We start from the raw sequence: 57,671 nt of genomic DNA, 5'->3' as shown, positions 1-57,671 counted from the left end.
ACCTGTCAAGATAGGGCGTGTTTCTGAGGTGGACACCGCGAAAACAGTTTGGCGAATCAAGTTTTTAAATAGGTCTGTTGGGATCTGAAAAGCGTGATGTTCCTCTATTTGTGGAAGATGTGGGTACTCTTCTGCATCTAGTCCATTTAAGTTAAATTCAGCAGATCCTGAACGTATGATAGTTGAATAATTTTGTTCAACTTCAATTTCTACTGTCGACATTGGTAGCTTTTTGACGATTTCGCTAAAGAAACGAGCCTGAAGCACAATACTTCCGGGGCGATCAATCGTAATAATTTCTAAATCTCCTTCTGTTTTAGAGATAAAGGATTCAATAGAAATATCAGAATCGCTCCCTGTAAAAGAAACCCCTTCGTCTGAAGCAACAATTTTAATCCCTGTAAGAATTGGAATTGTTGTTCTAGATGACACTGCTTTTAATACATCCTGGACACTTTCGACTAGACGATCTTTTTGAATCGTGAATTTCATAATGGTCCTCCTAAATATCTTAGTGAAGCTGATATATATTTAATTAATAAAAATAGTAGAAGTACTAGTAGGGCTTGTGGATATGTGGATAAGTGGTGAAAAAGAAAGGAAAGACAGCCTATCCACATGTGGACAGACTGTGTATGATCTAGCTGCAGTTATTCACATTATCCCATACTAACCGTATCAGCTTATTTATTTCAATTGTTCTTTGATCTCTTTGACATGTTGTTGAAGTTGCTCATCTTCAACAATCAACCTAGATATTTTCTCATGAGCGTGAATAACAGTAGTGTGATCACGTCCACCAAATTCTTCGCCTATTTTTGGGAGAGATGAGTCTGTCATTTCTCTAGAGAGATACATCGCAATTTGTCTAGGGTATGCAACGGATTTTGTACGTTTTTTTGCTTTGAAGTCTTCTAGTTTGATATTAAATTGTTGGCCTACAATTCTTTGAATTTCTTTTATTGTAATGACCCTTGGTTTTGAAGATGGGATGATATCTTTTAATGCTTCTGCTGCTAAATCAGCATTAATGTCTTTATTAATTAAAGACGAGTAAGCGACAACACGAATCAAGGCTCCTTCTAGCTCTCTGATGTTGCTATCAATTTGATTCGCTATGTAAAGCATGACCTCATTCGGAATATCAAGTCCTTCAGCTTTTGCTTTTTTGCGAAGAATGGCAATCCTTGTTTCTAAATCTGGTGGTGTAATATCTGTAATTAGACCCCATTCAAAGCGGGAGCGTAATCTGTCTTCAAGTGTCGGTATTTCTTTAGGTGGACGATCACTAGAAATAACGATTTGTTTACTTTCTTCATGAAGTGTGTTGAATGTATGGAAAAACTCTTCTTGAGTTTGTTCTTTTCCTGCTAAAAATTGAATATCATCTATCAAAAGCACGTCTACACTCCGATAGCGATTGCGGAAATCGACTGCTTTATTGTCTCGAATTGAGTTAATAAATTCATTTGTGAATTTTTCAGATGAAAGATAGACCACTTTAGCAGACGGATTATGGTCAATGACGTAATGACCGATAGCATGCATTAAGTGGGTTTTTCCTAAACCTACTCCCCCATATATAAAGAGCGGATTGTACGCTTTCGCGGGTGCTTCAGCGACTGCCAGTGAAGCAGCATGTGCAAAGCGGTTCCCTGAACCAATAACAAACGTATCAAAAGTATATTTTGGATTCAGCATGTTTTGTGGAATATCAACGGGTTCATCTTTAGACATTTTTTTGATAGGAGATTTTGGCATTGCTTCCTCTTCATCTTGATTTTGAGGAATAATGAATTTAATACTAAGTTCTTCACCGGTTAGTTCATAGATGGTATCTGCGATTAAGTGGAGATACCTTGATTCTAGCCAGTCTCTAGCAAATTCATTAGGTGCGGTAATCGTAAGCGTATCTCCTTGAAGAGAATGGGCTTTTGTCGATTTCATCCATGTTTCATAGCTAGGCTTGCTTAATTTTGTTTCTATTTTTAGAAGTGCTTTGTTCCACAGATCCAAAATATTTTCCATGAGACCTCTCTCCCCTCCTTTTCTCGTTAAAATGGCTAGCACCAATCTGTTATAGAACACGAAAAAGAACAAATGGTTATTACCATTCGTGCACAATATTTGTTGAAAAGATTTAATATAGTAGAAAAACGTCTTTTCGACAAATTACACAAGCTGTGGATAAAAAAATCAACAGGCTGTGCAAAATCTTTCCACAGGATATCCACAGATTGTGGATAAGATAAATGATGCTGATAAGTAATTAAGAGTTAAAACACAAATATAATATCAAAATAAACGAGATGGTGCAATGGGTGCCGGAAACTTATCCACACACTTTACATGTTGTTGAAAATTAATTATCCACATACGTTATTTGTGTGAAAAGGTTGTCGATAAAGGATGTGGATAGTCTAAATATGCTGAAAAAGTATCCACAAGCAGTTTTTTGAATCATTTTCTGAGGAGAAAAGAGGTTAAAATATTTGAATCTAAAAAAAGAAGGTTTCTTCATCGAGCAAATTGTGTTATGCTTATCAGGTTGATAATAAGAGAAGTATCGTTGATGTTGACAATCAATGGGTTCACAAATATAATGAGTTAGACTGTCTTTAACAGCTATTCCTCGAGGGAGGTGTCATAAATGAAAAGAACGTTTCAACCAAATAACCGTAAGCGTAGTAAAGTTCATGGCTTCCGCAGCCGTATGAGTTCTAAAAACGGACGTCTAGTTTTAGCACGACGCCGTCGTAAGGGAAGAAAAGTATTATCAGCTTAGGCCACTGAATAATGTCAGTGGTCTTTTTTACATAAGATCGTAAAAAGAACTGTCAGTTTTTATCGGAGTGGAAGAATAAATGAAGAAGCGAAACAGGCTAAAGAAAAATGAAGATTTTCAAAAAGTGTTTAATAAAGGTCAATCAATGGCGAATCGCCAATTTGTCATGTATCAACTTGATCAGACTGATCAATCTGAACTCCGTTTAGGGTTATCTGTTAGCAAGAAGATTGGAAATGCTGTTACCAGAAATCGAATTAAGCGTCTCATTCGCCAGGTCTTTTTAGAAGAAGGTCATAAGTTAAAGCAGGAGAAAGACTATATTGTGATTGCTAGAAAACCAGCGAGTGAAATGACCTTTGAGGAAACAAAGAAGTCTCTCCAACATTTATTTAGAAAATCCGCTGCTTATAAACAACAACCTAAAAAGTCTTCGTAATAGAAACTTAGTTGATGCTATTTTTAAAAGCGCTTCCTTCATTTAGTGAATTAAAATGAAAACACCACTTTGTGATTAAAAAATGTTACCATACTGATTAGGTAAGTTTTTTTGAAAATCAATTCCAACTAAAATAAAGTTTGAAGTAATGGGAGGAATCTTGTTGAAAAGGCGATTATTACTGATCTTTAGTTTGATCGGTGTGTTGGTTTTATTAGCTGGATGTACACAAATCAATGAACCGATCACATCAGAAAGTAAAGGGTTTTGGAATTCTTATATTGTCTATCCATTATCACAATTAATAACGTATATGGCGGAATTGACTGGCGAAAACTACGGTGTTGCGATTATCATTGTAACTATTTTAATTCGTTTGCTCATTCTCCCACTAATGATTAAACAATTAAGAAGTACAAAAGCGATGCAGGCACTGCAACCTGAATTAAAAAAACTGCGTGAGAAATACAGCTCTAAAGACCAAAAGACACAGCAACAGCTTCAACAGGAAACAATGGCAATTTTTCAAAAGAATGGTGTTAATCCACTAGCAGGTTGTTTTCCAATTGTGATTCAAATGCCAATCTTAATTGGATTCTATCATGCGATTATGAGAACTGCTGAAATTAAGAAGCACACATTTTTATGGTTTGACCTTGGAAGTCCAGATCCATTATTTCTATTGCCGATTATTGCAGGTGTTGCCACTTTCATTCAGCAAAAACTAATGATGGCTGGAAACCCGTCTGATAATCCGCAAATGGCTATTATGCTCTGGGTGATGCCGATCATGATTATTGTCTTTGCAATTAGTTTCCCAGCGGCTCTTTCACTATATTGGGTTGTTGGAAACCTCTTCATGATCATTCAAACATTACTAATTAGAACCCCGCAGGTTCAAGTTGAAACAAAAGAAAAAGCGGACGGTAAGAAAAAATGAAGGAAATAACTGCTGTCGGTCGCACAATCGAAGAAGCAGTAGATTCCGGACTTAGACAAATAAATTTACCAAAAAATGATGTAGAAATCACCATCTTAGACGAAGGAAAAAAAGGGTTCTTGGGATTATTCGGTAAAAGACAAGCTGTTGTAAAAGTAGTAGAAAAGCAGGACGCTTTAAAGCTTGCAACACAATATCTTGAAAAGCTGGTAACAGCAATTGATCCTGAAGCTATTGTCAACGTAGAAAAAAGTGTGAAAAAAATCGCTTTTCATGTGAATGGAGAAAAAACTCCATTGATGATTGGAAAAAGAGGACAGACACTTTATTCATTAGAAACGCTGACACAGCTTGTTTTTAACCGTTATTCAGATCAATATCATCATATTACAATTGATATTGGAGATTATAGGAAAAAACGCCAAGAAGCTCTTGAACAGTATGCAATAAAAACAGCGAATCGAGTACTAAAAACAAGAAGAGAGGTTCATTTGGAACCTATGCCTTCAAATGAAAGAAAATTGGTGCATGACGCAATTACTTCTTTTTCTAAAAAGCTAGGTACTTCCTCGGAAGATACGGGAAATAAACGTCATGTTGTCATCTTTTATAAAAAGTAACAGAAAGACTAAGATTCAGCAAAACTGAATTTTAGTCTTTTTTTGATGAAAAATGATGTTTTATTAGCAGAAGTGTGTATAATTTCCAGTAATTTAGCAGCGTTTTTGTATAAAAAAATGGTTTTATATATTCATCCTAGGTGCGATTGGCGTTTAAATTTATATGGTTTAGGTGTAAGATGTTGAAGAGTAGGAAGAGTTCGTTGTTATTCACATGTGGATAAGTTAAGTGTTAAAATAGATAGCATGCAATCCTGTGGATAATTAGAGGTTGCATACTTTCACTTCTAATTAAATTATGTTATCTTTAAATTTTGGTTAAACGTTTTTAATATTCACATGGATAATATCCATATAGATAAAGGTTAGATATGTTAATAGAGGAAGAGGTGAAGAAGCGTTGGATACAATTGCTGCAATTTCTACACCGATGGGTGAAGGAGCAATTGCCATCATTCGATTGAGTGGTCCTGACGCGGTGCAAATCGCTGATCAATTGTATAAGGGACCAAAGGGAAAAAAGCTTATTTCAGTCGATTCCCACACAATCCATTATGGCCATATTGTTGATCGAAGTACAGATCAAGTGATTGAGGAGGTCATGGTCTCTATATTGAGAGCACCAAAAACATTTACGAGAGAAGATGTTGTTGAAATTAACTGCCATGGCGGAATTGTAACGGTAAATAAAGTGCTTCAGCTTGCTTTAAAAGAGGGAGCAAGATTGGCAGAGCCTGGCGAGTTTACAAAACGTGCTTTCTTAAATGGAAGAATTGATCTATCTCAAGCGGAAGCGGTCATGGACTTAATTAGGGCGAAGACAGACCGTGCAATGAATGTAGCGTTAACCCAAATGGAGGGTCGTCTTTCTGGTTTGATTAAAAGACTGAGGGACGAGATATTAGAAACGTTGGCGCACGTTGAAGTGAACATTGATTATCCAGAGTATGATGATGTGGAAGAAATGACGCATCGAATGCTAGTGGAAAGAGCAAGGTCCGTAAAAAAAGAAATTGAATCAGTCCTTACAACATCGCAGCAAGGGAAAATATTACGTGAAGGTTTGTCGACAGTGATTATTGGACGACCGAACGTTGGTAAATCATCCTTATTAAATAGTCTTGTTCAAGAAACAAAGGCCATTGTGACAGATATTCCTGGAACGACGAGAGATGTCATTGAGGAGTATGTGAATGTTCGAGGTGTGCCACTTCGATTGGTCGATACTGCTGGGATACGTGAGACCGAGGACATTGTTGAGCGTATTGGGGTTGAGCGTTCGAGACAGGTCTTAAAGAAAGCAGACCTGATTCTACTTGTGCTTAATTATAGTGAAGAGTTATCTGATGAGGATGTAAAACTTTTTGAGGCAGTGTCAGGCATGGATGTGATTGTTATTGTCAATAAGACAGACCTTGCGCCTAAGCTTGACCTTGAGAAGGTGAAACAGTTTGCAAAGGATCGTCCTGTCGTCACAACGTCGTTATTGCAAGAGAAAGGCATAGATGAGCTTGAAATTGCCATCCAGTCTCTTTTCTTTACAGGCTCGATTGAGAGCGGTGATTTGACGTATGTGAGTAACACAAGACATATTGCACTTCTTCAAGCTGCTAAACAATCAATAGAAGATGCACTTGAAGGAATTGAAATGGATGTACCGATCGATATTGTTCAAATAGATTTAACACGTTGCTGGGAGCAGCTAGGTGAAATTATTGGGGATGCTGTTCATGAAAGTTTAATTGATCAGTTGTTCTCACAATTCTGTTTAGGAAAGTAAAGGGAGGAAAGAAAGAAATGGGTTATGAAGCTGGCCAATATGATGTCATCGTCATTGGGGCAGGTCATGCTGGTGTTGAAGCTGCTCTTGCTTCTGCAAGACAAGGCGCTAAAACACTGGTATTGACCATTAACCTTGATATGGTTGCTTTTATGCCATGTAATCCGTCTGTAGGTGGTCCTGCTAAAGGGATTGTTGTGAGAGAAATAGATGCACTTGGCGGAGAGATGGCTCGAAATATAGATAAAACACATATTCAAATGCGCATGTTAAATACAGGTAAAGGACCGGCAGTGCGAGCGTTGAGAGCACAGGCAGACAAGTTCCAGTATCAGCATGAGATGAAGAAAACAATGGAGAATGAACCGAATTTAACACTGCTTCAAGGCATGGTTGATCGTTTAATTGTCGAAAATGATGAATGTAAAGGTGTTATGACACAAACTGGTGCGCATTATCGTGCAAAATCTGTTGTTATTACAACAGGTACTTTCTTGAAAGGGCGCATTATTCTAGGTGACCTTTCGTATTCCAGTGGTCCTAATAATCAGCAGCCATCTATTAAACTGTCTGATCATTTAGCGGAGCTTGGATTTGATTTGGTTCGTTTTAAAACTGGAACACCGCCTCGTGTAAACAGTCATTCTATTGACTATAGCAAAACTGAAATTCAGCCAGGCGATGATGTCCCACGCGCTTTTTCTTATGAAACCGTTGAATTTATGACTGATCAGCTACCATGTTGGTTAACTTATACAAGTCTTGAAACACACCAAATTATTGATGAAAATTTGCACCGTTCCCCAATGTATTCAGGTATGATTAAAGGAACTGGACCAAGATATTGTCCATCTATAGAAGATAAAGTGGTTCGTTTTAATGACAAGCCTAGACATCAGATTTTCTTAGAGCCTGAAGGTCGTAATACGCAAGAGGTTTATGTACAAGGCTTATCTACAAGTCTTCCTGAAGATGTACAGCAACGCATGCTGTCGACGATTCCTGGACTTGAGAATGTTCAAATGATGCGTGCTGGTTATGCCATTGAGTATGATGCCATTGTACCGACACAGCTTTGGCCGACACTAGAGACGAAAAAGATTGCAGGGTTATATACTGCAGGTCAAATCAACGGTACCTCTGGGTATGAAGAGGCAGCGGGTCAAGGTATTATGGCCGGAATTAATGCAGGAAGAAAAGCGCTTGGAAGAGAAGAAGTCATTTTAAGTCGTTCTGATGCTTACATTGGTGTTCTAATCGATGACCTTGTTACAAAAGGAACAAGTGAGCCCTATCGTCTTTTGACATCAAGAGCTGAATACCGTTTACTTTTGCGTCATGACAACGCAGACCTTAGATTAACTGAGCTAGGTCATGATATCGGCTTGATATCTGATGAACGATTCCATGCGTTCAAAGAGAAAAAACAAGCAATTGAAGCAGAGAAGAAACGTTTATATTCAGTCTTCATTAAACCTTCAGAAGAAACACAGGCCTACATTCGTTCCCTTGGTGGGAGTGAACTGAAGGATGGGATTCGGGCGAGTGACTTAATGAAACGACCTGAAATGAACTATGATTCAGTTGTTAAATTGGCTCCTTCCGATACTCCGGTGACATCAGATGTAAGTGAACAAGTGGAAATTCAAATTAAGTATGAAGGTTATATTGAAAAATCCCTTCAACAAGTTGAGAAATTGAAAAAGATGGAGAACAAAAAAATCCCTGATCGGATTGATTATGATGCCATTAATGGGATTGCAACCGAAGCGAAACAGAAGTTAAAAGAAGTTCGTCCGCTTTCTGTTGCGCAGGCTTCTCGAATTTCGGGTGTAAATCCTGCTGATATTTCTATTCTCCTAGTGTATTTAGAGCAGGGACGTATTGCGAAGATAGCGGAATAGAAAGGGTGGCGGCATGAACATTGAGCAATTTACAGCAGCATTAAAGGAGAAAGGGATTTCTCTTTCTCCTGAGCAGCTGGAGCAATTTGAAACTTACTTTCATATGCTTGTGGAATGGAACGAGAAAATGAATTTAACATCTATTACCGAAAAGGAAGAAGTGTATTTAAAACATTTTTATGATTCTATTTCGGCAGCATTCTATATTGATTTTAAGAGCGTAAATACAATTTGTGATATTGGTGCTGGTGCAGGTTTCCCAAGCATACCTCTCAAAATTTGTTTTCCACATCTACAAGTTACCATTGTCGATTCGCTTCAGAAACGAATCACATTTTTGCATGAACTTGCGAAGAATTTGAATTTAAAAGATACTACATTTAATCATGATCGAGCGGAGACTTTTGGTCAGCGTAAGGACAAGCGTGAAAGCTACGATCTTGTGACAGCTAGAGCGGTTGCCCGTCTGTCAGTATTAAGTGAGCTGTGTTTGCCGCTTGTGAAGAAACAAGGATTATTTGTGGCGTTAAAAGCTTCTGCTGCGGAGGAAGAAATGCAAGCAGGTAAAAAAGCAGTCACTGTACTTGGTGGGCAGATGATAGAGACACATTCCTTTGTTCTTCCAATGGAGGAGAGCGAACGAAATATCATAGTGATTGAAAAGATAAAGCAAACACCCAAAAAATATCCTAGAAAACCAGGGACACCTAATAAATCACCTATTGAAGGTTGATCATGTAAAAGGTCGGTTTTTCTTCAAAATTTATGATTTTACAGAAGGAAAAAACATGAGAAAATAGAATTATAAAAAGGTAGTTTTTAAAGGTGGTGTAGGTTCATGAAGCATTCACTCTCACGCTTCTTCGGGATTGGCGACAAAGAAAATTCCGAGCGTGAAACCGAAATAGAGGCAGAGATTGCTGATCATGCTGAGCAAGATACATTAAAGGAAGAGATTCAAGAGCTCCCAGTCGACACGATTATGCCTAACCGTTTTCAGCCACGCACCATTTTTTCACAAGAAAAGATACAAGAGCTGGCAACGACGATTCATACACATGGTATTATTCAACCTATTGTCGTCAGACCGACTGAAGAAGAAGGAAAATATGAACTGATCGCCGGTGAAAGACGTTGGAGAGCGGTGCAAACTCTCCAATGGGGAAAAATCCCTGCTATTATAAAAGATTTTACTGATACTGAAACGGCATCTGTTGCATTAATTGAAAATTTACAAAGAGAAGAGTTGTCTGCAATTGAAGAAGCTCATGCTTATGCACGTCTTCTTGAGCTCCATGATTTAACGCAAGAAGCCCTCGCGCAACGTTTAGGAAAAGGCCAGTCTACTGTTGCGAATAAGTTAAGGCTTTTGAAGTTACCTAAAGAGGTTCAGGATGCGATATTAGAGAAGAAAATCTCAGAGCGTCATGCACGAGCTCTTGTACCGTTAAAGCTCCCAGAATGGCAGATTACGCTTTTACAGGAGATTATTGAAAAACATCTGAATGTGAAACAAACTGAAGAGCGTGTCGTAAAAATGCTTGAACAGAAAACAGACCGCAAACCGAAACCAAAGCGCAAAGCATTTAGTAGAGATACGAGAATTGCGATGAATACCATTCGTCAGTCTTTACATATGGTAGAAGATAGCGGACTCAAGATAAATACTGAAGAAGAGGAATTTGAAGAATACATTCAATTGACGATTCGTATTCCTAAATAATATCAAGCTGATGAGATCACTCGTCAGCTTTTTTAGTGTACCAAAAAGTAAATACATAATATTTACTTTTAATAGATTAATTGGTAAAATATGAGTTGGGTTGGTATTTTATTCAATCTATTAAATAGAAAGGGGAATTATATGAGGAGAATGAGAAGTAGTGTTTTTGCTATTATTTTCTTTTTTGTTTTTTCATTTTATCTTTCTCCGAATGAATACACAGCATTTGCTGTAGAAAAAGCGTCTGAGAAATATCCCTCGACTGAAACCATCTCAAAAGAAGAGCTCAAAGCATTAAAGAAGCAAGGAATCGTTGATCAAAATGTGACAACGAAACAATTAAATCAGGAGAATCAGCCGTCTAATGATTCAATTGAGATGGTCACACCTGATGATGAAGATTTAGAGGCCTATGGTTTAACCAAGAGTACTCATGATCAAGTGATAACGGATGAAAAACCCAATTCCATCACAAAGCTTTTGGCTAAGCCGTATCCTGGAACGGATATTATGCCTAAAAAAGGGGATATCCTGATCACAAGTACGGGTGCATTGAATGGTTTAATCGGTCATGCAGGTATCGTGATTAGTCCAAAGACATATGCGACCATTCCGGGCTTTAAACAGCAACCAATCATTTATTCGATCGATAGTTGGTTTCGTATGAGCGCTAACACTAAAGTGATACGTGTCAATGATGAAGAACTTGCAGAAAAGGCAGGGGGATGGGCAGATGATTATGTTCAGACGCATCCCAATGCTCGATATGGTATTACTTTGTCTATTAATTCATTGGACCCTACATATTGTTCCAAAATTGTTTGGCAGGCGTATGCCAAAACGGGTGATGCTGTTGGTAGGGCAAAGTTCACCATAAAGGCACCGTACGGATTTCTTAAAAAGAAAAGCTACAAGACGGTTACACCTAAAGTTATTGTAAGTGAAGGCAATAAAATCGGTGGATTGAATTTTTGAAGAAACCCCTCTCACTCGTTAGAAGTGAGGGGGTTTTTTAGGTGGATTTCATCACGTGTAACTTCCTCGTCTATGCATGTTTGCATCTATTTTTTTCTGAGAAACGCCTCCACATTCTCTATCAATATAATATATCAACATAACAATAATGCTCGATAGAATGCTTCGTTTGGCTGTTTTCTTTTCGTTCACATTTGAAAATGGGGTACTAAAAAACATGGATCTAACGAATTTATAAAGGAAAAACAAAAAAAGCAAACGTTTCTTTCTTTTTTTGATAGAATAGAAGATAAGATAATATGAGAAACTTTTTAGTTGAAAGTAGGTGACATCGTGGGAAAAATCATAGCGGTTACCAATCAGAAGGGTGGCGTTGGGAAAACGACAACTTCTGTTAATTTGGGCGCATGTTTAGCATACATAGGAAAAAGAGTGTTGCTTGTTGATATTGATCCGCAGGGAAATGCCACGAGTGGTATTGGCATTGAGAAGGCCGATGTTGAGAAATGTGTCTACGATATTTTAGTAGACGATGCAGATGTGTTAGATGTCATTAAATCCACAGCGGTTGAAAATCTTGACGTGATTCCTGCGACAATTCAGCTTGCGGGGGCTGAAATTGAACTTGTGCCAACGATTTCGCGCGAGGTAAGGCTGAAAAGAGCCCTTGAGTCTGTTAAACAAAACTATGATTACATGATTATTGATTGTCCGCCTTCATTAGGATTGCTGACGATTAATGCTTTGACAGCTTCAGATTCGGTGTTAATTCCAGTTCAATGTGAGTATTATGCACTTGAAGGGTTAAGCCAATTGTTAAACACAGTGCGTCTTGTACAGAAGCATTTGAATACCGATTTGGCGATTGAAGGGGTTCTCCTCACGATGCTAGATGCCAGAACCAATCTAGGTATTCAGGTCATTGAAGAGGTGAAAAAATATTTTAGGGATAAGGTTTATCAAACGGTCATCCCGAGGAATGTAAGGCTAAGTGAAGCACCGAGCCATGGGAAGCCTATTATTTTATATGATCCGCGTTCGAGAGGTGCAGATGTCTATCTAGACTTAGCAAAGGAAGTGGATGCGAATGGCTAAAGGTCTTGGAAAAGGAATTAATGCACTATTTAACAACGTAGAAACAAATGAAGAAACTGTCGAAGAGTTGAAATTAAAGGATTTGCGACCAAATCCTTATCAACCAAGAAAAACGTTTGACGAAGATGCATTAGCTGATTTAAAGCAATCGATTGAGCAGCATGGTGTTCTACAGCCTATCATCGTGAGAAAATCGATTAAAGGATACGATATTGTTGCAGGAGAACGCCGTTTCCGAGCAGCAGAAAAAGCAGGATTAAATACAATTCCTGCGATTGTGAGGGAATTTTCAGAGGCACTCATGCGGGAGGTAGCTTTGCTTGAAAACTTGCAGCGTGAGGATCTATCGCCATTAGAAGAAGCTCAGGCATATGAATCATTGCTTGATCACCTTGATGTTACACAAGAAGAATTGGCAAAAAAACTTGGTAAAAGCAGACCACACATTGCGAATCATCTGCGCCTTTTGACACTTCCAGAAGAGATCCAAAAGCTGATTGCAGAGGGTACTTTATCTATGGGACATGGTCGAACGTTACTTAGTCTTAAAAACAAGCAAAAGCTAGCACCTTTAGTGAAAAAAATTGTAGATGAAGAGCTGAATGTACGACAAGTTGAAAAGATTGTGCAACAATTGAATGAAAATGTTCCACGTGAAACAAAGAAAAAAGAAGCACCAAAGGATCGTGTTTTAAAAGAAAGGGAGTCCTTCTTGCAAAATTACTTTGGTACTGCAGTAACAATTAAAAAACAAAAGAAAAAAGGGAAAATTGAAATTGAGTTTCTCTCAAATGAAGATTTGGAGCGTATTCTTGAGTTGTTGTCAACGAGAGAGTCGTCGAACTAACCATCTAATTGCTAGATGGTTTTTTTATATTCTCCCAGTCATATTTTGAATGGATGGAAAGATGAATCGGTTCTTTTCAGTTGTTAAGTCAGTCTGATCAATTTCATATAAGCTTTCAGATAGCGTGTTTGCCATTGACATCACAAGGTGAAGACGTGTGTTTTGTAGTACGAAATACTCCATGAATCCACTCACATTTACAATCCCATTTATATGAATGTCGCCTACTTCAGGCAATTCTTTTTGTACGCCAGCACCAGGTTTTAATGGACCATCACCAATTTGGAACGATCCAACGCTTTTGACTCTGCCTAAGCAAGCATCGACTGCAATGATGAATGGACGTTTATGTTCCTGTTCTATTTCTGCTAACTTTTCTTTTAAGTTCACTGCATGAACAGGATCAGAAAGTGTGCCGTATACATGAAGACGTTTCATTTCTAACTGAGACAGTTTTGTTCCAACAAGAGGTCCTAAGGAGTCTCCTGTCGAGCGATCTGTTCCGATGCAAACGATCACAATCGGTTTTTTTCCTGACTTTTCTAAGTGTGATATTAAAATGGTTTTTATCTGCTGAATCGCATTTGTATCCGTATGTGACACGTATTCTTTTACCCTATTTCTAAAAAAAAGACCGTTCTTGCTATTCATAGGTCTCACTTCCTTGTCATAGTAGTTAGTATCAGTATACGGAAACAAGCTTAATTCTATACCTATGAGGTGATGATTGTGTGGAAGGCTGGTTCGAGATGGACGCTTTTAATTTTAGGAAGCTTAATAGGAGCAGGTTATGCTTCCGGTCAAGAAATTTGGCAATTCTTTGGGGTTGAAAGTGGACTGGCCATTCTGTTGTTTACTGTCATGTTTATGCTTTCTACTTATGTGGTGTTGAAAATTAGTTATGAGGTACGAGCCGAGCATTTTGTACCGGTATTGGAGCGGCTTGTTGGCCCCTGGCTAGCAAAAGTGTATGACGTATTAATTGTCCTATATTTATTTACGACAACCACTGTAATGATTGCAGGTGGCGGTGTGACACTTGAAATGTATCGTGTTCCATTTTGGATAGGAATTGCGGTGTTTTGTTTGTGCTCATTCATGATCTTTTTCTGGGATGTGAAAGGATTATTATCTATGAATGCTCTCATTATACCAATTTTAGTGGCGGGACTCATCTATGCGTTTATTTTTTATTATATGAATCATGAGCATATGTGGATGATTGATTTTGGTCAGCAATATAATTGGCCTGCCAGTATTGTCTTTGCCTCATTGAATATATTGTCGGTGGTGGCTGTGCTATCGTCAGTAGGCAAGGAAATGAAGGGACTTGGAGAAGCAAAGATTGCGAGTATTTTGAGTGGGTTAGTGTTCGGTGTCATTTCCTATGTTTATAACGAAATTTTAGTGGATATCTCTGGAGTCTTAGATACAGAGGGCATCCCGTTGTTTACTGTTTTGGAAGGTGCGCCGCCATCCTTATTTTTGTTTATGACGATTGTATTGTGTTTGGCTATTTACACGACGACTGCTGCAGGGTTATTTGGTCTTTCAAGTAGAATGAGTTCCTTTGTACCGCTGCCTCGTTGGGCTACTGTTCTCATTTTGCTTCTCTTAATGGCTCCTTTAACATCTCTTGGTTTTGCGGACTTGATCGCTTTTTTATATCCGATTTACAGTTTGTTGAACCTTTATTTACTTGTTTGTCTGATGCTTTACCCGATTTTGAGCAAAAGAATAATTTCTCGATAAAAAATTATATTAGAAAAATATAATAAGCACACCTCTTCAATAGGTGTGCTTATTTCATACGGATAGAATCGATCGCGTCTTTGATGTCATCGTAAAGCGGCATTCGATTGAGTCGTTGCATTCGTTCTTCTAATTCTAAAATGGCTTGTCCTTTTAGGTGTAGTGTCAAATGCTGTTTTGCAATCGTTGTCTGATTCATCACATCTTCTGTTTTGGAGAGTTGATATTCGAGTCGCTGACGAACCCGTGCTAATTCATCATTGAGTCGCATTCTGAGAAGACGTTTTAAATCTTTTCGCTGTCCTTTTCGTCTCATGGCATTAATCGCCGCAATTTCTTCAGGAGAATAGGATTGCGGGTTTGGTGCCGATTGGTTTTCAAAAATTGACATTGATTTGCGTGAGCTGACGTTTTGTAAGAAGCGCTGTGTGTCACTAGGTGGTTTATTTTGATTGATCAATTGTTTTTCATTCCTTTCTAATGAATCCCTATTTGCGCAGCCATGCGTTTATCTGCTTTTGCGTAGTCATTGCCCATCGTATAGAGATGTCGTGAAAGTGTAGAAAGTTCCTGCCCGTAATCCTTGAGTGTTTGAAGCGCATTGAGCTGTTTATCATGTGAATGAAAAGCGTGATAAGTTTGCTCTTGTCTCAATTCTTCAAGGAGTGAATCGACATCAGCTGCACTTAGTAGATCGTAGTGACCAAAGCCGACGAGACCTTTATGCACCTGTTTGACATGATTGACCGCTGTTTTGACACTTTCATCGATCGAATCAATTTTTTCAAAAATGGAGTGTACTTCATGTTCGATAATTTCTTGTAAATCATATGAAGTGTTTTTTAGTAAATGGGATTTTATCACAATTTCTAATCCCTTTCTCGCGTCTGCTCGTCCAGCATAGATTTCTCCTAATAACATCGAAGTAAAATCAGTATTGTGATCAAGCTGTTCATCTAAAAGACGTGTAGAGCCACTTGGATGAAAGGAGTAGCCATTTACTTTAAGGTCTCCTGATACAAGCGCCAGAAATGTATTTGTGTCGATCGATTCATTCCAATCTATGTTCATGGAAGCAAAAGCGGATTTAAGAAATGTCTCCAACTGTTTGGGATGATAACGTTTTGTTGCGCTAATTGTAGAATTGTCTTTTGGTGGCACTGTATATTTCACATTTCCGATACTGTTAGACGCTCGATTCAGGAGCCCCACGTGATTTGCAGGGTTAATAAATTCTGTTAAAACGTTGGTGAATTCTCCTCTGTTTGCTTTATGCTGAACACTAGGTGGTAAGCTGTTCAGGATATTTGGGCTGTCAAAGGTCACTGCTTTTTTGACCGATGGCTGCTGTGTTGCAATGAATGCACAAACAGCACCGGCAAGCGCTTGTCCAGTGAGTTTAATTGATACCTTCGGATGACTGCTACTAATGTTTTTTACATAGTCATTTCCTTTGAAAAACACGTGATTTTCTTTTCCAGCTAATGTTTTATTTTCAATTGGATAAGAAAGATCGGTTTTTAGTAAGGATTGCGCTGCTGTTTGAACGTCTTGTAGGGATGAGATGGTCGTTCCATTAGGTGTCGGACAGTGAAAAGCAATGATCATTTCATCAGCTTGATCAGATTTCAATGTTAAACCATATAAATCATTCTCTATTTTTAGGAAGTCTTGCACAGTAAGTGTCTGCTGCTGACTGATTTCTATTGTATTGTGATGCTGGTAATTGTCTAAATTGCTGGCTTGATCGGATATGATTTTGTAGTCTTTGTCTGTTAATCTATCCTTTCGATTGACCATAGTACCTGCTCCCTCACATATCATTTATGGAGTTATCATAAATCAAAAAATATCGAAAGACCACACTGATCTACCAATAAAAACCTTTTGACCTACAGTGTTTGTGACAATATTGAAAAGAAAGAGAATTTAAGTAACTATTGGCCACAAATAAAATGATCTAAAAGAAGGGTTTTTTGCTTATAAAAGGTCATTAAGGATAGATTATTGTCAGGAATTTATGGGGGGAACGAATTTGATATGTCGACTTGTTTCTTATTAAAAGGTAGTTTATCATGACGTTCTTTTTCACATTGCTCTTTTCAGTTGTTTTTTTGTACAATAGATTCAGTTATGAATCAAGAGAGGTGAAAGCTGATGGCGGATAAAGCTTTTGGGTTAAATGACGTGGTAGAAATGAAGAAGTCTCATCCCTGTGGTGCCAATCGGTGGAAGGTCATTCGGATGGGTATGGACATTCGAATTAAATGTGAAGGTTGCGGTCACAGTGTCATGATACCGAGGAGGGATTTTGAACGGAAAATGAAGAAGATTTTAGTCAAGCATGAGGAGCCAACTGCTTAATTAGGGCCTCGTGCTTTTTTTATTAAATTCGCATTTTTGTTGATGCAAATGGAGCAGTTTTCGTATTTTCGAATGTGATTTACTGGAAATATATATTTTTATCCTACCAAACATGCGATTTCGTCAGCTTGTCTTTTCAGGTAAACCTACTTATAATTGCTCTAGGTTCATATTACGCAGTATACGAGCATGTTTGATATAGAGGAGATGAAAGAATGGCTTTAACAGCTGGTATTGTTGGCTTACCCAACGTCGGAAAGTCAACACTTTTTAATGCAATTACACAGGCTGGAGCGGAGTCTGCGAATTATCCGTTCTGTACAATTGATCCAAACGTCGGAATTGTAGAGGTTCCAGATGAACGTCTTCAAAAGCTGACAGAGTTAGTGCGACCGAAAAAAACGGTTCCAACAGCATTTGAATTTACAGATATCGCTGGAATTGTAAAGGGTGCATCTAAAGGTGAAGGACTAGGAAATAAATTCCTTTCACATATTCGTCAAGTTGATGCGATTTGTCATGTTGTGAGAGCCTTTGCTGATGATAACATCACTCACGTATCAGGAAAGGTTGATCCGATTTCAGATATTGAAACAATCAATCTCGAGCTGATTTTGGCTGATTTAGAGACAGTTGAAAAACGCTTTGCACGCGTAAGTAAACTTGCAAAACAAAAGGATAAAGAAGCTGTAGCTGAATTAGATATTTTGACAAAGCTGAAGGATGCTTTTGAAAGCGAGAAGCCTGCAAGATCAGTGGAATTTACAGATGAGCAGCGGAAGCTTGTGAAACAGCTACATTTATTAACATCTAAACCAGTGCTTTATGTTGCAAATGTAAGTGAGGACGAGGTAGCCGATCGTGAAGGCAACGAATTTGTACAACAGATTCGAGACTTTGCTTCAGATGAAAATGCCGAAGTGATCATTGTTTGTGCAAAAATTGAATCTGAAATTGCTGAACTTGAAGGGGAAGAGAAGCAAATGTTCCTTGAAGAGCTTGGCATTGAGGAATCAGGTCTTGATCAATTGATCAAAGCTTCTTATTCATTGCTTGGTTTGGCGACTTATTTTACTGCCGGTGAGCAAGAGGTACGTGCTTGGACGTTTAAGCAAGGAATGAAGGCACCTGAATGTGCTGGAATCATCCATACTGATTTTGAGCGAGGCTTCATTCGTGCTGAGACTGTTGCTTATGAAGATTTATTAACTGGCGGAAGTATGTCAGCTGCAAAAGAGGCAGGAAAAGTGCGTTTAGAAGGAAAAGAATACGAAGTAAAAGATGGAGACGTTATTCATTTTCGTTTTAATGTGTAGGTTATTGTCATAGGACAAGAAATTTGTTATAATATACAATTGTGAGTAATATTTTTTTATTGCTCCTTGCCCGTTTAGGGCCGCTTAGACCAAAAGGAGGTGCAATCAGATGAGAAAGTACGAAGTTATGTACATCATCCGCCCATCAGTTGACGATGAAACGAAGCAAGCAGTTATCGAACGTTTCAACAACGTGTTAACTTCTAACGGAGCGGAGATCACTGGAACAAAGGATTGGGGTAAACGTCGTCTTGCTTATGAAATCAATGATTTCCGCGACGGTTTCTACCAAATCGTACACATTCAATCTGAAGCTGTAGCAGTTCAAGAATTTGACCGCTTAGCTAAGATCAGTGACGATATCATTCGCCACATTGTTGTTAAAGAAGAAGAGTAATTCATTGAAATATACATTTAAAGGTGGTCTTGCAATATGCTAAACCGTGTTGTATTGGTCGGAAGACTAACAAAAGACCCTGAGCTTCGCTACACGCCTAATGGTGCGGCAGTAGCTACGTTTACTCTTGCTGTGAATCGTACATTTACGAACCAGTCTGGAGAGCGTGAAGCCGATTTCATTAACTGTGTTACTTGGAGAAGACAAGCCGAGAATGTGGCTAATTTCCTCAAAAAGGGAAGTCTTGCCGGTGTAGACGGTCGCTTGCAAACAAGAAACTACGAAAATCAGCAGGGACAACGCGTCTTTGTGACAGAAGTTCAAGCTGAGAGTGTTCAATTTCTTGAGCCTAAAAGCGGCGGTGCTGGTTCAGGTGGATACAGCGGTGGCAATAGCGGAGGCCAGTATTATGGCGGAAGCCAAAACGATCAAAATTCATTCGGTCAACCAAATGAGCCAAGTCAAAATTCGTATGGCAATCAAAACAACCAAAACCGTAATCAGGGCAACAGCTTTAATGATGACCCATTTGCGAATGATGGTAAGCCGATTGACATTTCAGATGACGATTTGCCATTCTAATTTGATCTTATAAAATTGATAAAAAGAAAGGTGTGAAAACATATGGCAGGTGGACGTAGAGGCGGTCGTGCGAAACGTCGTAAAGTATGTTACTTTACTTCTAACGGCATTACGCACATTGATTATAAAGATGTTGATCTTCTTAGAAAGTTTGTTTCTGAACGTGGTAAAATCTTACCTCGTCGTGTAACAGGAACGAGCGCTAAGTATCAACGTAAACTTACTGCAGCAATTAAAAGATCACGTCAAATGGCATTACTTCCATACGTTACTGGAGAGTAATCAATTGTTTGACAAAGCGAAGGGCCTTAGGCTCTTCGCTTTTTTTGTGCCATTTTATTTAAAGTGACTGACTGCCGTTTCATTCCAGAAAAAATAAAAAAGTTGACATTCAATTTGAAACATCATATCCTTAATTCGAGATAAATATACTTTTTTAATTGAATATCTCGAATTCGAGATAAATAAATTCTTCTGAGTAAGCCATCATAAAAATGGACGCACAGAATGTTGAATAGGAGGGAATTAGTGATGAAAAAAACAGAAGGAATTCATCATATTACAGCAATTGTAGGGCATCCCCAGGAGAACGTCGATTTTTATGCAGGGGTGCTTGGGCTACGATTAGTGAAAAAAACAGTCAATTTCGATGATCCTGGAACGTATCATCTTTATTTTGGGGATGAAGCAGGGTCACCAGGTACAATTATTACGTTTTTCCCATGGCCTGGCGCACAAAAAGGACAAATCGGGGCAGGTCAAGTAGGGGTGACGACGTATGTCGTGCCAACTGGTTCATTTTCTTTTTGGCAGGAGCGTTTCAACCAATTTGCAATTTCATATGAAAAACAAGAGCGGTTTGGTGAGACTTTCCTCTCGTTTGAAGATCCGCACGGGCTACTCATTGAGTTGGTAGAACGGGAGGGTGGAAAACAAAATGAGTGGAGTTTTAGTGGGGTAACGCCTGATGTTGCCATTAAAGGATTCGGCGGCGCCATTTTATTATCATCTCAGGTTGAACAGACGATGGAACTATTAGAGAAAACGATGGGGCTAGAGAAAGTGAAGGCAGAGGGTGATTATGTCAGATTCCGTTCATTTGGTGAGATTGGCAATATCATTGATGTGAAGATTGCACCGGTAGCGAGAGGACGTATGGGTGCTGGTGTGGTCCATCATATTGCATGGCGAGCACAGGATGATCAAGATCAGCTAGATTGGCAACAGCATGTCGCACAGAGCGGTTATCAGGTGACACCTGTTCAAGATCGAAATTACTTTAATGCCATTTATTTTAGAGAATTAGGCGGTATATTATTTGAGATTGCTACAGATCCTCCAGGTTTTGCACATGATGAATCATTAGAAACGATGGGTGAAGCACTTAAATTGCCACCACAATATGAATCACAGCGCAGTCAAATTGAACAAATTGTTTTGCCAATTGAAGTAAGGGAATTAAAAAGTGAGAAAGGAGATTCAAAATAATGAAGCATCTTTTTCAAAAAGGAACAGACGAAACGAAGCCTGTCCTCCTTTTGTTACATGGGACAGGGGGAACAGAAACGGATTTATTGCCACTTGCTGAAATTGTTGATCCTGATGCATCTGTACTGAGTGTAAGAGGAAGTGTACTCGAAAATGGGATGCCTCGCTTTTTCCGTCGGCTGGCGGAGGGTGTATTTGATGAAGCGGATTTGATTGAGCGAACGGAGGAGCTTTATACATTTTTAGATGAAGCAGCAGGCACATATGGATTTGACCGCAGGAAGATGGTTGCGATTGGCTACTCAAATGGCGCAAATATTGCGGGGAGTCTGTTATTTCATTACGAGGATGCGTTAAGTGGGGCTATCTTGCATCATCCGATGGTTCCGAGAAGAGGAATTTCTTTGCCTCCATTACAAGGAAAGCATGTATTTATTGCGGCAGGGCAAAATGATCCGATGTGTCGACCAGAGGAGTCACAGGAGCTGCAGCAATTACTGACAGATGCTGGCGCTTCCGTAGAACTACATTGGGAAAATAAAGGTCATCAATTAACAAGAGAAGAAGTGGATGCCGCGGCTTTATGGTATCGTACTCAATTTCAAGCATAGGTGGGGAACATTCATGGGGTTTTTTCGTAAGCTTTTCGGGCAAACAAAAGAAAAGGAGATGAATACAATGGAAAACGTAAAATTGGCGATCATTTACTATAGTTCAACAGGAACAAACTACCAAATGGCGAAATGGGCAGAGGCTGGTGCAAGAGAAGTAGGGGCTGACGTGAGAGTAATGAAGGTGCCAGAGCTTGCACCTGCTGGGGTAATTGAGTCTAACCCTGCATGGAAAGCACACCTTGATGACACAAAGGATGTGCCAGAAGTTCAGTTGAGTGATTTAGAGTGGGCGGATGCTATTATTTTCAGCATGCCGACACGGTTTGGAAATTTGCCAGCACAGATGAAGCAATTTTTAGATACGACAGGTGGTTTATGGTTCCAAGGGAAATTAGCGAATAAAGCGGTGAGTGCGATGACATCTGCACAAAATCCGAATGGCGGACAGGAACAAACTGTTCTTAGTTTGTACACCACGATGTTCCACTGGGGAGCCATTGTGGCAGCCCCTGGTTATACGGATGACTCACTTTATGGAGCAGGTGGGAACCCATATGGTGTCAGTGTAACTGTTGATCAAAATGGTAAGATTCAAGAGGATGCAGAAGCGGCAGTCAAGTATCAAGCAAAACGTACAGTAACTGTGGCAGAATGGCTGAAAAAAGGAAAACAAGCTTAATCTATGAAAAAGAATGCAGTGTAGCGCTGCATTCTTTTTGTGTTGATCAATATGGTTCAGGGCATGTGCACCGTCGGCGATTTGTTTTCGTAACATCTCTGAGAAAATCACAGTTTTCTTTCTAAGTTGTTACCTAATCTATAAGGGAATTGATATAATAGGTGAAAACTTTGAAGGGAAAGTGTGACATGACCATTCATTTACATTGCCTCCATGCACATGCTTCTAATATTGAATATATTAATCAGGCTCTTACCAATCAACAAATAGCTCTTCATCATCATGTAGATGCTGATTTGATGATTCGATTGACACGCCAGCCGCCACTTGATCTTCATCAGCAGCAAGCTTATGTAGCAAGAAATGTCGAACAACTTGCTCAGAAAGGGGCAGATATGATTCTGCTGACTTGTACACAGTATATAGCGCTTCTTGATGAACAATTACTTACAACCTCAGTTCCTGTTATAAAGCTAGATGAACCTTTGTTTGACGTACTTTGTGCGGAGAGGGCACCGTTACAATTGGTGTTTTCTAATCCTGGCACAGTTGATGGCACGATGCAGAGACTTTTTGCGTTTGCAGATGAACAGGGAATCTCGGTTGAAGCAGAGGCTGTGGTGATGACGGGCGTATTTGACTTGTTAATGGCAGGAGATAAGGTGGCTTATGAAAAACAAGTCGAGCAACAGCTATATGCATTGATTGAACAAAAGAAAGGCATTCTTTGTGCCGCTCAGCTATCAATGGTAGGTGTTGCACAGAGAGTAGCGCGCACGACAGGACAGCAGATAGTTCATCCACTTGCACCTCTTGTTCAGTTTGTGGAAAAACAGGTGCAGTTGCTTCTTTAAAATTGAATTAACATTCCCCGTTTCATCAATCCTCTCTATTTTCCTCTTTGAATAGTAAATAATAAGCGTTTGCAAAATAAAGAACGTGATCCCTCCCTGTGCAAACTATTTTTGACAGGTGTGCGTCTATTCCAAAAGAATCAAATCCTTATTACATTGCCAAGCTTGTTCAAAGGAAGCTTGTGATTTCCTTTAACGAATATGATGTGGCACCAGGCTACATGGGAGTAGTCGAATTTGTAATACCTACAAAGGTGCTAAAGGATGTACTTGTGAGTGAAGCATATATTTATTAGAAAACCGTCATCAGCTCAAAAAAAAGGCGCTCTCTTCAAAAGGAGCGCCTTTTTGATTAAGAAAGTGCGTCAGTTAGGGCAGGAACGACTTGTTTCTTTCTAGAAACGACGCCTTTGAGAATAGCTGTGTTGTTTTCAAGCGTGACATTGAACGCCTTTTCTACTTTCGTTGCTTCCGCACCAAGAGCAAGAGCAAGAGAATCATTTTCTAAAATGTCAGTGATAACGAGAACGAATAAATCAAGCCCTTTGCTAGCAATGACTTGGTTGATTTCAGCTTCGATATCTGCTTGTCTTGCAGTGACTTCTGCAATATCAACAGTATTCACTTGAGCGATTTCTACTTTGCTGTTTCCTAGAGAAAATTCTTTTGCATCAAGTGTAATCAGCTCTTTCACTGTTTTTTCGCTTAAATCAGCACCTGCTTTTAGCATGTCTAGTCCGTATGTTTCAACATCGACACCAGCAATTTTTGCAAGCTCATGAGCCGCATCGATGTCTTGTTTTGTGCATGTTGGAGATTTGAATAGCAGTGAGTCAGAAATGATCGCAGATAGGAGCAAGCCAGCAATTTCTTTTTCAATTGTGACATTGTGCTCTTTGTAAAGCTTATTCAAAATCGTTGCTGTACAGCCTACTGGTTCAGCACGATAGTAAAGAGGCTCACTTGTTTCAAAGTTTGCGATACGGTGATGGTCAATGACCTCCGTCACTTGTACTTGATCAATGTCACTTACGCTTTGTTGGCGTTCGTTATGATCAACAAGAATGACTTGTTTCGCTTCGTTAGCTGCCGTTTCAATGAAACGAGGCGCTTCTTGCTTAAAGAAATCAAGCGCATATTGTGTTTCACCATTGATTTCTCCGAGTCTTACAGCTTCTGCTTCAACACCGATTTTATTTTTTAAATCAGCGTAAGCAATAGCAGAGCAAATAGTATCAGTGTCAGGATTTTTGTGTCCGAATACGAGTGTTTTTCCCATGCGAATTCTCCTTCTTACATTTTATTGATGATGTTTCTATTCTACCAGTTTTCAACCATGAATTCAGGGATTATGGTTAAGAATGATATAAAAAATTGTTGATGCCAGTATTTAATAGATCACTGGAAGATGTTTCACGTGAAACGCTCTTGATGTGTCCTCATTTTACTTGCTATTTGTCGCTATGTTAAAATAAAGGTTGGGGCAAGTTGTGATAGACGATACATAAAACGGATATACCTTAAACTATGTTGCGCAAAATATAGGAAATGAATCGACTGAGGTGAAGTCTTGAATCAAACAAAAGCAATAGTGGAAGGCGCTATTATTGTTAGTATTTTTTCTGTGATTTTATTGTTTTGTTTGTATGTCCCACTTTTAGCATTCATCTTCTATTTAGCCGCTCCGATTCCTATTATTCTTTATACAATCAGATACGGACTGAAAAACGGGCTTGCCGCTGGTGCAATCGGCATCGTCATCAGCATTTTAATTGGTTCGATTGCAGGGCTTTTGAACGCGCCAGTAATGGTTGCAGTTGGTATAGCAATGGGCGTATTTTACCGAAAAAAACAGCCAAGAAATGCGATCATCTCAGGGGCGTTTGTGTATTTGGTCAGCCTGCTTGTCTACTATGTGGTTAGTGTTCAATTTTTCCAATTGGATATAATGGTGATTGCCAAGCAAACCATTGAAGAAACACTGCCAATGGTTGAAAGCTTATTAAAGCAATCTGGCGCTTCTGAAAAGGAAATAGCTGCACAGTTGAAGCGGTTGGAAGAATTTGAGGAAACAGCCAAATCGATTTTACCAATTACCATCATCATCGGGTCGGTGCTGGGCGCTATTTTAAATCATTGGATAGCACAGCCTTTTTTGAAACGCTTTGTCAGTGATATGCCTTCTCTTCAGAAATTTAAAGATATACGCTTGCCAAAAAGCATGGTATGGTATTATTTATTTACCTTGCTATTGGTATTCATCAACACTGAAAAGGATAGCTTTTTGTGGCTCGTTCAAACGAGTGCTTATTATGTATTACTTTTATTGGTACTAATTCAGGGCTTTTCTTTTATCTTTTATTATTGCTATGAGAAAAAAATTTCAAGAGCCGTTCCGATTTTTGTCATTGTTTTCACTATTTTACTACCTCAGATCGGCATTTTGGTACGTATTCTTGGGATCGTTGACATAGGCTTTGATTTAAGAGATAAAATAAAAAACAAATAATTCACTCTGAATGTTGAGGAGTTGATATAAGTGCCAAGCTTCTATAGAAAACCTATCATCCGGTATCCAATTTACTTGTTAATTGTACTTGCGGTGGTCACAGTCCTCCTCAACCTTTTTTTTAATTGGATCATAGGAGTGGCAGGTCTCTTGTTACTTGGGGGCATTCTCTACTTCTTAAAGTGGGCAGATACACAGGTGCAAAAAGAGATCGATTCTTATATTTCGACGCTCTCCTATCGAGTCAAAAAGGTTGGAGAAGAAGCATTAATGGAAATGCCGATTGGCATCATGCTTTTTAATGATCAATATTATATTGAATGGACAAATCCATTTCTTGCTTCGTGTTTTAATGAAAGTACGCTTGTGGGTAGGTCACTTTATGATACATTTGAATCTATTGTGCCGCTCATAAAGCAAGAGGTCGAGACAGAAAATGTGACACTCAATGATCGGAAGTTCAAGGTCATCATCAAACGATCAGAACGACTTCTTTATTTCTTTGATGTCACAGAACAAGTGCAAATTGAGAGACAATATGAAAATGAGCGTACGGTGTTGTCCTACATTTTTCTAGATAACTATGATGATGTGACGCAAGGTCTTGATGATCAGGTGCGTAGCACGATTAATAGTGAAGTTACTTCGCTGTTAAACAGTTGGGCACAGGAATATGGTATTTTCCTAAAGCGTATTTCATCAGAACGATTTATTGCTGTGTTAAACGAAAGTATTTTGGCAGAGCTTGAAGCATCGAAATTCTCTATTTTGGATGAAATTAGAGAAAAAACAAGTATACACAGTGCAACATTAACACTTAGTATTGGGATCGGTGCTTCCGTCTCATCATTAAAAGAGCTTGGGACGATGGCACAATCCAGTCTTGATCTTGCTCTAGGGCGTGGAGGCGATCAGGTCGCCATTAAGCAGCCGAATGGAAAAGTGAAATTCTATGGTGGAAAGACGAATCCAATGGAGAAACGGACGCGCGTGAGAGCACGTGTCATTTCTCATGCATTGAAGGAGATCGTATCTGAAAGTGGCAATGTCATGATTATGGGACATAAGTTCCCTGATATGGACTCAATCGGTGCTTCCATCGGAATCTTAAAGGTTGCACAAGCCAATGGTAAGGATGGTTATATTGTTATTGATGCCAATCAAATTGGTGACAGTGTGCAACGATTGATTACAGAAATTAAAAACTATGAAGAGCTTTGGTCCCGTTTTATTACGACAGAAGAAGCGATGGAGCTTGCGAAGGATGATACGTTGCTTGTTGTCGTAGATACGCATAAACCATCACTTGTGATGGAAGAGCGCCTCTTAAATAAAGTTGAGAATGTCGTCGTGATTGACCATCATAGACGTGGTGAAGAATTTATTCGTGATCCATTGCTTGTCTATATGGAGCCATATGCTTCATCGACAGCAGAGCTTGTGACAGAGCTACTTGAGTATCAGCCGAAGAAATTACGTATCAATATGATCGAGGCAACTGCTTTGTTAGCTGGAATTATCGTGGATACGAAAAGCTTTTCCTTAAGAACGGGGTCAAGAACGTTTGATGCGGCATCGTATCTGCGTGCCAAAGGTGCAGATACCGTCTTGGTCCAAAAATTCTTAAAAGAAACCGTTGATCATTATATAAAACGTGCGAAGCTCATTCAGCATACAGAGCTATACAAAAAGAGTGTTGCCATTGCATCATTGCCTCCTGATAACCCTGATTTGTATGATCAAATTACGATTGCGCAAACAGCTGATTCACTGCTCTCCATGAGTGAAGTCGAAGCCTCTTTTGCCGTCGCTAGGCGAGATGAGCGTACGGTTTGTATTAGTGCAAGGTCATTAGGTCAGATTAATGTACAGATTATTATGGAAGCATTGGATGGTGGGGGTCATTTGACTAACGCTGCAACGCAAATTTATGATATAACCATTGAAGAAGCAGTAGAAAAACTAAAATCTGCCATAGATGAATATTTCGAGGGAGGGGTTCAAAGGTGAAGGTTATTTTTCTAAAAGACGTAAAAGGAAAAGGTAAAAAAGGCGAAATTAAAAATGTAGCAGACGGATATGCACATAACTTTCTGATCAAACAGGGCTTAGCCATTGAAGCGAGTGCGGCGAACCTAAGCGCATTGGAAGGACAAAAAAACAAAGAGAAAAAAGAAGCCATTGAAGAGCTTGAGCAAGCAAAACAACTGAAAGACACACTTGAAAAGCTGACAGTTGAAATGACAGCAAAGTCAGGAGAGGGTGGTCGTTTGTTTGGCTCAATTACAAGCAAACAAATTGCAGATAAATTGCAAAAAGACCATCAAATTAAGCTTGATAAGCGCAAAATAGAGCTGAATGATGCCATTCGTGCATTAGGATATACAAATGTACCTGTTAAGCTTCATTCAGAAGTGCAAGCAACGTTAAAGGTGCATGTGACAGAACAAGCTTAAATGCAGAAGAAACCAGTCTCCTCAGTGGGGACTGGTTCTTTTTTATGATGGATCTGAAATATAAACACCACGTCCGGCTCGTAAGCCAGTCACAAGCAACAAAAACAAAATGAGAATAAAAATAAGAATGGATGGTGTCCAGGTATGCGTCATATCAAACAGGACACCGATAATGATTGGCCCAACTGCTGCTAAAAGGTAACCAACCGATTGTGCCATACCAGAAAGTGCTGCCGCCTGTTCCAGACTTCTCGTCCGAAGACCAATGAAAGTAAGGGCGAGGCTGATACTAGCACCTTGTCCAATTCCAATGAACAGAACGGAGATCACAAGAATGATTGTAGAGCTCCCGAATAGAAGGCCTGTCATGCCTATTAAATAGACAATGAAAAGCGATAGCACAATGGGGCGCTGTGTCTTTAACTTTACTGCGATGACAGGTGTTAAAAATGTAGAGGGTAAACCCGCAAACTGCATAATAGAAAGCATCCATCCTGCGGTTGAAACCTTCATACCATGTGAAGTTAAAATGTCTGGAAACCAAGCGATGCTGCTATAAAAAACAAATGATTGCAAGCCCATAAAAAAGGTCACCTGCCAAGCGACACGTGAACGCCAAATAGGCTGTTCGGATAAAGAGATACCTGCTCCGCTGATGCCTGTGTGTTGCTGACGTAGCTGAGGAGCCCAAACAATCATAGCGATAAAGGCGAGTCCGCCCCATACAAGGAATGCTGTGTTCCATCCACCAGACAGTGCATGACTAAGGGGTACACTCACACCAGATGCAAGTGCTGCAAACACAGACATGGATGTCGTGTACACGCTGGTCATGAGACCTGCATGTGCAGGAAATTTATGCTTCACAAGACCAGGCAAAAGCACGTTACATATAGCGATACCGACACCGATGAGTGCTGTCCCAATCATGAGAACCACGATGTTTCCAGTTGAGCGAATGAGGATACCACATAATAGGATTGCGAGCCCTAGCCAGAGGGTGCGTTCGTTTCCAAGGCGTTTTCCAATCTTGGGTGCGACTGGGGAAAGCAGTGCGAATGATAAGAGCGGAAGCGTTGTTAAAAAGCCGGCGAGTCCATTGGATAGATGTAAATCCGAACGGATGGCACCGATGACAGGTCCTACTGAGGTAATCGCAGGACGTAAATTAAAGGCAATCAGCAAAATGCCGGCAATGAGCAGAATGGTTTGGCCGATGCTTCGTTTGTACGCCGTTGATATTTCTTGATGTTGTTCCATATGTTAGACTCCTTTAGTTGCTTATGAAGAGGTTTCTTCCTTCTTTTGAAGCTCAGCCAATTTTGCCAATAACATATGCTGGGGCATATGCATTATTTGTTCAATCGGTACTTTTAGTGATTCCGCAAGCTTTTGTGCAGTATCAGCTGAGATTTGTAAAGGTCTCAGGTTGAACCCCTCCTCTTTTATCTATACGTTCCAATATAACATATCCTCTTTGCGCACAGCTGATAAAAAAATCACCAACATCTGGATGGTTAAGTTTCACTTCTGTAAAACCACTTCATTGCTGATAAAAAATTACTTTGAAATTGTCTCAGGTTGTGACCTTCACCTTGTTCGATGTGACATGTGAGTTGCCTTTCCTGCATCCCTTTCTGTGACAAAAGGTCTTGTAACTGCTTGGTGAATAGAGGCATATGCTGTTGAGCCGATTTTTTGCCTTTGCCTTCTTCACTGCCAACGGATAAATAGACGAGGTGATCAACAAGCTGAAATGTCTGTTGTTGGGCATACGGTAGAAAATCCTGATACCAAAATGATCCAGAAATAGATGCGATGTTTTTAAAAAGAGTAGGACGGGTCAATAAGGTAAAAATGGTAAGAAGTCCGCCTAATGAAGCGCCAACGAGACTATGTTCTTCACTAGACTGCTTTGCTGGATATTGCTTTTTGATATATGGGAGCAAGTCATTTGCTAAAAATGATAAGTACGTCTCCGCCTCGCCTTTAAAGTCAGGAAACTGTGAATGAAGAGATGGTGCCTTCCATGGTGTATATTCATCAAGCCGATTGAAGGGGTGTATGCCGACAATCATTATTGGCGAAATGGTATTGGTTTCAATCATTCTTTCGATCTCTAGCAGGTGAGTTCGAAACAAAGAAGAGCCATCTTGTACAAAGACAGCTGGAACATCAGTAGAAATGTCTTGTGGAAGATAAATATCAAGCTGACGTCCGTTAAGTTCGTCATATAAAAATGTTCCGTTCATGTGAAACCCCCTAAAAATGAAGAAAAGCGCCAATCGGCGCTTCCTCCTTTAGTTGTTTTTCGCTAACCATTTGACAGCCTCATCAAGGAAGGTTGTTTTGCTTAATGCCGTTCCTCCTTGAAGCATAGGATCTACGACATTTTCATTGATGTGACCATTTTTCACGGCTTTTAGGCTTGTCCAAATTTTATTTTGTTCTAAATCCTTCAAAGCGTTTGGACTTGATGGGTTTTCCTCTTTAGAGAATTGAACAAAAATATAGTCAGGATTTAGTTCGCCGAGGCGCTCCATCGAAATCATCGTTTGTACTTTGGCTTGTTTGACGTCACTTGGTGCTGTAAATCCTAAGTCTCCATATAGGGTAGAGTTGAAGTAGACATCTTCAGGGTACACATACAGGTCTCCCTGTCTAATGCGCAAGATAACAGCTGTTTTGTTGCTGCTTGTCTTTTTCAAGGTTTCCTTTGCCTGTTTAAGGTCTTCCTGATAATTGGCAATGATATTTTTGGCTTCTTCACTTTTCCCAGTAAGTGTACCGAGCAATAAGAGATTGCTTTCCCAGTCAGAAGAGACATGGGATACCGGGATGGTGGTTTGAACTTTATCCAGCTTTTTAATTGTTGCAGCTGGGAACTTCGTTGATCCGAGGATCACGTCTGGTTTTAGTTTTAAGATTTTTTCAAGGTTTGGTTCGGTTTTTTCACCGATTCCTTCTGTTTTTGATGTGATGTCTTTAAATAATTCAGGGAATGTACCGCCTATTGTAGACGCACCAATTGGACGGATGCCAAGCAATTTTGCATCTTCCATTGATTCTAGGCTTCCAGCGATGACGATTCGCTTCACTGGTGTTTTGAGTTCGTACGTTTGATTTAAGTAATTGATTTTTGTTTTTGTTGATTCAGCCGTCTTGCTTTTGGCTGTGTTTGAAGTTGTTTTATTTTCTGTAGCGCCACAGGCCGCTGAGATGACCATCATGATACATAGGGTAAGCAATGCAAACCATTTTTTCATTTGTTTTCTCCTTTGACTGATAATTGTTCTCAATTAAAGATTGTAGTAGGCTTTCAGTCATTTATCCATAGACAATTTCCTGTCAAACGATGGACTTTTTACGGAAAAAAAGATAAAAGGTCCTGAATGACTCGTTGATGACTGGCAGCAGTGTATTCACGCCAAGGGTCAGAAGCGAGTTGATAGACTTCTTGATGAGTCACAGCCTTGAGATTTTGCCAAGCCTCCTGCTGCTTTAACTTTTGATAAAAAGCAATGGTGTTTGGCTCTTTATGCAAGAGGAGAAAGATACAGTCAGGGTCCAGCTGTTGTATCGAGATGAGGCTGATGTTCTTCTCGATCAACTGACCATGGCCTTGAAAGGCAGGCATAAGACCAATTTCATGAAAAATCACTTCTGACATGGTGCGGTTTACAGACAAATAGAGCCGATCCTGAAAGATGCGAAGAGGAAGGATGGTTTTAGGTCGTTTGTCGGAAAGGCATGTCTTTTTGGCTTGAATGACGAGTTCTTCGTACTGAACCAACCATTCTTCTGCCTCTTTTTCTTCGTTTAGGAACATGGCTGTCTGTCTGAATTGCGCGCGCCAATCTAATTCATTGAATGGAACAAAATGAACAGGACAGATCGTCTTCAGCACTTGTTTTTCCTCTTCTGTCACAAGATCATTGGTAATAATCAGCTCAGGTTTTGTTTCCTTTAATCGTTGTAGGTTGGTTTCAGCATGCTCATTGATACGATGTGCATTCAGGTGAATCAGAATTTCATCTGCATGATGCTCAAAATCATATGCTGTCCATTTAGGATGAAGGGGGGCAGCATATGGGATGATATGAATTGGTGTGAGCTGACCGAGTATGGAATGACCATAGGCTGCAATTTTGCGCTGACGGCTTTTCATATATATAGAAGGGGTCATACCTGTTTTTTTCTTAAAGATACGGCTAAAGTAGTAGGGATCTTGATAGCCGATTTCCTGTGCAATATCTTTGAGCTTTGCATTGCCTTTTGCCATTAACTGTTTGGCTCTAGCCATCCGTCTCTTGGTTATGTAATCAGTTACACTCATGTCAAAATGCTTTTTAAATAGCTCACTGTAATGATTGGCACTGATGCCAGCCATATGTGAAAGGCTGGTAAGGCTGAGCGGCTCTTCAGAATGCTGATCGATATACTGTTTTGTTCTGAAAAGAGCATGTGCCGTGTCACAAATATCTTCTTTATGAAGTGTCAGAAGTTGCAAAACGAGTTGTTGAAAAAAAGTTTGACTTCTAAAGAAGCTAGTGGATTCAGGCTTTTGCCATTCATCTGTGATATGGGACAGTAAAGAATGAATGTGTTCAATCGAGCTAATATCAATAAAGTGCCATGTGCTCAGTAGAGAGCGGGCTTGTTCAGTTGATACTGCTGTGATGCTTTGGTCATGCAGGGTATAGAGCTGAAAACGCAACAGGTAGAGTTCGTGCTTTTGATAAGGCTCTGTTTTCAGCATAAACGTTTCCCCAGGCATAACCGTATAGAGTGTCAGGTTTTTTAATCGCCACTTTTGATCGTTCAACGTGACGAATCCGCTGCTGCTTGTGCTAAAGAGAAGACAGAATGTATCTGATAGTTGCTGCTCAGTATGCGGAAGCTCTACATTGTTTATTCTTTCAGTACTTGTCAGTCGGTAGATGAACTGACTGGGATTTGCCAGTGTACATAATTGATTGTTATTACCCATAAAACCACCTGATCTTTTATTAGTTGATAAATATTCTCAATCAAATTGTAGCAGAAAGAGCCGGAAGATGGTGATAGTAAAGAAGACAAAGGGCCAAAATAAAAACCATTTTAGCCCTTTGTCAACTATGTGACACCCTGAATGAGATCAGGGTGCGATGATTTATTCCGTTTTTCCATGTGCTAGTGCAGGTTCTTTTCTTAAGCTTAATGGTCGTAAGTCCTGCCAGTGTGTTTGGATATAATCGATACAGGCATTTCGTGTGTCTTCTCCAAAGGCCTTTTCCCAACCATCTGGCACTGGCGCAAATGATGGCCAAAGTGAATGCTGTCCTTGTTCATTGACAAGCACAAGAAATACACCGTCTTCACGATCAAAGGGATTTGTCATTTGTCATCTCTCCTTTATTCTTCGTGTTTTTGTTTGACCCTATGCAGTGTATTGTCTAAGATGACACCTATTTCTGCTAGGGGTTCAGGCTGGCACATGTCTTTGTGCCGGCAGTGAATGTCGTATTGTTCAATTTGTCCGTTGATATAAGGTGCCCATGCTTTGGGATCAATTTCTGTAAACCAATCTGGGATAATGGTAGATCTAAAGAATAATATGTCTCCATGATAGGTTTTTGGCTGATATTCTCCGAGCAATCGAACAGAATTGACATAGGTTTCTTTCAGGTTTATGATGGCTTGCTTACTTAAGCTTGCTAGTGCACTTCCATCTTTTTTCAGGTTATCGACTGCACTTTTCATCGTGAGCGGTTCACCTGTTAAGGTTTCTGGGTCGTAACCGCCAAGTGCAAGAAGAGCAATGAGTGCTTCTTCCTCATCAGGTGCTTCTTTAATCGGCAAGAAGTGGTTTGGATATGAGTCCAACATGGCAACGAGTGAAATTTCTTCGCCTTGCTGTTGAAGCTGTGTTGCCATTGCTTGCACAACGTTCCCGCCTAGTGACCAACCAAGTAGATGATAAGGACCCTTTGGCTGAATCGTTTGGATGTACTTGATATAATCCGCAGCCATGTCATCTAGCGTTTGTGGGAAGACATCTTTTCTTGCGATTCCTCGTGCCTGCAATCCATAGAGTGGGATGTCCTTCTCTAATGAATTCAAGAGGCCTGCATAACACCAACTAAGACCACCTGCTGGATGAACACAGAAGAGTGGATATTCTTCACCATTTGCTCGTAGCGGTAGCAAGATTTCTAGTGCATTTTCATCGCTACCTGTCTCAAGTTTTTCTGCCAAGCGTGCAACATTTGGTGCTTCAAACAACGTTCCGATGCTTAGCTTGACTCCTAGTGCATCACGAATGCGACTGATTAAGCTAACCGCAAGTAATGAGTGCCCGCCAATGTCAAAAAAGCGATCGTCAATGCTGACTTTTGGTAGACCAAGCACCTCTTCAAAGAGGTGACATAGGATTTCCTCCTTCGGATTCCTTGGACCACGACCATCGGTTTGCTGCACATGCATGTGAGGTGTCGGCAGTGATTTTTGATCAAGCTTACCGTTTGCTGTAAGTGGCATGGCATCAATTTGAATATATGCCGCTGGCACCATGTAATCAGGAAGACCGGCTGCGGCAAAATGACGAAGGTTTTCTGTATCGATACTGCCTTCTTCAGTTGTCACGATATATGCGACTAAACGTTTGTCACCAGGCTGATCCTCTCGCATGATGACTGCAACTTGTGCAATCACATCATGACGTGCCAAAACGGCTTCAATTTCCCCTAGTTCAATGCGGAACCCGCGAATTTTAATCTGATGATCAGCTCTGCCAATGTAATCAAGTGATCCGTCTTTTGTCCAACGAGCGAGATCGCCTGTACGGTACATCCTTGTGCCAGGTGCTCCATAAGGATCGGCAAGGAATCGGTCTGATGTAAGATCAGGTCTGCCTAGGTAACCTCTTGCCAGCCCAGCACCAGCTACATACATTTCACCTGTAGTACCAGGAGGAACCGGTTGTAGGTATTCATCTAGTACGTAAACGTGTAGATCAGGAATCGGTTCGCCTATTAAGCTACTGGATTTCTTCGTGATCATGTCTCGATTGAGTACATTGTACGTCACGTGTACGGTTGTTTCTGTAATGCCGTACATGTTGATTAGCTTTGGCTTACGATCAGAGTGGCGGCTGTACCAATCTTCTAATCTGCTAAGCTCTAATGCTTCACCGCCAAAGATTACATAGCGGAGTGATAATGCTTGACCAAGTGTTTGTTGACCCTTGTCTACCTGCATGAGCTGATAGAAGGCAGAAGGCGTCTGATTAAGTACTGTCACCCCTTCATCGACTAAAAGCTGTAGCATCTCCTCAGGAGAGCGAGAGATGGTATGAGGTACAACCACAAGTCGACCGCCATATAAAAGAGGCCCCCATATTTCCCATACGGAAAAATCAAAGGCATATGAATGAAACATTGTCCAAACATCTTCTTCATCAAAATGGAACCAATGCGCAGTAGATGTCAGAAGACGGATTACATTTTGGTGTGGGATGACCACTCCTTTTGGCTTGCCTGTAGAACCAGATGTATAAATAATATAGGCTGGATGCAGAGAAGACAGTGGCTCAACTCTGTCTGTATCAGTCGGATTGTTATTTGGCGTATTAAGTAGTTGATCGTTCGTTTCTTTTTCATCTAACAAAATCAATTGACAATCAGCAGGGAGATGCACTGCGGCTGCTTTTGTTGTGATGCTACAAACTGGTTTGGCATCTTGCATCATGTATGCGAGCCTGTCTGCTGGATAGTCCGGATCAAGCGGAACATAGGCTGCGCCTGCTTTATGGACGGCTAATAGACTCACGAGCATGTCGATTGATCTAGGCAGGGAAAGTGCAACGAATTGCTCTGGTCCAACGCCTCTAGCGATTAGCAAATGGGCAAGCCTATTGGCTTTGTTATTTAATTCTTGATAGGTGAGTTGCTGATTGCCATATGTCACAGCCACTCGCTCAGGGTACTGCTGAACCGCCTTTTCAAATAATGCTGGAAGGCTAGGTACTTGGTCTAAATGAGCCAATGTCTGCTTGTCAGGTAGCAGCGTTTGTCGCTCTTTTTCTGATAAAATGTTCATTTGACCAATCGGCAGATGTGGGTGTTTGGCTACTTCCGTTAAAAAGCGCTTCATTCTGTCAGCGATTGCTTGAATGGTGCATTGTTGGAACACATCTGTGCTGAATTCAAACAACCCTGTTAACCCTGCTGCTAATCCAGTATCTGTTCTTTGCTCTGTTAATTCGAGGGTCAGGTCAAATTTAGCTGAGCCCACTGGTTTGACGTAGAGATCCGAATCAAGTTGTGCCAGCTTCATTTCCGCCTTCGGTGTATTTTGGAAGGCAAGCATGACCTGAAACAATGGGTTGCGTGATCTGGATCGAGTTGGATTCAAGACTTCAACTAGCCGTTCAAACGGTAAATCCTGATGCTCATATGCGGCTAAGTCAATGTCTCGGACTCGTTTCAATAGCTCGCTAAAGGTCGGGTTTCCTGCTGTATTTGTACGTAATACAAGTGTGTTCACAAACAATCCAACAATGTCGTCAAGCGCATCGTCATTCCGTCCAGCTATCGGACTGCCAATAGGGATATCCGTTCCCGCTCCAAGGCGAGTCAGTAAAGCTGCAAATGCTGCTTGAAGCACCATGAACAAACTAACTTGATTTTGCTTTGCAAGATCAAGAAGGAGCTGGTGTAAAGCAGGTTCAATCGTAAAGTCTATCGTATCCCCGTTAAAACTTGCTTCCTGTGGACGTGGGAAGTCATAGGGAAGCTCCAGCTCTTCTGGCAGACCATGCAATGTCTCCGTCCAATAACTAAGCTGTTTTGCAAATAGACTACCCTTCTCTTCTTCACTGCCCAACAGCTTCTGCTGCCAAATGGCATAGTCCGCATATTGAACAGGTTGGGCTGGCAAGGAGATTGATTTTCCATGAATACGGGCTTCGTAAGCGACAGCTAAATCTCGTGTCAATGGCGCAAGTGACCAGCCGTCACCAGCGATGTGATGTAGCAATAGAAGTAGCACATAGCGATTTGTATCAAGCAAGAATAATTCTGCTCGCAGTGCGGGTTCTTCCTCAATGTTAAAGCTGTAGCGAATGGCTTCGTTTAACTGATTCTCGATCTGTTGATCTGAGGACGCTGTGACATGGAGTTCAGGCTGAACACTATTTGGATCTAAAATGACCTGTTTTGGCATGCCGTCCTTACTTGGAAAAATGGTTCTAAGCGTTTCGTGTTTTTCAGTGATATCTGCCAATGCACCAATGAGAGCTTTGCGATCTAGTGTACCTGTCAGATGGATGACAAGCGGAATATTGTAAGTTGGATTTGGTCCTTCAAGGCAATGAAGGAACCAGAGCCGTTTTTGGGCAAAGGATAAAGGAATCTCATCGGGCTTGTTTTCCACCTGAAGTGGCGGGCGAATGTCCTGCGCTGAGTCGATGTGTTTCGCAAGCTCAGCAACTCGTGGTGATTCAAAAATGGTACTCATGCTTAGGTCTGCACCAAGTGTATTGCGTATACGTCTAAGCAGACGAGCGGCGAGCAATGAATGTCCTCCTAAGTCAAAGAAACTGTCATCTATGCCAATTTGAGATATTCCAAGAACTTCTGCAAATAAACTACATAACATGTCTTCTTGAGGTGTTCTAGGTGTACGCTCAGTACTAACTAAAGACATATTTGGTTTTGGTAGTGCTTTGCGATTGATTTTGCCGTTTGGTGTAAGCGGGAGTTCTGGCAAAACGACAACAGCAGAAGGAACCATGTAATCAGGGAGTGACGTTTCCACAAACTGCCTGAGTTCTGAAGGATGCAGAGAAGCACCTTCTGTCAGCACAACATACGCACAAAGCAACTGTTGTCCAGGTTTATCCTCACGAACGATGACAGAGGTATGCTTCACTGCTTGGTGTTGCATGATGACTGTTTCAATTTCGCCAAGCTCAATACGGAAGCCACGGATTTTAATTTGATGATCAGCACGGCTGATATAATCAATTGAACCATCCTCACGCCATCTGGCTAAATCACCTGTACGGTACATTCTCGTGCCTTTTGCACCGAATGGATCAGCGACAAAACGTTCAGCGGTTAAATCATATCGTCCAAGATATCCTCTGGATACTCCTTCACCTGCAATATAAAGCTCACCGATTGAACCTGCTGGGACAGGGTTTAATCCTTCATCTAAGATGTAAATGCTCGTATTCCAAATGGGTTTACCAATCGGCGGCCCGCTATTCTCTTGATGGGATGTAACGTTTTCCATCGTAGACCATATCGTCGTTTCTGTAGGTCCATACAAATTGGTAATGTCACATTGAAGAGATTGCAAGGTGTGCAAAAGTGAAGCAGGGAGTGCTTCTCCTCCAACAAGAACACGCATGCCTTTTATTGCGTCGGGATATTCATCTGCCAACGCATGCCACAACGTTGGTGTTGCCTGCATGAGAGTGACATGATGAGAACGAATCATGTCAGAAAGCTTTGCTGGCTCTTGGATGGTCTCTTTTTTTGCCAATAAAAGAGATGCCCCGTGTAAAAGTGGAAGGAACATTTCTAGCCCAGATATATCAAAGGCAATGGTCGTAACCGCTAGAAGCTGATCTCCTTGACCTAATAAAAATGAATCCTGCATGGATAATATAAAGTTGACAACATTCCGCCTCGTTACAACAACACCCTTTGGTTTGCCTGTCGATCCTGACGTGTAAATAATGTATGCCGGATGATGCGGCGAGCCTTCGTTGCTTGTTGGATTGATAAGTAGGCTGTCTGCTATCTCCTCATGAACGGTTGGATCATCTAGTTGGACAATATGTGAATGGTCAAAACGCTCTGCTGTCTCTTTGACTGTGAGCAAACAGATCGGTTTAGCATCATCGAGCATATAGGCAACACGATCGCTAGGATAATCAGGGTCTAATGGTAGGTAAGCGGCTCCTGTTTTGACGATAGCTAACAGACTTACGACCATATCGATCGATCGAGGCAGAGCAATTGCGACAAATTGTTCTGGTCCAATCCCATGCTTTATCAAATAATGAGCCAATTGATTTGCACGCTGATTCAACTCTTCGTAGGTCCATGATATTCCTTCAAACTGTAATGCTTCTGCATGTGGTGTTTTGCAGACTTGTTTTTCAAAGAGTTCACGTAAAGAAGCCTTTGGTAATTCTTGTTTTGTATCATTCCAATGCTTGAAGATGTTCTCTTTTTCTCTGGACAAGAGAAGGTTAAATTGACTGATCGTCTGATCTTGCTCTAGTTCGGTTATTTCCTCCAGCAATTGAAGAAAACGATGCAGATGCGCGTCAACCGCTTGTTCTTTGTAAACTGCAGGGTTTGCATCGAAATCGATTTGAAAACCGTTCCCATCTGCGCGGTCATATATGTTGATTGATAAATCATCCACTGGCCCAGCCGAAAGATTATGCGCTTGACCAACGCACTGATCGAACCTGAGATGATAATCAAATGGCATGATATTAATTTGTGGACCAAATAATCGTTGATTTCTGCCAATGAGTTTAAAGTCTCTCCTCATATCTTCGTGTCGATATCTCTGATGAGGACGAATGGCTTTGAGTTCATCAGATACTTGGTGAACAAGTGCTGAGAGGGTCATATCTGATTTGCATGTTAAACGAAGCGGTACTAGGTTCATGACCATTCCTGGTGTTTGCAATGAGCAAGATCCAAGACGCATCATAACAGGCAAACCTAAAACAATATCGTGTGCACCAGTCATTCGATGCATATATAGAGCAGATGCGGCAAGAATCATTTCATGCCAAGTGCCACCGAATGTTTGCACATTTTTTTTCATTTTACTTACCCTCGTGGCATCATATCTGGCAGTTTTTCGGATAAAATGATCCGAAGTCCTTGGGGCGAGCTCAGCAAGGCTAACGATTTCAGGCTGATCAGCAAAGCGATTTTTCCAAAAAGCCTGATCTTCTTCATAGCGATTGGAACGTTGATATGCGACTTCCTCTTGGACAACGTCACGGAAGGCGCCAAATGTTTGAGGCGGCACAGATCTCCCTTGCGATAGGGCTGAATAGACCTCAGCAACACGACGGGCGATGAGTGAAAAGGCGAATCCATCAATGGCAATGTGATGAATGCGCTGATACCAGAGAAATCGATCGTCAGCAATTTGAAAGAGTACCTCACGGAATAACACATCTTTTTCTAAAGAGACTGATGTTGCAAGATCTGCTTTCATCCACGTTTTTGCCGCATCAAGCGGCTGTTTTTCATTCTGTAAATTGATGAATTGAAATGGGATTTCGTTTTTGGATGTAAACCATTGCTTTGGACCGTCAGTATCCTCAACGAAGCGCATATGCAGGGAATCTGCTTCTAAGACAGTTTCTCGGACGGCTGTTTCAAAGTGTACTGGATCAATATATCCTTTAATGTCTATATACTCAGCTGTATTGAAAATTGGATTGGATGGATCAAGCTGTTGCGCATACCAAATGCCTGATTGGGCACCGGTCAGTGGAATTGAATCGACGGACTGGATCGACAAGGGTCTATACCTCCTTTACAAATAATCGATATTTGGGATAGATGGTTGTTTTTCTGGGAAAAGAAGAGTGCGCCAATGTGATAGCGTTGGATTTGCCGCAAGCTCAACAAAATTGACCGTCGCTCCTTGCTGTCTCCACTTTTCCGCTAGGCTCATCATTCTAATAGAATCAAGTCCTAGGTAGACGAGATTCTCGTCAAGCGGTATTTGATCCGGCTCGACTTGGAGATACTCAGCTACTTGTTGAAGGATGGTCTCAAAGGATAGGTCATCACTGTCTGTCTCCTGTCCGGTTAGACGACAAATGATCTGGTCAGTTGTTGTGGTTACCGCACAGCGCTCAGCTGCATAGGTCATTGCCATTTTGTGATGCTTAAGTGAAAAGTCAGCAACGGCATCTGCGACAAAAAAGGTTTCAATATCGAGCATGAATGCTTCTGCGGCTGTCAGCATACAGCCAATATGTGCATATACGCCAGTAATGATCAGTTGATCACGCCCATCGTCTTGCAGAATATCTAAAAAATTAGATTTTTTAAAAGCACTATAACGCCATTTTGTCAGCACTGTATCTGCTTCAGACGGAGCGAGCTCATCAATAATTTTTGTCAATGTTTCGTCATCACCAAGTCCAGGTCCCCAGAAATCTGTTAATAAGGCACGATCTTTCGGGTTTTGGTCACCAGGTTGAGCTGTATAGACGACGGGAATTCCAAGTTCATGGCATGTATCCCGTAATTGTTCGATATGTTGAACTAACTCTGTTATTGGGGATGTACCATGTTGAAACGCATTTAAAAAATATTGCTGCATGTCATGTATCAACAGAACAGCACGATTTGGATCAGGTGTCCAGTTCACTTTATTTTTTGGTAAGTCTCTTGCGTTTGGCATTGAATACGCAGGAATAGCAGGGATTGCCATGATCATCACTCCTCTTTTTTTCTTTTTACACGTTGTCCGTTTTGGCTGCAGCTAATTCTCGTAATGCTTTTTTACTGACTTTACCTACACCTGTTTGTGGGAACGCATCAATCCATTCAATGCGGTCAGGAATTTTGTAGGCGGCGAGCCCACGCTCTCTTAGAAAAGATTTTAAGACGATGGGGGCTGGTTTGCTGTTGCCTTTTGCGATAACAAAGGCACATGAGCGTTCACCTAGAAATGGATCTGGCATAGACACCATGGCTGCATCATGAATGTCGACATGTGCAAGTAAATGGTTTTCGACTTCTTCAGCGGCAACCTTCTCACCACCACGATTGATTTGATCCTTGTCTCTACCTTCTACAACAACATTTCCTTCTTCGGTTAGTCGCACGATGTCACCTGTTCTATAAAAGCCATCTGGTGTAAATGCTTTTTTGTTTTGTTCATCTGCTTTATAGTAGCCACGAATCGTATAAGGTCCTCTTGTTAAAAGGTGTCCTGCCACTCCGTTAGGGACTGGCTTGTCCTCATCATCAACCACTAGCACCTCATCATATTCAGACATCGGGCGCCCTTGTGTATGGATAATGACATGTTCAGGATCATCTAGTCTGGTATAGTTGACCAGACCTTCTGCCATGCCAAAAACTTGCTGGAGCTTACATCCAAGAGTAGGCATGACACGTTTTGCTGCCTCTGCACTTAATTTAGCACCACCGACTTGCAAGATTTCAAGACTAGATAAGTCATCTGATCGCTGAGGAGCGGCCTCTAGCCAAATCAATGCGATGGGTGGAACGACAGCGGTAATGGTCGCCCGTTCTTTCTCAATGAGTGGAAAGACTTCATCAGGGCTTGATCCAGGTGTAAGAACCACTCTTCCACCTGCATATAACGTGCCAAGTACTCCAGGCGAGCTTAGTGGATAGTTGTGTGCAACTGGAAGTGTAGCTAGATACACACTATCCTGTGTGAGCTCGCACACTTCATTACTTTTCCAAAGACTATAAATATAGTCATCGTGTGTACGAGGAATGAGTTTTGAAAGACCTGTACTGCCTCCAGATAACTGAAGAAATGCAATATTGCTTGCCTCTACATGAATTTGAGGATCAAGTGCTGGGTCCTTGCGCAGATCATCCAAGGCAAGGAATTCTTCAGCTTCCCCTGCAACAATGATGTGAGGCAATGAGGGAAGCTTGTCTTTCACTTGGCGTGCAAGTGATCGATAATCAAAGCCACCGTTGATATCTGCAATGACATATGCGTCTGCTTCGGCAAACTCAATAAAGTAAGTAATTTCACTACTTCTATGAGACGGTAGCGAGAAGACGGGTAAAGCACCGATTCGAAATAAAGCGAAGATGACTTCAAAAAAAGCAGGAATGTTAGGAAGCTGAACGACAACTCGACTTCCCTTTTTAATACCAAGCTGATGAAAACCGGTGGCAAGACTGCTAACGCGCTCATCAAGTTTTTGGTAGCTCAAGTGCGTATCATTATATGTAATGGCTGTTTTATTCTCTAAAGATGCGGCACGTGCACGAAGCATACCGCTAAAGGTTTCCCCACGCCAACAACCGTTTTCACGGTAGCGTTTAGCAAATTCTTCTGGCCATGTAGGTGGTTGGACAAACATGTTTTGTCATCTCCTGTGTATTTTTTATAGCTGATGGATGCCCATTGCATGAAGCATCGTGTTGAATTTTGCAGATGTTTCGGCTAGCTCTTCTTCTGCCTTTGACCCTTTAACTACTCCGGCACCAGCAAAGAGGCGAAGGGAATGACCTTCTGCTTCAGCACAACGAATGGTGACAATCCAATCTCCATCGCCATTTGTATCTGACCAGCCGAGCATACCTGTGAAAAACCCACGATCAAAGGGTTCAATCGCTTGGATGGCTTCACGCGCATCGGCTGTAGGTGTTCCGCATACTGCTGGTGTTGGATGAAGGCTAAGTGCTAAATCAATTGAAGACACATCTGCATCTATTAATTCGCCTTTTACGACAGTAGATAAATGCCACATCGCTTCTGTTTGTATGACTGATGGTGACGCAGGTACATCTAGTGTATGACAGTAAGGAGCGAGTGCTTTGGCGACAGCATCAACAACAACTGCATGCTCGTGTAAATCCTTCGCTGAAGCAAGTAGTTCATCGTGACGACGCTGATCTTCTACTGGATCTGAACTGCGTGGCCGGGAACCTGCGAGTGGATTTGAAACGACAGTTGAACCAACTTTTGAAAGAAGTAGCTCTGGGCTTGCACCAAGAAGCGTGCGCTCGTGAGAAGATTTCGGGTCAGCTACATTTGCAGCAAACGTATAGCCAGTCGTGTTATGACGGGCAAGCCGTTCGAGTATTGCTTTCGTATTCATTTCTCGATTTGATTTGAGATGGAGAGATCGAGAGAGTACGATTTTGCTAAGATATCCTTCTTCAATTTTGGCTAATCCTGCGTTCACACCATTCATGTAGACATCTGGAGAGGGGACAGGTGTCACCTCGTAAGATGGCTCTGTCGCTTCCCACTCATCATCACGTTGATGAAACTCGAGTGGATCACTGAACTGTACGTGGGCTGGGACACTTAAACGAACCGGTTGTGTAGGATCAAACGGAACAGCACCAGCAACAATCGGATTTTGAATACCAGCTTGTTTGGCAGCATCAAATACGTGCGCTACTCTTTTGGATAGGTCATTTAGCTGATTGGTTTCCTTGCTTTTAGCAATATGCTGGAAGATGCCTTCTGTCAGTATCGTACGTTTAGGGGTAGCAAGGAAAAAAGCGCCTGGCTGATAGTCTTGGATCAACTGTGTTTTTTCTTCTGTCGACAATAATGAATGTTTCATGGAAAGACCTCCTTTTTGATTAAATGCTAGATTCCGAGTGTTGCGCCACCATCGATCGTGAGATTCTGCATCGTAATGTGACTGGCTTGCTCAGATGCAAAGAATAGTACCGCATCTGCGATGTTTTGAGGATCAGCGATTTTTTGTAAAGGAATGCCGGTTTTATACGTTTCTAATGAACCTTTAATGACATGGTCTGCTCCTTGTTCATCAGACCATAGCGCCCATTGCATAGGTGTCGCGGTAGAGCCAGGAGAGACGACATTACATCTAATTCCGTAGGATGCTAGCTCTAATCCAAGTGTTTTTGTAAAGGAAGTAGATGCTGCTTTTGAAGCGGCATAGGCAGCCATGTTCATTCTAGGAATGTCACCGGCATTAGAGCTGACGGTCACAATGACTCCTTCTGTTCTTTTCATCATGTATTTGGAGACAGCTTGAGATACATAAAAGACACCATGTGTGTTGACTGCAAAGGTCTGTTGCCAGTCGTCTGCACGAAGATGTTCAATCGAACCCATTCGAAGAATACCAGCTACATTGACCAGTAAATAAATGGGTCCAAGCTGCTGTTCAATTTGGGTGACAATGTTCTGAACAGAAGTTTGATCGCTAATATCACCTGGATAGGCGAAGACGTGAAACCCTTTTGCACTCATTTGTTGAACGGTGCTTTGTAGTCGCTCTTCATTCGCGTCAACTGCTGCAATTATTGCACCTTCTTCGGCTAGTCTTTGTGCAACTGCTTGTCCGATACCTTGTCCGGCGCCTGTGACAAGCGCAATCTTTTGAGATAGACCGCTAAATTTCATGTGTTCATTTCCTTTCTTTCGTGACTGTTGAAGGATCATCATGATAAAGTGCAAAACGGAAAGCATAATTCATCAGCACTGGTAAAACAGATGTATGTCCCTCTTCAGGGAACTCATGATAGTTTGTATGCAAACCATATGAGGATAAAGGCAACATACGGTTTGTCAATGACTGTGCATGAACATTCATTTGACATGGATGGTGTTTTTCTAATTCACCGACACCAACAAGCAAGCGTAAATCCTTAGGCTCCTGACGTAGACAGTTGATGAATTGCTGTTCTTTTTCTAAAAACAATTCTTTGTTCCAGTGGATAGAAGGGCTGCCAGCGATATATGTCTGATAAGCATCAGGGTGCTCAAATAGTGTGTGTAATGCAAAAAGACCACCAAGAGAATGTCCAAACAGTGTTTGACGACTCCGATTAATTGGGAATCGCTGTTCGATATAAGGCTTGATGGTCTTTTCCACAAATGAAAAAAAAGCAGATGCGCCACCGTATGTATTGGCAGAGAAACCCTTTATTTTGGCTCCAATTGATGCGTCAGGACCTGTAAGGGTGAAATCATATTGCCTGAGTGAATGGTAGGGTGCTTCTGTCTGATAGCCGATTCCAACAATGATGGCGGGAACGACACCTGATTTTTCAGGTCTCATTGACTGGAGACGAAGCGCTTCAACCATTGTGCCAAACAGCGAATTTCCATCAAGCACGTACATGACTGGAAAACCAGATGCAGGAGGAGTGGTATTCGGTTTAAATATAAAAAGTCTGTATGGGTGAGCTGTGATTTCCATTTGTTCCGTCCCAGGTATAAAAAAAGGACGACTTTCTTCAAAAAGGGAATCCTCAGTACCCATTTCTTCAGGGTGTTTGGACATATGTGAAAAATCTCCCTCCTCAAATTGACCCCGTTATGAGTGATAAAAGTAGTGTTTGCTTGCGGATATTGAATGAGTGAAAGGGGTTGAAGAACGCTCCCTTAAATGAAAATGATTCTCAGTAGAGTGCAAGCAAGTCAAATGATAATGGTTATCAATTATGAAGTCAAATGTTCATTAAGTTGCATAATTGATGATGTAATGTAAATATTCAGTAAATAAAGGACTTTCTCACTAACTAATTAATGGAAATAAGGAATTCTAGACCATATCAATCAATAGGAGGAAAAACGTCAAATTATCTTGTCCTTCTTGGAAGATTCACAGTTTTTATGATTTGCTGTTGAATGAATTATAGGTTTTTCTTCTTAAAGTAGTTTTGAAGGAAAATAAACTTATGGACCTATATGTTTTTTGAGGAAACAGGAAGGGGAGTTTGCGGAAAGTCGGTGACAATATCTCACAACTTATATAGGAGATATGTGTGCATTCATATATAATAGGCTTCACTTCACTTTTCTCAAGAATACAAGATCGAAGGGAAGATAGGCAGGATGAATACACCGTTAGGAAAGCTGAAACTCAAACTGCATGAAAATCAGCTGAAACTCAAACATACGTTTACCATGGAGGAATACCATGAAATGAAACAAGCATTGCAGGACATGCGAATGAAATTTGCTGCATATGAAGAATGGGATTTGTATCAGCGTACAACAGATTTAATGACCGTTCTCCTCTTTCACTATGCACTCAAGCAAAACCCTCTCTCTTAACACATCCACCATTTCTCAAAACATCGACATGGTAATTTTGACTATAGTCGATGTTTTTCACTTTTTCAGCTGCGAAAATGTTAAAATGTTGAGTAGCGTATTTTTTTATGAAAGGACGGTGCTTGGCATGACGGAACTTCTCGATGACCGGCTGCCGCCGCAAAATATAGAAGCCGAGCAGGCCGTATTAGGTGCTGTTTTTTTAGAACCATCTGCGCTAACGCTCGCTTCTGAAGTATTACTACCAGACGATTTTTATAGAATGTCGCATCAAAAGATTTTCAATGCGATGCTTGTGCTAGGGGATCGTGGTGAACCTGTTGATCTGGTTACCATTACATCTGAATTAGCAAATACAGATTTACTAGAAGAGGTAGGAGGCATATCGTATTTAACAGATATCGCCAACTCTGTACCAACTGCCGCGAACATTGAATATTATGCAAAAATTGTAGAAGAAAAGTCGATTTTACGCCGTTTGATTCGCACTGCGACGTCGATTGCACAGGATGGATATACTCGTGAAGATGAAGTCGAGGATCTTTTAAGCGATGCTGAAAAAACCATTATGGAAGTGGCACAGCGTAAAAATTCAGGTGCATTCCAAAACATCAAGGATGTCCTTGTTCAAACATATGATAACATTGAGCAACTTCATAATCGAAAAGGAGATATCACTGGTATTCCGACGGGTTTCTCTGAGCTTGATAGAATGACGGCAGGATTTCAGCGCAATGACTTAATTATTGTGGCAGCACGTCCATCGGTAGGGAAAACTGCGTTTGCCTTAAACATCGCTCAAAACGTGGCAACAAAAACAGACGAAAGTGTTGCGATCTTTAGTCTAGAGATGGGTGCTGAACAGCTTGTCATGCGTATGCTTTGTGCCGAGGGAAATATTGACGCACAGAACTTGAGAACAGGTAATTTAACAGAGGAAGACTGGGGCAAGCTCACTATGGCAATGGGGTCGTTATCAAACAGTGGTATTTTCATTGATGATACGCCTGGAATCAGAGTGAGTGAGATTCGGTCAAAATGTCGCAGACTAAAGCAAGAAAATGGTCTTGGGATGATCTTGATTGATTATTTGCAGCTTATTCAAGGAAATGGACGTTCTAGTGACAACCGTCAGCAGGAAGTTTCTGAAATCTCAAGGACGCTTAAATCACTTGCGAGAGAATTAGAGGTGCCTGTCATTGCACTATCACAGCTTTCACGTGGTGTAGAGCAGCGTCAAGATAAACGCCCAATGATGTCTGATATTCGTGAATCAGGAAGTATCGAGCAGGATGCCGATATCGTCGCATTCCTTTATCGTGACGACTACTACGACAAAGAATCAGAGAACAAAAACATCATTGAAATTATTATTGCCAAACAGCGTAATGGTCCAGTTGGAACAGTTTCTCTTGCATTTGTAAAAGAATACAATAAATTCGTCAACCTTGAACGGAGGTTTGGCGACGCCGGTGTTCCGCCCGGTGCTTAAAGCCCAGCTCAAGGATGCTGGGCTTTTTTGTGTTGATATACATCGAAAGAATGATCAAAAAACAATCGAAATGAGGAAGAGGGATAAAAAAAGAAATCGTATACTAAGGGAAGAAAAGGAGTGATGGAATATGGAATTTCAACAGTTCCAAGCTGCCCAATTACGAATCGCACGTCCAACGGTCAAAATGAATGAGGCCGTTTCATTTTATGAAGAAGGCTTAGGGCTGAAGAGAATAGGCTCATTTGATCAGCATGAAGGGTATGATGGAGTCATGTTCGGGCTTCCTCATCAGCATGTTCATTTAGAAATCACAAAACATGAAGAAGAAGACACCATTCCTGTCCCGCATCCAGAACAGCTACTTGTTTTCTATATTCCTGACAAGCAGGAATTCGAGATGATGAAACACAGGCTCATATCTTTCGGTGGGCAGCAGGTTCCTTCAGTTAATCCATACTGGAATCGAGGCGGAGTGACATTTGAAGATCCGGATGGGTATCGCATTGTGTTGATGAATACAGAAGGAATTACAACAAACATATAAAAAACTCCCAAGAAGGGAGTTTTTTGTTACGATCGGGGCATTACACGAAATTTAACCCATACATGTTGCTGTTTATTAGAGGTATATAAGAGATAAGCTCATGTGCATGCTTTGACTTGCTTCCATCTCGATTGGCAGAAGCAAGAAAGGCAATCACAGCGACTAAAGATCATACCTTGTAATGAGCGAGATGTTTGATGTAATGCAAGTAGTCATTTTTACACCTGCGAGAGCAGAGGAATTGAATGTGTCACATGCTTTTTTTCTCCTGAAATTTATGTGAACGTTCGACTACTGAAAATTAGTGAAATATGCTTGAAATCATCTCTATTGGGAGTGAAAGTGAAGAATAAAGCGCTTTTCCTGATAGTTAAACGAACAAAATTCGATTTCGATATATTAATGTTCGGATTTTACATTGACTTTCTCTAAATGCGTTGATAAAATAAATGTGTTTGAAAGAGATAACGTTTTGAAAGGTTAACGGAGGTGCACGATATGTCTTCAGTAGTCGTAGTAGGTACGCAGTGGGGTGACGAAGGGAAAGGGAAAATTACCGATTTCCTTTCAGAGAATGCAGAGGTGATTGCCCGTTATCAAGGCGGAAACAATGCAGGTCACACAATTAAATTTGATGGAGTCACATATAAACTCCACCTCATTCCGTCCGGTATTTTTTATAAAGAAAAAACATGTGTTATCGGAAATGGAATGGTGGTTGATCCAAAGGCGTTGGTGACTGAGCTTGCGTATCTTCACGAACGGAATGTGAGTACAGAGAACCTCAGAATCAGCAATAGAGCCCATGTGATTTTACCTTATCACTTAAAATTAGATGAGGTGGAAGAAGAACGGAAAGGGGCTAATAAGATCGGAACGACGAAAAAAGGAATCGGTCCTGCTTATATGGATAAAGCAGCACGTATCGGGATTCGCGTCGCAGATCTATTAGATCGTGAAGCCTTTGAAGAAAAGCTTGCACGTAATTTAGAAGAGAAAAACCGTCTTTTTGAGAAAATGTATGATACAGAAGGATTCAAAATTGAAGAGATCCTAGATGAATATTATGAATATGGTCAACAAGTGAAACAATACGTAGTCGATACATCTGTTGTCTTGAACGATGCACTTGATGAAGGGCGTCGCGTCTTATTTGAAGGAGCACAAGGGGTTATGCTTGATATCGACCAAGGTACGTATCCATTTGTGACATCATCTAACCCAGTTGCAGGCGGTGTGACAATTGGATCTGGTGTAGGTCCTACAAAAATTCAGCATGTGGTTGGCGTTTCAAAAGCGTATACAACTCGTGTTGGAGATGGCCCATTCCCGACTGAACTGCATGATGAAATCGGTAATCAAATTCGTGAGGTTGGTCGTGAATATGGAACAACAACAGGTCGTCCGCGTCGTGTTGGTTGGTTTGATAGTGTCGTTGTGCGTCATGCTCGTCGTGTAAGCGGAATTACAGACCTGTCCCTTAATTCGATTGATGTTTTGACTGGAATTGAGAAACTTAAAATCTGTGTTGCTTATAAATTTAACGGAGAAATCACAGAAGAATTCCCAGCAAGCCTAAAGGATTTAGCAAAATGCGAGCCTGTTTATGAAGAAATGCCAGGCTGGACAGAAGATATTACCGGTGTGAAAAATCTAAGTGAATTGCCTGTGAATGCACGCCATTATTTAGAGCGCATCTCTCAATTAACAGAAATTCCGCTTTCTATCTTCTCAGTCGGACCAGATCGTTCTCAAACGAATGTTGTCCGTAGTGTGTATCGCCCATAATCAATATTCGATTAAAACCGATAAAATCGTTGGATTTTATCGGTTTTTCATTTTCTGGAATTCGTATGTTTCCCGGGCAATAATGAAGGTGTCGATAAAAAAAGCCCTTCAACAGGAGAGCTTCTCATTTGTTTCGGTATTGACCTTTTAGGTTTTTGCGAATGTATTGAATGATTTTACGTAATTCATTGGCATGCGGTCTGCCGAATGGGCTTGTTTGTCTTTGTTGGTAGAGAAGTTTTCCTTTTTCATTCAATAGAAAATAGGCGGGTTCTCCGTGGACACCGTGATCTTCATAAGGGGAATTCTCGCCATGATAAAACACTTCATATGCTTTCAAAGAGGTGAGTTCTTCGTCAGCCATGATTGGGAATGATAAACCTTCTTTTTTAGCAAATTCTTTTAGGTTGTCTAGTTGGTCTGTTGAGATCGCCATCAGGTGGATGTTTTTATCCTGGAAATACGTTTGCTGTTTTTCAAGCTCCTTCAATTCTTCCACACATACTGGACACCAAGCGCCTCTAAAGAAAATAATGAGATGCCAACTATCATGTGACTGCTGGTGTTTAAAAAACTCAATTCGTTCTCCATTAACCGCAGGCAGGGAGAAGTCTGGCATTTTGTCTCCTAATTGATATGAACTCATCGAACTTCCTCCTTCTTTGAGTAAGACTGCTGAACTTATAACCGATTTTGCCCAAATTTAAACGTTTCCATGCTCTCAGGGAAAGAGAAAAGGATTCAACCGATGTGAGAAATTACCTTCTCGGTGACTCAAAAAGTATAGATAATTGCCTGTCCTTGTGGCAGTTGGAAAGGAGTGAATGGATAGAGGGAAGTAGGAGAAACCGCCTGCTAGAAAAGCTGTTTTTAAAGCGGAAATTTATTTTTTTGAAAAATGTCGAAAAAACGTATTGCCATATCTATTTGTTCTATGATATTATAAATCTCGTTGTTGCAAAGGTCTCTGAAACTTGTTAGACTGCTATTTTCCAGCTTGCTTGAAAGCTTTTGGTTTTGGCGTAATACAGTTTTTTCAGATTCACTTTTCACATGCCAGGAGCCATTAGCTCAGTTGGTAGAGCATCTGACTTTTAATCAGAGGGTCGAAGGTTCGAGTCCTTCATGGCTCACCATGTTTTTGTTGGCCCGTTGGTCAAGCGGTTAAGACACCGCCCTTTCACGGCGGTAACACGGGTTCGAATCCCGTACGGGTCATTGATTTACTTTAGCGTAATGCTAATTTCCTCACTTGCTTAAAAGAGCACCACGATTGCTTTTTTGAGCAAGTTACTGAGGTCCGGTAGTTCAGTTGGTTAGAATGCCTGCCTGTCACGCAGGAGGTCGCGGGTTCGAGTCCCGTCCGGACCGCCATGATACATATATTGGCTTTCCTCATCAATATGATGATGGCTCGGTAGCTCAGTTGGTAGAGCAACGGACTGAAAATCCGTGTGTCGGCGGTTCGATTCCGTCCCGAGCCACTTCCAAACGCATCTGCAATCGCAGGTGCGTTTTTATTATGAAAATAAGGCATAAAAAGGGAGAAGCCGGACCTAGGTAGGGCCCGGCTCCATAAGAAGAAGACGTTACATGTATATAGACGAATGGTAATTGGAAAAGTTTCAAAAATAAGCGTAAAAAGAGAAAAGTTCTCTTTTTTTAAAGATGGAGTTGTCTCAATATCCAACGTTTGCTATAAAAGAAAACCTTTAATATTTTTATCTTTTTCCTTTAAAACGTTATAATAGACAATGAGCCTTTTTTTCTCATATGAAAAAGGGTTATAACTGGACATGCAAAAAAGAATGACATAGATGCTAAAAAGCAGGAGGAAATCACAATGGAAAAAAAGATACTTGTCGTAGATGATGAAAAGCCGATTGCTGACATATTGGAATTTAATTTAAGAAAAGAAGGCTACGAAGTTCATTGCGCATATGATGGCAACGAGGCGCTTGAGATGGTCGAAGAAATCAAGCCTGATATTATCTTGCTCGACATCATGCTCCCTAACAAAGACGGTGTGGAGGTTTGTCGCGAAGTAAGAAAGAAATACGACATGCCGATTATCATGCTGACGGCGAAGGACTCGGAGATTGATAAGGTTATTGGTCTTGAGTTAGGTGCTGATGATTATGTCACAAAGCCATTTAGTACACGTGAATTGCTTGCTCGTGTGAAAGCGAACTTACGAAGACAAGCAGCCTCGCCACAAGCAGAGGAAGAGTCAGAATCAAATGACATCGAGGTTGGTTCACTTGTCATTTATCCAGATGCGTATGTCGTGTCAAAAAGGGAAGAAACGATTGAACTCACACATCGTGAATTCGAACTGCTTCATTATTTAGCAAAACATATTGGACAGGTCATGACACGTGAGCACTTGCTTCAAACTGTATGGGGTTATGATTACTTCGGGGATGTGCGTACTGTGGATGTAACCGTTCGTCGTCTTCGTGAAAAAATTGAAGACAACCCTAGCCATCCAAGCTGGATCGTGACAAGAAGAGGCGTAGGCTACTATTTAAGAAACCCAGAACAGGACTAAGATCCATATGAATAAAGTAGGTTTTTTTCGCTCGATTCATTTCAAACTGACGTTAATATATGTGCTGCTGATTATCGTTGCGATGCAAATCATCGGTGTATACTTTGTGAAGCAGCTTGAGCAGTCCTTAATTAATTCCTATGACAACTCCTTGAATCAGCGAATCTACTCTTTATCGTATTACCTTGAACAAGATTCGTCTAAAACCAAGGAAGAATTAAAAGATGACGCTCAAAAGATTTTAAATGATTTTAATAATAAAGATGAGTCCAATGAAATCTCCGAAGTCAGTTATATTGACGAAAGCAGAGAAGTCATCGCCTCTGTGAATAATGAAAATGAGGAAATTGCCGGCAAGAAGATCACAGATCAAATCATCAGTCGTATCTTTGCTGTCGGTAAGGATTATGAGAAAAAGTTCTATGATCCATCGACCAATAAACGAGTTCGTATTTCTGCCACTGCTGTAAAAAATGAAAACCAAGAAACAGTCGGTGTCATTTACGTCGTCTCTTCGATGGAAAGCGTGTTTAATCAAATGCGAACCATTAATACAATCCTTGCAACAGGAACTTTGATTGCTTTAGTGATTACAGCATTTCTTGGTATTTTCCTATTTAGAACGATTACACACCCGATATCGGATATGAGAAAACAGGCAATTGAGCTGGCGAAAGGGAATTTCTCTCGAAAGGTTCGGAAGTATGGACATGATGAAATCGGTCAGCTTGCGACGACGTTCAATCATTTGACGAGAGAGCTTGAAGAAGCACAGATGATGACAGAGGGTGAACGAAGAAAGCTCTCTTCTGTTATTGCTTATATGACAGATGGTGTCATTGCGACGAACCAAAATGGAGCCATTATTCTATTAAATAGTCCCGCCCTGGAGCTGTTAAATGTTTCACGTGAAACAGCATTAGAAATGCCGATTACTTCATTATTAGGTATTGAAGAGACCCATACTTTTGATGATTTAGTAGAAAATCAAGATTCCATGTTGCTCGAAATTGAACGAGATGATCAATTATCCGTATTACGTGTGAACTTCTCTGTCATTCAGAAGGAGCATAGCAAGATCGACGGGTTAATTGCTGTCATCTATGATGTAACAGAACAAGAGAAGATAGATGCAGAGCGCCGTGAATTCGTGGCGAACGTATCCCATGAATTGAGGACGCCTTTAACGACTATGCGAAGTTATCTTGAGGCGCTTGCAGAAGGAGCGATTGGCGATAAAGAGCTTGCTCCTAGGTTCCTTAGCGTCACACAGAATGAGACAGAGCGAATGATACGTCTCGTAAACGCCTTGCTACAGTTATCTAAGTTTGATAGTAAGGATTATCAATTCAACCGAGAGTGGACGAATTTTATTCGCTTCATCTCGTTAATTATTGATCGGTTTGAAATGACGAAAGAACAGCATGTTGATTTTATTCGTCATTTACCTGATCGTAATGTGTTTGTTGAGATTGATCAGGATAAAATTACGCAAGTGCTCGACAATATCATTTCGAACGCATTGAAGTATTCGCCAGAGGGCGGTCATATTATGTTTACTATTGATATTGATGAAGAAAAAGGTCTCGTTCTATTCAGTGTCAAAGATGAAGGGATCGGTATTCCGAAGAAGGATATGGATAAAATCTTTGAACGATTCTATCGAGTGGATAAAGCGAGAACGAGAAAGCTTGGAGGAACCGGCCTAGGGCTTGCCATTGCAAAGGAAATGGTTCAAGCACATGGCGGCGATATTTGGGCTGATAGCATTGAAGGAAAAGGAACAACAGTGACCTTTACCCTTCCTTACAATGAAGAACAAGAGGATGATTGGGATGAAGCGTGAAACCTTTAAAACCATAATACTGACAATCCTGATTGCCATCAGTCTCGTGTTTACGTGGAATATCTGGATGTTCCAGCCGGTGATGCAGGACCAGGCAGATTCTAGTACAACTGTTGTTGAGAAGAAAAAGATTTCAAGTGATGAACCTCGAAGCCTCATAGATGTTGTTAAGCCGCGGGAGATGTTTGTTCATACAGGTGGCGAGCATTATAAGGTGGACAACAAGGAGCTCTTTAATAACCTTTGGAATGATGTCAGTCTTTGGGATGTAAAAAATATTGAGGATGTATCTGATCAATTTTCAGAGCAGAAGTTCAAGAACTTTTTTTATGGACAAGAAAATGAGGGAAAAACCCTTGATCTTGTGTTTAATGATCCAGTTCCAATTGATATCTTTCAATCGCTGTTTAAATGGCCTAATCAATCGATTGAATACAACTCATTCGATCGCATGATTGTCCCATTCTCACAGCAGAATAAGGCGAATAAGAAGGTATATTTGGTGTCATATAGCAAGGAGAGTGTGATTGAGCTTACGATTGAATCGGCGAACTATCGCAATTTAATGTCCAGCATCACAGAGGATCAAAGCTCAATGCCACGTTATGACTTGTATACATTCTCTTCTAACTCGAAACGAGATTTTCTCTTACCAAGAAAACAGGTCTCATTGGAATCGAAGATGTTCTTTATCGAAACGATTAAAACGAGCAAATTTAAAGATGCCTTGTTCACCGAACCGAGTCTTGTTGGAGAGGAATCGAATTTAAACAGAACCGTCTATACAGATGGAACAAGTCGTCTTGAGGCGAATCAAAATGAGCGTCGTATTCAATATCAGCATCGAAATATCAACTCAAGTACGGTGTTCCAAACAGGGGATCTGATTAAGAGAAGTGTGAGATATTTCAATGACACAGGCAGCTTTACAGATGACTATCAATATTTTGGCATTAACAGTAATCAGCAATTGTCATTTAACATGTGCATGGATGGGCTACCGATCGTCAATAGTACAAAAAATCCATTCGGTATGACCTCACTTGAGGTGCAATGGGCGAATGACGACATTTTAAATTATAAGCGCCCGAACTACATTCTTGGCAACAAAGCTAGCCAAAGCGAGCAAGTCAAGCTGATGAACGGAACGGAGCTTGAGGAACTACTCAAAGAACAGACGAAATATGATTTAGAGAAAATTGAACAGATTTTCCCCGCATATCAAGCGGTATCAAAAGCGTCAGATCATGACCAAGCACCGTTTGTATGGCTTCAGCCCGTTTGGTGTATGAAATACAATGGCAAGATTGTCAACCTGACGAAGGACTTACTTGTAGAGGGGAGCGAGAAAAATGGAGTGGAATAAGACGAAAACGATCTTCATCCTAGCCTTTCTCGTTCTCGATATTTTTCTCGGCTTTCAATATTTTGAAAAGCGTTCAACCGATCACTTTGCGATTATTGAAAAAACCGATACACTAGAGGAAATGAAAGCAGATGGAATCAAGTATGGCAATCTGTCTAATGAAGCAAAGGTTGGCTATCGCATCACAGCAGAGAAAAAGCAGTATACGAAAAGAGACATTGATTCACTAACGGGGCAAAAATCAAAGGTCACTTTCCCGAGGAGTGCAAAGGATGACCCTGTGACAGAGCTGAATATGACATTCGTTGAACCAGTCTCACTGCCGAAAAAGGATATAAAAACGGCTGCGACCAACCTTGTCAATCAGCGTTTGCTAGAAGGAAAGAATTATAAGGTATGGAGCTTCGATGATGAAACCGGTGAAGTTGTCTTTTTCCAAACATATAAAGGGAAATACATATTTCAAGAAGGACTGAATGATCAGACCGAAACGATTGGGAAAATCACACTGAAGCTTAATGACAAAAATGAAGTGATTTCCTATCAACAGTCGATGCTGACATCCATCAATGAAGTGAGAAAAGAGACCCTCGTTCCAGCGCTTGAGACAATCAAAGACCTATATACGCAGAACATGCTGAACCAAAATACCACCATTCAAAAGGTGGAGCTTGGCTATTATACGCAATACCCAGGGGCAAGCACTCAGGTGATGGTTCCTGTATGGCGAGTAGAGCTTGAAAGCACAGTAACTGGAACAAAGAAAAAGACAGAAGAAGTATATTTGATCAATGCCATTGATGGCTCCACACTTGATCATTTTGAGAAAGAAGACAAATCTTCAATGGAGTGAGAGAACATGAGCTTGCAGTTCAGTGTACTAGCGAGCGGGAGTACGGGGAACGCTTTTTATTTAGAAACAGATGAGCATGCCTTTCTAGTCGATGCGGGTCTAAGTGGGAAACAGATGGTTGAGCTTCTCGGACAAATCGACCGTAAGCCCGAGGATTTGGATGGGATCTTTGTGACACATGAACATTCAGATCATATTAAAGGGCTCGGCGTGATGGCAAGAAAGTACAAGCTGCCAGTCTATGCGAATGCGAAAACTTGGCAGGCAATGGAGTCTCACATTGGCAAATTGGATACGGAGCA

52 protein-coding genes, 4 tRNA genes and 1 pseudogene (2 of these 57 running past the window's edge) are annotated in these 57,671 nt (G+C 40.8%); 38 read left to right on the top strand and 19 right to left on the bottom strand.

The genetic code is table 11. From position 1 onward, the window contains the following. Positions 1–492, bottom strand: the 5' portion of a protein-coding gene (gene dnaN / locus ACQKEZ_RS10330; protein WP_427300448.1) for a DNA polymerase III subunit beta. 645 nt of this gene lie to the left of the window's left edge; only the first 492 of its 1,137 coding nucleotides appear in the window; the start codon lies at positions 490–492; the stop codon falls past the left edge of the window. A 195-nt stretch (positions 493–687) separates the two neighbouring features. Beyond that, positions 688–2,028, bottom strand: a complete 1,341-nt coding sequence (gene dnaA, locus ACQKEZ_RS10325; RefSeq protein ID WP_427300446.1) for a chromosomal replication initiator protein DnaA — start codon at positions 2,026–2,028, stop codon at positions 688–690. A 622-nt stretch (positions 2,029–2,650) separates the two neighbouring features. Here dnaA and rpmH point away from each other — a divergent pair. The 11 genes from rpmH to ACQKEZ_RS10270 all read left to right on the top strand — a co-directional run bounded on the left by rpmH (position 2,651) and on the right by ACQKEZ_RS10270 (position 13,108). Next, the gene (rpmH, locus tag ACQKEZ_RS10320) at positions 2,651–2,785 is read left to right on the top strand and encodes a 50S ribosomal protein L34 (protein WP_003178075.1); all 135 of its coding nucleotides are present in this window, start codon (positions 2,651–2,653) and stop codon (positions 2,783–2,785) included. A 79-nt stretch (positions 2,786–2,864) separates the two neighbouring features. Next, a complete protein-coding gene (rnpA, locus tag ACQKEZ_RS10315) occupies positions 2,865–3,224 on the top strand; it encodes a ribonuclease P protein component (protein ID WP_427300443.1) in 360 nt (119 codons plus the stop codon). 163 nt (positions 3,225–3,387) lie between these two features. Beyond that, complete coding sequence (gene spoIIIJ / locus ACQKEZ_RS10310; protein WP_427300441.1) at positions 3,388–4,164, top strand: YidC family membrane integrase SpoIIIJ; 777 nt, start codon at positions 3,388–3,390, stop codon at positions 4,162–4,164. Next, a complete protein-coding gene (jag, locus tag ACQKEZ_RS10305; RefSeq protein ID WP_427300439.1) occupies positions 4,161–4,784 on the top strand; it encodes an RNA-binding cell elongation regulator Jag/EloR in 624 nt (207 codons plus the stop codon). Before spoIIIJ ends, jag begins: the two co-directional genes overlap by 4 nt. Before the next feature lie 400 nt (positions 4,785–5,184). Then, positions 5,185–6,564: a tRNA uridine-5-carboxymethylaminomethyl(34) synthesis GTPase MnmE gene (gene mnmE / locus ACQKEZ_RS10300; RefSeq protein ID WP_427300437.1), complete on the top strand. Its 1,380-nt coding sequence runs from the start codon at positions 5,185–5,187 to the stop codon at positions 6,562–6,564. Positions 6,565–6,581: 17 nt separating this feature from the next. Next, entirely contained in the window at positions 6,582–8,468 is a 1,887-nt protein-coding gene (gene mnmG / locus ACQKEZ_RS10295; RefSeq protein ID WP_427300435.1) for a tRNA uridine-5-carboxymethylaminomethyl(34) synthesis enzyme MnmG, read from the top strand. Between the two features lie 13 nt (positions 8,469–8,481). Then, positions 8,482–9,201, top strand: a complete 720-nt coding sequence (rsmG, locus tag ACQKEZ_RS10290) for a 16S rRNA (guanine(527)-N(7))-methyltransferase RsmG (protein ID WP_427300433.1) — start codon at positions 8,482–8,484, stop codon at positions 9,199–9,201. Between the two features lie 105 nt (positions 9,202–9,306). Next, positions 9,307–10,191, top strand: a complete 885-nt coding sequence (gene noc, locus ACQKEZ_RS10285; RefSeq protein WP_427300432.1) for a nucleoid occlusion protein — start codon at positions 9,307–9,309, stop codon at positions 10,189–10,191. 141 nt (positions 10,192–10,332) lie between these two features. Continuing rightward, a complete protein-coding gene (locus ACQKEZ_RS10280) occupies positions 10,333–11,166 on the top strand; it encodes a YiiX/YebB-like N1pC/P60 family cysteine hydrolase (protein ID WP_427300430.1) in 834 nt (277 codons plus the stop codon). Positions 11,167–11,499: 333 nt separating this feature from the next. Continuing rightward, positions 11,500–12,261, top strand: coding sequence for a sporulation initiation inhibitor protein Soj (soj, locus tag ACQKEZ_RS10275; RefSeq protein WP_427300428.1), 762 nt, complete (start codon positions 11,500–11,502; stop codon positions 12,259–12,261). After that, positions 12,254–13,108 (top strand): ParB/RepB/Spo0J family partition protein, encoded by an 855-nt coding sequence (locus ACQKEZ_RS10270; RefSeq protein ID WP_427300426.1) that lies wholly within the window; start codon positions 12,254–12,256, stop codon positions 13,106–13,108. The genes soj and ACQKEZ_RS10270 overlap by 8 nt, the downstream gene beginning before the upstream one ends. A 24-nt stretch (positions 13,109–13,132) precedes the next feature. Here the strand turns inward: ACQKEZ_RS10270 and yyaC are convergent, their stop codons facing one another. Beyond that, a complete protein-coding gene (yyaC, locus tag ACQKEZ_RS10265; protein WP_427300424.1) occupies positions 13,133–13,759 on the bottom strand; it encodes a spore protease YyaC in 627 nt (208 codons plus the stop codon). Positions 13,760–13,834: 75 nt separating this feature from the next. On the opposite strand from yyaC, the gene ACQKEZ_RS10260 reads away from it, so the two are divergent. After that, the gene (locus ACQKEZ_RS10260) at positions 13,835–14,860 is read left to right on the top strand and encodes a YkvI family membrane protein (RefSeq protein WP_427300569.1); all 1,026 of its coding nucleotides are present in this window, start codon (positions 13,835–13,837) and stop codon (positions 14,858–14,860) included. Between the two features lie 49 nt (positions 14,861–14,909). On the opposite strand, the gene ACQKEZ_RS10255 is transcribed toward ACQKEZ_RS10260, so the two are convergent. Together ACQKEZ_RS10255 and ACQKEZ_RS10250 are read right to left on the bottom strand one after the other, a co-directional pair. Next, positions 14,910–15,320: a hypothetical protein gene (locus ACQKEZ_RS10255; protein WP_427300423.1), complete on the bottom strand. Its 411-nt coding sequence runs from the start codon at positions 15,318–15,320 to the stop codon at positions 14,910–14,912. Positions 15,321–15,337: 17 nt separating this feature from the next. Beyond that, positions 15,338–16,660 carry a hydrolase gene (locus ACQKEZ_RS10250; protein ID WP_427300421.1) on the bottom strand — a complete coding sequence of 441 codons (1,323 nt, stop codon included), beginning with the start codon at positions 16,658–16,660 and terminating at the stop codon, positions 15,338–15,340. A gap of 357 nt (positions 16,661–17,017) precedes the next feature. On the opposite strand from ACQKEZ_RS10250, the gene ACQKEZ_RS10245 reads away from it, so the two are divergent. The 10 genes and pseudogenes from ACQKEZ_RS10245 to ACQKEZ_RS10200 all read left to right on the top strand — a co-directional run. Further along, the gene (locus tag ACQKEZ_RS10245; protein ID WP_427300420.1) at positions 17,018–17,224 is read left to right on the top strand and encodes a DUF951 domain-containing protein; all 207 of its coding nucleotides are present in this window, start codon (positions 17,018–17,020) and stop codon (positions 17,222–17,224) included. Between the two features lie 215 nt (positions 17,225–17,439). Then, positions 17,440–18,540, top strand: a complete 1,101-nt coding sequence (gene ychF / locus ACQKEZ_RS10240; RefSeq protein ID WP_427300418.1) for a redox-regulated ATPase YchF — start codon at positions 17,440–17,442, stop codon at positions 18,538–18,540. 109 nt (positions 18,541–18,649) lie between these two features. Then, on the top strand, positions 18,650–18,937 hold the full coding sequence (rpsF, locus tag ACQKEZ_RS10235; RefSeq protein ID WP_427300416.1) for a 30S ribosomal protein S6: 288 nt from the start codon (positions 18,650–18,652) through the stop codon (positions 18,935–18,937). A gap of 36 nt (positions 18,938–18,973) precedes the next feature. Further along, positions 18,974–19,519, top strand: coding sequence for a single-stranded DNA-binding protein SsbA (gene ssbA / locus ACQKEZ_RS10230; RefSeq protein ID WP_427300414.1), 546 nt, complete (start codon positions 18,974–18,976; stop codon positions 19,517–19,519). A gap of 42 nt (positions 19,520–19,561) precedes the next feature. Beyond that, positions 19,562–19,801, top strand: coding sequence for a 30S ribosomal protein S18 (rpsR, locus tag ACQKEZ_RS10225; RefSeq protein ID WP_427300412.1), 240 nt, complete (start codon positions 19,562–19,564; stop codon positions 19,799–19,801). 249 nt (positions 19,802–20,050) lie between these two features. Next, a complete protein-coding gene (locus ACQKEZ_RS10220; RefSeq protein ID WP_427300411.1) occupies positions 20,051–21,007 on the top strand; it encodes a ring-cleaving dioxygenase in 957 nt (318 codons plus the stop codon). Further along, positions 21,007–21,618, top strand: coding sequence for an alpha/beta hydrolase (locus tag ACQKEZ_RS10215; RefSeq protein ID WP_427300409.1), 612 nt, complete (start codon positions 21,007–21,009; stop codon positions 21,616–21,618). The genes ACQKEZ_RS10220 and ACQKEZ_RS10215 overlap by 1 nt, the downstream gene beginning before the upstream one ends. 13 nt (positions 21,619–21,631) lie before the next feature. After that, a complete protein-coding gene (gene wrbA / locus ACQKEZ_RS10210; protein WP_427300407.1) occupies positions 21,632–22,300 on the top strand; it encodes an NAD(P)H:quinone oxidoreductase in 669 nt (222 codons plus the stop codon). Positions 22,301–22,488: 188 nt separating this feature from the next. Continuing rightward, a complete protein-coding gene (locus ACQKEZ_RS10205; RefSeq protein WP_427300405.1) occupies positions 22,489–23,154 on the top strand; it encodes a hypothetical protein in 666 nt (221 codons plus the stop codon). Positions 23,155–23,330: 176 nt separating this feature from the next. Then, positions 23,331–23,450 (top strand): annotated as a pseudogene (locus ACQKEZ_RS10200) (RsiV family protein); the annotation flags it as partial. A gap of 56 nt (positions 23,451–23,506) precedes the next feature. Here ACQKEZ_RS10200 and ACQKEZ_RS10195 read toward each other — a convergent pair. Continuing rightward, the gene (locus tag ACQKEZ_RS10195; RefSeq protein WP_427300403.1) at positions 23,507–24,433 is read right to left on the bottom strand and encodes a manganese-dependent inorganic pyrophosphatase; all 927 of its coding nucleotides are present in this window, start codon (positions 24,431–24,433) and stop codon (positions 23,507–23,509) included. A 291-nt stretch (positions 24,434–24,724) separates the two neighbouring features. On the opposite strand from ACQKEZ_RS10195, the gene ACQKEZ_RS10190 reads away from it, so the two are divergent. From ACQKEZ_RS10190 to rplI, 3 genes are read left to right on the top strand one after another with little or no spacing between them, the layout of a single operon-like run. After that, positions 24,725–25,663, top strand: a complete 939-nt coding sequence (locus ACQKEZ_RS10190; RefSeq protein WP_427300401.1) for a YybS family protein — start codon at positions 24,725–24,727, stop codon at positions 25,661–25,663. Between the two features lie 30 nt (positions 25,664–25,693). Then, a complete protein-coding gene (locus tag ACQKEZ_RS10185) occupies positions 25,694–27,673 on the top strand; it encodes a DHH family phosphoesterase (RefSeq protein WP_427300399.1) in 1,980 nt (659 codons plus the stop codon). After that, positions 27,670–28,119 (top strand): 50S ribosomal protein L9, encoded by a 450-nt coding sequence (gene rplI / locus ACQKEZ_RS10180; protein WP_427300398.1) that lies wholly within the window; start codon positions 27,670–27,672, stop codon positions 28,117–28,119. Before ACQKEZ_RS10185 ends, rplI begins: the two co-directional genes overlap by 4 nt. A 42-nt stretch (positions 28,120–28,161) precedes the next feature. Here rplI and ACQKEZ_RS10175 read toward each other — a convergent pair whose 3' ends face one another. The 12 genes from ACQKEZ_RS10175 to ACQKEZ_RS10120 form a co-directional block, all read right to left on the bottom strand. After that, positions 28,162–29,379, bottom strand: coding sequence for a CynX/NimT family MFS transporter (locus tag ACQKEZ_RS10175; protein WP_427300396.1), 1,218 nt, complete (start codon positions 29,377–29,379; stop codon positions 28,162–28,164). A 21-nt stretch (positions 29,380–29,400) separates the two neighbouring features. After that, on the bottom strand, positions 29,401–29,547 hold the full coding sequence (locus ACQKEZ_RS10170; RefSeq protein ID WP_427300567.1) for a YycC family protein: 147 nt from the start codon (positions 29,545–29,547) through the stop codon (positions 29,401–29,403). Positions 29,548–29,636: 89 nt separating this feature from the next. Next, complete coding sequence (locus ACQKEZ_RS10165; protein ID WP_427300395.1) at positions 29,637–30,371, bottom strand: alpha/beta hydrolase; 735 nt, start codon at positions 30,369–30,371, stop codon at positions 29,637–29,639. 48 nt (positions 30,372–30,419) lie between these two features. Beyond that, positions 30,420–31,385 (bottom strand): ABC transporter substrate-binding protein, encoded by a 966-nt coding sequence (locus ACQKEZ_RS10160; RefSeq protein ID WP_427300393.1) that lies wholly within the window; start codon positions 31,383–31,385, stop codon positions 30,420–30,422. A 98-nt stretch (positions 31,386–31,483) separates the two neighbouring features. Then, positions 31,484–33,109 (bottom strand): helix-turn-helix domain-containing protein, encoded by a 1,626-nt coding sequence (locus tag ACQKEZ_RS10155; protein ID WP_427300392.1) that lies wholly within the window; start codon positions 33,107–33,109, stop codon positions 31,484–31,486. Between the two features lie 162 nt (positions 33,110–33,271). Continuing rightward, the gene (locus tag ACQKEZ_RS10150) at positions 33,272–33,499 is read right to left on the bottom strand and encodes an MbtH family protein (RefSeq protein ID WP_427300390.1); all 228 of its coding nucleotides are present in this window, start codon (positions 33,497–33,499) and stop codon (positions 33,272–33,274) included. Between the two features lie 14 nt (positions 33,500–33,513). Then, positions 33,514–40,668, bottom strand: coding sequence for an amino acid adenylation domain-containing protein (locus tag ACQKEZ_RS10145; protein WP_427300388.1), 7,155 nt, complete (start codon positions 40,666–40,668; stop codon positions 33,514–33,516). Between the two features lie 15 nt (positions 40,669–40,683). Further along, complete coding sequence (locus ACQKEZ_RS10140) at positions 40,684–41,592, bottom strand: isochorismatase family protein (protein WP_427300386.1); 909 nt, start codon at positions 41,590–41,592, stop codon at positions 40,684–40,686. Positions 41,593–41,617: 25 nt separating this feature from the next. Continuing rightward, positions 41,618–43,237, bottom strand: a complete 1,620-nt coding sequence (locus ACQKEZ_RS10135; protein ID WP_427300385.1) for a (2,3-dihydroxybenzoyl)adenylate synthase — start codon at positions 43,235–43,237, stop codon at positions 41,618–41,620. Between the two features lie 24 nt (positions 43,238–43,261). Continuing rightward, positions 43,262–44,455: an isochorismate synthase DhbC gene (dhbC, locus tag ACQKEZ_RS10130; RefSeq protein ID WP_427300383.1), complete on the bottom strand. Its 1,194-nt coding sequence runs from the start codon at positions 44,453–44,455 to the stop codon at positions 43,262–43,264. A 26-nt stretch (positions 44,456–44,481) separates the two neighbouring features. Next, on the bottom strand, positions 44,482–45,267 hold the full coding sequence (locus ACQKEZ_RS10125) for a 2,3-dihydro-2,3-dihydroxybenzoate dehydrogenase (protein ID WP_427300382.1): 786 nt from the start codon (positions 45,265–45,267) through the stop codon (positions 44,482–44,484). A gap of 4 nt (positions 45,268–45,271) precedes the next feature. Beyond that, positions 45,272–46,150, bottom strand: a complete 879-nt coding sequence (locus tag ACQKEZ_RS10120) for an alpha/beta hydrolase (protein WP_427300380.1) — start codon at positions 46,148–46,150, stop codon at positions 45,272–45,274. Positions 46,151–46,704: 554 nt separating this feature from the next. On the opposite strand from ACQKEZ_RS10120, the gene ACQKEZ_RS10115 reads away from it, so the two are divergent. The 4 genes from ACQKEZ_RS10115 (at position 46,705) to ACQKEZ_RS10100 (ending at position 50,753) form a co-directional block, all read left to right on the top strand. Next, on the top strand, positions 46,705–46,926 hold the full coding sequence (locus tag ACQKEZ_RS10115; protein ID WP_427300379.1) for a hypothetical protein: 222 nt from the start codon (positions 46,705–46,707) through the stop codon (positions 46,924–46,926). Between the two features lie 127 nt (positions 46,927–47,053). Next, positions 47,054–48,418 carry a replicative DNA helicase gene (gene dnaB / locus ACQKEZ_RS10110; RefSeq protein ID WP_427300377.1) on the top strand — a complete coding sequence of 455 codons (1,365 nt, stop codon included), beginning with the start codon at positions 47,054–47,056 and terminating at the stop codon, positions 48,416–48,418. A gap of 130 nt (positions 48,419–48,548) precedes the next feature. Continuing rightward, on the top strand, positions 48,549–48,965 hold the full coding sequence (locus ACQKEZ_RS10105; protein WP_427300376.1) for a VOC family protein: 417 nt from the start codon (positions 48,549–48,551) through the stop codon (positions 48,963–48,965). 498 nt (positions 48,966–49,463) lie between these two features. Next, positions 49,464–50,753 (top strand): adenylosuccinate synthase, encoded by a 1,290-nt coding sequence (locus tag ACQKEZ_RS10100; protein WP_427300374.1) that lies wholly within the window; start codon positions 49,464–49,466, stop codon positions 50,751–50,753. Between the two features lie 124 nt (positions 50,754–50,877). Here ACQKEZ_RS10100 and ACQKEZ_RS10095 read toward each other — a convergent pair whose 3' ends face one another. After that, on the bottom strand, positions 50,878–51,399 hold the full coding sequence (locus ACQKEZ_RS10095) for a peroxiredoxin family protein (RefSeq protein WP_427300372.1): 522 nt from the start codon (positions 51,397–51,399) through the stop codon (positions 50,878–50,880). Between the two features lie 414 nt (positions 51,400–51,813). On the opposite strand from ACQKEZ_RS10095, the gene ACQKEZ_RS10090 reads away from it, so the two are divergent. From ACQKEZ_RS10090 to ACQKEZ_RS10050, 9 genes are all read left to right on the top strand, one after another. Continuing rightward, positions 51,814–51,889, top strand: a tRNA-Lys gene (locus ACQKEZ_RS10090). Positions 51,890–51,899: 10 nt separating this feature from the next. Then, positions 51,900–51,971: transfer RNA gene (locus ACQKEZ_RS10085), tRNA-Glu, on the top strand. A gap of 79 nt (positions 51,972–52,050) precedes the next feature. Next, positions 52,051–52,127: transfer RNA gene (locus ACQKEZ_RS10080), tRNA-Asp, on the top strand. Positions 52,128–52,164: 37 nt separating this feature from the next. Next, positions 52,165–52,237: transfer RNA gene (locus ACQKEZ_RS10075), tRNA-Phe, on the top strand. Between the two features lie 359 nt (positions 52,238–52,596). Continuing rightward, positions 52,597–53,304, top strand: a complete 708-nt coding sequence (yycF, locus tag ACQKEZ_RS10070) for a response regulator YycF (protein ID WP_427300371.1) — start codon at positions 52,597–52,599, stop codon at positions 53,302–53,304. Positions 53,305–53,311: 7 nt separating this feature from the next. Then, positions 53,312–55,150, top strand: a complete 1,839-nt coding sequence (gene walK / locus ACQKEZ_RS10065) for a cell wall metabolism sensor histidine kinase WalK (protein WP_427300369.1) — start codon at positions 53,312–53,314, stop codon at positions 55,148–55,150. After that, positions 55,140–56,516 carry a two-component system activity regulator YycH gene (gene yycH / locus ACQKEZ_RS10060; protein ID WP_427300367.1) on the top strand — a complete coding sequence of 459 codons (1,377 nt, stop codon included), beginning with the start codon at positions 55,140–55,142 and terminating at the stop codon, positions 56,514–56,516. The genes walK and yycH overlap by 11 nt, the downstream gene beginning before the upstream one ends. Further along, positions 56,503–57,369, top strand: coding sequence for a two-component system regulatory protein YycI (locus ACQKEZ_RS10055; RefSeq protein ID WP_427300365.1), 867 nt, complete (start codon positions 56,503–56,505; stop codon positions 57,367–57,369). The genes yycH and ACQKEZ_RS10055 overlap by 14 nt, the downstream gene beginning before the upstream one ends. A 6-nt stretch (positions 57,370–57,375) precedes the next feature. Further along, positions 57,376–57,671, top strand: the start of a protein-coding gene (locus tag ACQKEZ_RS10050) for an MBL fold metallo-hydrolase (protein WP_427300363.1). 499 nt of this gene lie beyond the right edge of the window; the window shows 296 of its 795 coding nt (coding positions 1–296); it begins with the start codon at positions 57,376–57,378; its stop codon lies beyond the right edge, outside the window.

Source organism: Bacillus sp. NPDC077027, from assembly GCF_050269555.1.
Classification (GTDB): Bacteria; Bacillota; Bacilli; order Bacillales; family Bacillaceae; genus Bacillus.
The sequence above is the reverse complement of the archived record's forward strand: the minus strand, read 5'-3'. Positions and strand labels throughout refer to the sequence as shown.

Coding starts and splice junctions, on each gene's coding strand:
- dnaA (WP_427300446.1), bottom strand. CDS start 2,028: ATGGAAAATATTTTGGATCTGTGGAACAAAGCACTTCTAAAAATAGAA.
- rpmH (WP_003178075.1), top strand. CDS start 2,651: ATGAAAAGAACGTTTCAACCAAATAACCGTAAGCGTAGTAAAGTTCAT.
- rnpA (WP_427300443.1), top strand. CDS start 2,865: ATGAAGAAGCGAAACAGGCTAAAGAAAAATGAAGATTTTCAAAAAGTG.
- jag (WP_427300439.1), top strand. CDS start 4,161: ATGAAGGAAATAACTGCTGTCGGTCGCACAATCGAAGAAGCAGTAGAT.
- mnmG (WP_427300435.1), top strand. CDS start 6,582: ATGGGTTATGAAGCTGGCCAATATGATGTCATCGTCATTGGGGCAGGT.
- rsmG (WP_427300433.1), top strand. CDS start 8,482: ATGAACATTGAGCAATTTACAGCAGCATTAAAGGAGAAAGGGATTTCT.
- noc (WP_427300432.1), top strand. CDS start 9,307: ATGAAGCATTCACTCTCACGCTTCTTCGGGATTGGCGACAAAGAAAAT.
- ACQKEZ_RS10280 (WP_427300430.1), top strand. CDS start 10,333: ATGAGGAGAATGAGAAGTAGTGTTTTTGCTATTATTTTCTTTTTTGTT.
- ACQKEZ_RS10270 (WP_427300426.1), top strand. CDS start 12,254: ATGGCTAAAGGTCTTGGAAAAGGAATTAATGCACTATTTAACAACGTA.
- yyaC (WP_427300424.1), bottom strand. CDS start 13,759: ATGAATAGCAAGAACGGTCTTTTTTTTAGAAATAGGGTAAAAGAATAC.
- ACQKEZ_RS10250 (WP_427300421.1), bottom strand. CDS start 16,660: ATGGTCAATCGAAAGGATAGATTAACAGACAAAGACTACAAAATCATA.
- ACQKEZ_RS10245 (WP_427300420.1), top strand. CDS start 17,018: ATGGCGGATAAAGCTTTTGGGTTAAATGACGTGGTAGAAATGAAGAAG.
- ychF (WP_427300418.1), top strand. CDS start 17,440: ATGGCTTTAACAGCTGGTATTGTTGGCTTACCCAACGTCGGAAAGTCA.
- rpsF (WP_427300416.1), top strand. CDS start 18,650: ATGAGAAAGTACGAAGTTATGTACATCATCCGCCCATCAGTTGACGAT.
- ssbA (WP_427300414.1), top strand. CDS start 18,974: ATGCTAAACCGTGTTGTATTGGTCGGAAGACTAACAAAAGACCCTGAG.
- rpsR (WP_427300412.1), top strand. CDS start 19,562: ATGGCAGGTGGACGTAGAGGCGGTCGTGCGAAACGTCGTAAAGTATGT.
- ACQKEZ_RS10220 (WP_427300411.1), top strand. CDS start 20,051: ATGAAAAAAACAGAAGGAATTCATCATATTACAGCAATTGTAGGGCAT.
- ACQKEZ_RS10215 (WP_427300409.1), top strand. CDS start 21,007: ATGAAGCATCTTTTTCAAAAAGGAACAGACGAAACGAAGCCTGTCCTC.
- wrbA (WP_427300407.1), top strand. CDS start 21,632: ATGGGGTTTTTTCGTAAGCTTTTCGGGCAAACAAAAGAAAAGGAGATG.
- ACQKEZ_RS10205 (WP_427300405.1), top strand. CDS start 22,489: ATGACCATTCATTTACATTGCCTCCATGCACATGCTTCTAATATTGAA.
- ACQKEZ_RS10195 (WP_427300403.1), bottom strand. CDS start 24,433: ATGGGAAAAACACTCGTATTCGGACACAAAAATCCTGACACTGATACT.
- ACQKEZ_RS10175 (WP_427300396.1), bottom strand. CDS start 29,379: ATGGAACAACATCAAGAAATATCAACGGCGTACAAACGAAGCATCGGC.
- ACQKEZ_RS10165 (WP_427300395.1), bottom strand. CDS start 30,371: ATGAACGGAACATTTTTATATGACGAACTTAACGGACGTCAGCTTGAT.
- ACQKEZ_RS10160 (WP_427300393.1), bottom strand. CDS start 31,385: ATGAAAAAATGGTTTGCATTGCTTACCCTATGTATCATGATGGTCATC.
- ACQKEZ_RS10155 (WP_427300392.1), bottom strand. CDS start 33,109: ATGGGTAATAACAATCAATTATGTACACTGGCAAATCCCAGTCAGTTC.
- ACQKEZ_RS10150 (WP_427300390.1), bottom strand. CDS start 33,499: ATGACAAATCCCTTTGATCGTGAAGACGGTGTATTTCTTGTGCTTGTC.
- ACQKEZ_RS10140 (WP_427300386.1), bottom strand. CDS start 41,592: ATGGCAATCCCTGCTATTCCTGCGTATTCAATGCCAAACGCAAGAGAC.
- ACQKEZ_RS10135 (WP_427300385.1), bottom strand. CDS start 43,237: ATGTTTGTCCAACCACCTACATGGCCAGAAGAATTTGCTAAACGCTAC.
- dhbC (WP_427300383.1), bottom strand. CDS start 44,455: ATGAAACATTCATTATTGTCGACAGAAGAAAAAACACAGTTGATCCAA.
- ACQKEZ_RS10125 (WP_427300382.1), bottom strand. CDS start 45,267: ATGAAATTTAGCGGTCTATCTCAAAAGATTGCGCTTGTCACAGGCGCC.
- ACQKEZ_RS10120 (WP_427300380.1), bottom strand. CDS start 46,150: ATGTCCAAACACCCTGAAGAAATGGGTACTGAGGATTCCCTTTTTGAA.
- ACQKEZ_RS10115 (WP_427300379.1), top strand. CDS start 46,705: ATGAATACACCGTTAGGAAAGCTGAAACTCAAACTGCATGAAAATCAG.
- dnaB (WP_427300377.1), top strand. CDS start 47,054: ATGACGGAACTTCTCGATGACCGGCTGCCGCCGCAAAATATAGAAGCC.
- ACQKEZ_RS10105 (WP_427300376.1), top strand. CDS start 48,549: ATGGAATTTCAACAGTTCCAAGCTGCCCAATTACGAATCGCACGTCCA.
- ACQKEZ_RS10100 (WP_427300374.1), top strand. CDS start 49,464: ATGTCTTCAGTAGTCGTAGTAGGTACGCAGTGGGGTGACGAAGGGAAA.
- ACQKEZ_RS10095 (WP_427300372.1), bottom strand. CDS start 51,399: ATGAGTTCATATCAATTAGGAGACAAAATGCCAGACTTCTCCCTGCCT.
- yycF (WP_427300371.1), top strand. CDS start 52,597: ATGGAAAAAAAGATACTTGTCGTAGATGATGAAAAGCCGATTGCTGAC.
- walK (WP_427300369.1), top strand. CDS start 53,312: ATGAATAAAGTAGGTTTTTTTCGCTCGATTCATTTCAAACTGACGTTA.
- yycH (WP_427300367.1), top strand. CDS start 55,140: ATGAAGCGTGAAACCTTTAAAACCATAATACTGACAATCCTGATTGCC.
- ACQKEZ_RS10055 (WP_427300365.1), top strand. CDS start 56,503: ATGGAGTGGAATAAGACGAAAACGATCTTCATCCTAGCCTTTCTCGTT.